General features: G+C 45.1%; 50 protein-coding genes (2 of these 50 cut by a window edge). 44 read left to right on the top strand and 6 right to left on the bottom strand.

What is annotated here, in order from left to right; all coding sequences use genetic code 11:
• A protein-coding gene (locus K1Y79_RS14565; protein ID WP_220250839.1) for a S66 peptidase family protein crosses the window boundary here: on the bottom strand, nt 1-584 show its 5' portion. It extends 328 nt beyond the left edge of the window; 584 of the gene's 912 nt are visible here — the first part of the coding sequence; the start codon lies at nt 582-584; the stop codon falls past the left edge of the window.
• 137 nt (nt 585-721) lie between these two features.
• On the opposite strand from K1Y79_RS14565, the gene metG reads away from it, so the two are divergent.
• Together metG and K1Y79_RS14555 are read left to right on the top strand one after the other, a co-directional pair.
• Complete coding sequence (gene metG, locus K1Y79_RS14560) at nt 722-2,782, top strand: methionine--tRNA ligase (RefSeq protein ID WP_220250838.1); 2,061 nt, start codon at nt 722-724, stop codon at nt 2,780-2,782.
• A 442-nt stretch (nt 2,783-3,224) separates the two neighbouring features.
• Complete coding sequence (locus K1Y79_RS14555) at nt 3,225-3,608, top strand: GreA/GreB family elongation factor (protein WP_220250837.1); 384 nt, start codon at nt 3,225-3,227, stop codon at nt 3,606-3,608.
• A 90-nt stretch (nt 3,609-3,698) separates the two neighbouring features.
• Here the strand turns inward: K1Y79_RS14555 and K1Y79_RS14550 are convergent, their stop codons facing one another.
• Nucleotides 3,699-4,232 carry a type II toxin-antitoxin system death-on-curing family toxin gene (locus K1Y79_RS14550; RefSeq protein ID WP_220250835.1) on the bottom strand — a complete coding sequence of 178 codons (534 nt, stop codon included), beginning with the start codon at nt 4,230-4,232 and terminating at the stop codon, nt 3,699-3,701.
• 328 nt (nt 4,233-4,560) lie between these two features.
• On the opposite strand from K1Y79_RS14550, the gene K1Y79_RS14545 reads away from it, so the two are divergent.
• From K1Y79_RS14545 to lpxB, 7 genes are all read left to right on the top strand, one after another.
• Nucleotides 4,561-5,793 carry a PepSY-associated TM helix domain-containing protein gene (locus K1Y79_RS14545; protein ID WP_220250834.1) on the top strand — a complete coding sequence of 411 codons (1,233 nt, stop codon included), beginning with the start codon at nt 4,561-4,563 and terminating at the stop codon, nt 5,791-5,793.
• A 168-nt stretch (nt 5,794-5,961) separates the two neighbouring features.
• The gene (locus K1Y79_RS14540; RefSeq protein ID WP_220250833.1) at nt 5,962-8,361 is read left to right on the top strand and encodes a 3-hydroxyacyl-CoA dehydrogenase/enoyl-CoA hydratase family protein; all 2,400 of its coding nucleotides are present in this window, start codon (nt 5,962-5,964) and stop codon (nt 8,359-8,361) included.
• 8 nt (nt 8,362-8,369) lie between these two features.
• Nucleotides 8,370-9,263 (top strand): ABC transporter ATP-binding protein, encoded by an 894-nt coding sequence (locus K1Y79_RS14535; RefSeq protein WP_220250832.1) that lies wholly within the window; start codon nt 8,370-8,372, stop codon nt 9,261-9,263.
• Between the two features lie 21 nt (nt 9,264-9,284).
• Nucleotides 9,285-10,067, top strand: coding sequence for an ABC transporter permease (locus tag K1Y79_RS14530; protein ID WP_220250831.1), 783 nt, complete (start codon nt 9,285-9,287; stop codon nt 10,065-10,067).
• A 166-nt stretch (nt 10,068-10,233) separates the two neighbouring features.
• On the top strand, nt 10,234-11,013 hold the full coding sequence (gene surE / locus K1Y79_RS14525) for a 5'/3'-nucleotidase SurE (protein ID WP_220250830.1): 780 nt from the start codon (nt 10,234-10,236) through the stop codon (nt 11,011-11,013).
• A 31-nt stretch (nt 11,014-11,044) separates the two neighbouring features.
• Nucleotides 11,045-11,350: a hypothetical protein gene (locus tag K1Y79_RS14520; RefSeq protein WP_220250829.1), complete on the top strand. Its 306-nt coding sequence runs from the start codon at nt 11,045-11,047 to the stop codon at nt 11,348-11,350.
• A 262-nt stretch (nt 11,351-11,612) separates the two neighbouring features.
• Nucleotides 11,613-12,716, top strand: a complete 1,104-nt coding sequence (lpxB, locus tag K1Y79_RS14515; RefSeq protein ID WP_220250828.1) for a lipid-A-disaccharide synthase — start codon at nt 11,613-11,615, stop codon at nt 12,714-12,716.
• A gap of 35 nt (nt 12,717-12,751) precedes the next feature.
• Here lpxB and K1Y79_RS14510 read toward each other — a convergent pair whose 3' ends face one another.
• The gene (locus K1Y79_RS14510) at nt 12,752-12,925 is read right to left on the bottom strand and encodes a DUF6728 family protein (protein WP_220250827.1); all 174 of its coding nucleotides are present in this window, start codon (nt 12,923-12,925) and stop codon (nt 12,752-12,754) included.
• A 48-nt stretch (nt 12,926-12,973) separates the two neighbouring features.
• Between K1Y79_RS14510 and K1Y79_RS14505 the strand changes: the two genes are divergently transcribed.
• The 8 genes from K1Y79_RS14505 (at nt 12,974) to K1Y79_RS14470 (ending at nt 24,723) form a co-directional block, all read left to right on the top strand.
• Nucleotides 12,974-15,628, top strand: coding sequence for a beta-mannosidase (locus tag K1Y79_RS14505; protein ID WP_236059610.1), 2,655 nt, complete (start codon nt 12,974-12,976; stop codon nt 15,626-15,628).
• Nucleotides 15,629-15,630: 2 nt separating this feature from the next.
• Nucleotides 15,631-17,088, top strand: a complete 1,458-nt coding sequence (locus K1Y79_RS14500) for an alpha-L-fucosidase (protein ID WP_220250826.1) — start codon at nt 15,631-15,633, stop codon at nt 17,086-17,088.
• A gap of 287 nt (nt 17,089-17,375) precedes the next feature.
• Complete coding sequence (locus tag K1Y79_RS14495) at nt 17,376-18,122, top strand: response regulator transcription factor (RefSeq protein WP_220250825.1); 747 nt, start codon at nt 17,376-17,378, stop codon at nt 18,120-18,122.
• Nucleotides 18,123-18,158: 36 nt separating this feature from the next.
• Nucleotides 18,159-18,878, top strand: a complete 720-nt coding sequence (locus K1Y79_RS14490) for a 2'-5' RNA ligase family protein (protein WP_220250824.1) — start codon at nt 18,159-18,161, stop codon at nt 18,876-18,878.
• Between the two features lie 54 nt (nt 18,879-18,932).
• Nucleotides 18,933-21,185 carry a RelA/SpoT family protein gene (locus K1Y79_RS14485; RefSeq protein WP_220250823.1) on the top strand — a complete coding sequence of 751 codons (2,253 nt, stop codon included), beginning with the start codon at nt 18,933-18,935 and terminating at the stop codon, nt 21,183-21,185.
• Between the two features lie 369 nt (nt 21,186-21,554).
• Nucleotides 21,555-22,853 (top strand): adenylosuccinate synthase, encoded by a 1,299-nt coding sequence (locus tag K1Y79_RS14480; RefSeq protein ID WP_220250822.1) that lies wholly within the window; start codon nt 21,555-21,557, stop codon nt 22,851-22,853.
• 100 nt (nt 22,854-22,953) lie between these two features.
• Nucleotides 22,954-23,412, top strand: coding sequence for a hypothetical protein (locus tag K1Y79_RS14475; protein ID WP_220250821.1), 459 nt, complete (start codon nt 22,954-22,956; stop codon nt 23,410-23,412).
• Nucleotides 23,413-23,523: 111 nt separating this feature from the next.
• The gene (locus K1Y79_RS14470; RefSeq protein ID WP_236059609.1) at nt 23,524-24,723 is read left to right on the top strand and encodes an anthranilate synthase component I family protein; all 1,200 of its coding nucleotides are present in this window, start codon (nt 23,524-23,526) and stop codon (nt 24,721-24,723) included.
• Between the two features lie 3 nt (nt 24,724-24,726).
• Here K1Y79_RS14470 and K1Y79_RS14465 read toward each other — a convergent pair whose 3' ends face one another.
• Nucleotides 24,727-25,668, bottom strand: a complete 942-nt coding sequence (locus K1Y79_RS14465; protein WP_220250819.1) for a TIGR01777 family oxidoreductase — start codon at nt 25,666-25,668, stop codon at nt 24,727-24,729.
• A gap of 208 nt (nt 25,669-25,876) precedes the next feature.
• Here K1Y79_RS14465 and K1Y79_RS14460 point away from each other — a divergent pair, with 208 nt between their 5' ends.
• The 13 genes from K1Y79_RS14460 (at nt 25,877) to K1Y79_RS14400 (ending at nt 42,686) form a co-directional block, all read left to right on the top strand.
• Nucleotides 25,877-27,385 carry a hypothetical protein gene (locus tag K1Y79_RS14460; protein ID WP_220250818.1) on the top strand — a complete coding sequence of 503 codons (1,509 nt, stop codon included), beginning with the start codon at nt 25,877-25,879 and terminating at the stop codon, nt 27,383-27,385.
• A gap of 165 nt (nt 27,386-27,550) precedes the next feature.
• A complete protein-coding gene (locus K1Y79_RS14455; RefSeq protein ID WP_220250817.1) occupies nt 27,551-30,274 on the top strand; it encodes a M14 family metallopeptidase in 2,724 nt (907 codons plus the stop codon).
• The gene (locus K1Y79_RS14450; RefSeq protein WP_236059608.1) at nt 30,271-33,045 is read left to right on the top strand and encodes a M14 family metallopeptidase; all 2,775 of its coding nucleotides are present in this window, start codon (nt 30,271-30,273) and stop codon (nt 33,043-33,045) included. Before K1Y79_RS14455 ends, K1Y79_RS14450 begins: the two co-directional genes overlap by 4 nt.
• Nucleotides 33,046-33,134: 89 nt before the next feature.
• Nucleotides 33,135-33,701, top strand: a complete 567-nt coding sequence (locus K1Y79_RS14445) for a hypothetical protein (RefSeq protein WP_220250816.1) — start codon at nt 33,135-33,137, stop codon at nt 33,699-33,701.
• 21 nt (nt 33,702-33,722) lie between these two features.
• Entirely contained in the window at nt 33,723-34,349 is a 627-nt protein-coding gene (locus K1Y79_RS14440) for a DNA-3-methyladenine glycosylase (RefSeq protein WP_220250815.1), read from the top strand.
• Nucleotides 34,350-34,431: 82 nt separating this feature from the next.
• Nucleotides 34,432-35,598 carry a tetratricopeptide repeat protein gene (locus tag K1Y79_RS14435; protein ID WP_220250814.1) on the top strand — a complete coding sequence of 389 codons (1,167 nt, stop codon included), beginning with the start codon at nt 34,432-34,434 and terminating at the stop codon, nt 35,596-35,598.
• 124 nt (nt 35,599-35,722) lie between these two features.
• Nucleotides 35,723-36,367: a hypothetical protein gene (locus K1Y79_RS14430; RefSeq protein WP_220250812.1), complete on the top strand. Its 645-nt coding sequence runs from the start codon at nt 35,723-35,725 to the stop codon at nt 36,365-36,367.
• Nucleotides 36,368-36,815: 448 nt separating this feature from the next.
• Nucleotides 36,816-37,799 carry a hypothetical protein gene (locus K1Y79_RS14425; protein ID WP_220250811.1) on the top strand — a complete coding sequence of 328 codons (984 nt, stop codon included), beginning with the start codon at nt 36,816-36,818 and terminating at the stop codon, nt 37,797-37,799.
• 170 nt (nt 37,800-37,969) lie between these two features.
• The gene (purQ, locus tag K1Y79_RS14420; protein WP_220250809.1) at nt 37,970-38,662 is read left to right on the top strand and encodes a phosphoribosylformylglycinamidine synthase subunit PurQ; all 693 of its coding nucleotides are present in this window, start codon (nt 37,970-37,972) and stop codon (nt 38,660-38,662) included.
• 68 nt (nt 38,663-38,730) lie between these two features.
• Nucleotides 38,731-39,186, top strand: a complete 456-nt coding sequence (locus K1Y79_RS14415) for a protein-disulfide reductase DsbD domain-containing protein (RefSeq protein WP_220250807.1) — start codon at nt 38,731-38,733, stop codon at nt 39,184-39,186.
• 113 nt (nt 39,187-39,299) lie between these two features.
• Entirely contained in the window at nt 39,300-41,279 is a 1,980-nt protein-coding gene (locus K1Y79_RS14410) for a protein-disulfide reductase DsbD family protein (protein WP_220250805.1), read from the top strand.
• Nucleotides 41,280-41,929: 650 nt separating this feature from the next.
• Complete coding sequence (locus K1Y79_RS14405; RefSeq protein WP_220250803.1) at nt 41,930-42,487, top strand: DUF6934 family protein; 558 nt, start codon at nt 41,930-41,932, stop codon at nt 42,485-42,487.
• A 4-nt stretch (nt 42,488-42,491) separates the two neighbouring features.
• Nucleotides 42,492-42,686, top strand: a complete 195-nt coding sequence (locus K1Y79_RS14400; RefSeq protein WP_220250801.1) for a hypothetical protein — start codon at nt 42,492-42,494, stop codon at nt 42,684-42,686.
• A 66-nt stretch (nt 42,687-42,752) separates the two neighbouring features.
• On the opposite strand, the gene hisS is transcribed toward K1Y79_RS14400, so the two are convergent.
• Together hisS and K1Y79_RS14390 are read right to left on the bottom strand one after the other, a co-directional pair.
• Nucleotides 42,753-44,102 (bottom strand): histidine--tRNA ligase, encoded by a 1,350-nt coding sequence (gene hisS / locus K1Y79_RS14395; RefSeq protein WP_220250800.1) that lies wholly within the window; start codon nt 44,100-44,102, stop codon nt 42,753-42,755.
• A 26-nt stretch (nt 44,103-44,128) separates the two neighbouring features.
• Entirely contained in the window at nt 44,129-44,566 is a 438-nt protein-coding gene (locus K1Y79_RS14390; RefSeq protein ID WP_236059607.1) for a low molecular weight protein-tyrosine-phosphatase, read from the bottom strand.
• 688 nt (nt 44,567-45,254) lie between these two features.
• On the opposite strand from K1Y79_RS14390, the gene K1Y79_RS14385 reads away from it, so the two are divergent.
• From K1Y79_RS14385 to nuoL, 14 genes are all read left to right on the top strand, one after another.
• The gene (locus tag K1Y79_RS14385) at nt 45,255-46,178 is read left to right on the top strand and encodes a substrate-binding domain-containing protein (protein WP_220250799.1); all 924 of its coding nucleotides are present in this window, start codon (nt 45,255-45,257) and stop codon (nt 46,176-46,178) included.
• 37 nt (nt 46,179-46,215) lie between these two features.
• Complete coding sequence (locus K1Y79_RS14380) at nt 46,216-47,934, top strand: tetratricopeptide repeat protein (protein ID WP_220250797.1); 1,719 nt, start codon at nt 46,216-46,218, stop codon at nt 47,932-47,934.
• 163 nt (nt 47,935-48,097) lie between these two features.
• The gene (locus K1Y79_RS14375) at nt 48,098-48,490 is read left to right on the top strand and encodes an NADH-quinone oxidoreductase subunit A (protein ID WP_220250795.1); all 393 of its coding nucleotides are present in this window, start codon (nt 48,098-48,100) and stop codon (nt 48,488-48,490) included.
• 99 nt (nt 48,491-48,589) lie between these two features.
• Nucleotides 48,590-49,153 (top strand): NADH-quinone oxidoreductase subunit B, encoded by a 564-nt coding sequence (locus K1Y79_RS14370; RefSeq protein ID WP_236059606.1) that lies wholly within the window; start codon nt 48,590-48,592, stop codon nt 49,151-49,153.
• Between the two features lie 72 nt (nt 49,154-49,225).
• Nucleotides 49,226-49,747, top strand: coding sequence for an NADH-quinone oxidoreductase subunit C (locus K1Y79_RS14365; RefSeq protein ID WP_220250794.1), 522 nt, complete (start codon nt 49,226-49,228; stop codon nt 49,745-49,747).
• Between the two features lie 19 nt (nt 49,748-49,766).
• Nucleotides 49,767-50,981 (top strand): NADH-quinone oxidoreductase subunit D, encoded by a 1,215-nt coding sequence (locus tag K1Y79_RS14360; RefSeq protein WP_220250793.1) that lies wholly within the window; start codon nt 49,767-49,769, stop codon nt 50,979-50,981.
• A 24-nt stretch (nt 50,982-51,005) separates the two neighbouring features.
• Nucleotides 51,006-51,491 (top strand): NADH-quinone oxidoreductase subunit NuoE, encoded by a 486-nt coding sequence (gene nuoE / locus K1Y79_RS14355; RefSeq protein WP_236059605.1) that lies wholly within the window; start codon nt 51,006-51,008, stop codon nt 51,489-51,491.
• A 46-nt stretch (nt 51,492-51,537) separates the two neighbouring features.
• Complete coding sequence (nuoF, locus tag K1Y79_RS14350) at nt 51,538-52,902, top strand: NADH-quinone oxidoreductase subunit NuoF (RefSeq protein WP_162332423.1); 1,365 nt, start codon at nt 51,538-51,540, stop codon at nt 52,900-52,902.
• 22 nt (nt 52,903-52,924) lie between these two features.
• Nucleotides 52,925-54,016: a 2Fe-2S iron-sulfur cluster-binding protein gene (locus tag K1Y79_RS14345; protein WP_220250791.1), complete on the top strand. Its 1,092-nt coding sequence runs from the start codon at nt 52,925-52,927 to the stop codon at nt 54,014-54,016.
• A gap of 35 nt (nt 54,017-54,051) precedes the next feature.
• Nucleotides 54,052-55,089, top strand: a complete 1,038-nt coding sequence (nuoH, locus tag K1Y79_RS14340) for an NADH-quinone oxidoreductase subunit NuoH (RefSeq protein WP_220250790.1) — start codon at nt 54,052-54,054, stop codon at nt 55,087-55,089.
• Nucleotides 55,090-55,115: 26 nt separating this feature from the next.
• Nucleotides 55,116-55,625 carry an NADH-quinone oxidoreductase subunit NuoI gene (gene nuoI, locus K1Y79_RS14335; protein ID WP_220250789.1) on the top strand — a complete coding sequence of 170 codons (510 nt, stop codon included), beginning with the start codon at nt 55,116-55,118 and terminating at the stop codon, nt 55,623-55,625.
• A 48-nt stretch (nt 55,626-55,673) separates the two neighbouring features.
• Nucleotides 55,674-56,171: an NADH-quinone oxidoreductase subunit J family protein gene (locus K1Y79_RS14330; RefSeq protein ID WP_220250788.1), complete on the top strand. Its 498-nt coding sequence runs from the start codon at nt 55,674-55,676 to the stop codon at nt 56,169-56,171.
• Between the two features lie 49 nt (nt 56,172-56,220).
• Nucleotides 56,221-56,538, top strand: coding sequence for an NADH-quinone oxidoreductase subunit NuoK (gene nuoK / locus K1Y79_RS14325; RefSeq protein WP_012794573.1), 318 nt, complete (start codon nt 56,221-56,223; stop codon nt 56,536-56,538).
• Between the two features lie 43 nt (nt 56,539-56,581).
• Nucleotides 56,582-57,671 carry the 5' portion of an NADH-quinone oxidoreductase subunit L gene (nuoL, locus tag K1Y79_RS14320; RefSeq protein ID WP_220250787.1) on the top strand. The gene runs 812 nt beyond the window's last position, so only the first 1,090 of its 1,902 coding nucleotides appear in the window; the start codon lies at nt 56,582-56,584; the stop codon falls past the right edge of the window.

The following is a 57,671-nucleotide window of genomic DNA, read 5'->3' as shown; positions in this document are numbered from 1 at the left end:
TCCGGCTGAGATTCGGTGCCAGACAGGTTAGCCAGGATGGAAAGGTTACCCCCGATCAGCTTACCTGTAGCTTTACCCGTACGGTTCAGATCATGTGCAGGCGCAGTATACCGGTAGGAATTGCCTTTAAGCGCCAGGCGCAGGCTGTCCACATACTCATTTTCAGCAGTTTCAGGCTTGATGCCGCTACACATCATAGAGTGCAAGGTAGGAATACCATACTGCTGGTGGATGTGTGTATGCAGGGCGGTAATATCACTATAACCGCAGATCCACTTCGGGTGCTTACGGAACTGCTTGAAATCCAGCTCGTCCAGTATACACACCATGCCATATCCACCACGGCCAAAGATAATTGCCTTGATATCCGGATCGTCCAGCATGTCCTGCAGCTCTTCCAGCCGCAGCTCATCCGGAGCGGAGAAATTATGGAAACTGGTACCTACCGTAATGCCCAGATGTACCTGGTAGCCCCAGGAACTGATCACGCCAGCCGCATATTCTGCCGCCTGCTGATCCATTTTGCTACTACTACAGGTGATGCCTATAAGATCACCCTTTTTGAGGTATGGCGGAATTTTCATTGTTCTATGCTTTAATTACCTTTGCAGACTATTTGGGGGAGTCATCCCAAACCCGACAGGGCTAAGTTGATAAATACTTTTCTCTCTTCCAAAACCAAAAACAGAATTTCGATTATTTAAGCATTCTTTAAGCGAACATGGGAAATTTTAACAGATATCTAATAACAGCGGCATTGCCTTATGCCAATGGACCGGTCCACATCGGTCACCTGGCTGGCTGTTATATCCCCGCCGATATATATGTGCGCTACCTGCGCGCTAAGAAGGCGGATGTAAAGTTCATAGGAGGAACTGACGAACACGGAGTACCTATCACCATAAAAGCGATGAAGGAAAACGTGACTCCGCAGGATATTGTGGATAAATATCATAAGATCATCTATGACAGCTTTACAGACATGGGTATCTCTTTCGATATTTTTTCCCGTACCACTAAGCAGATACACCACGAAACAGCAGCTGACTTTTTCAAGACGATGTATGATAAAGGACTGTTTGAAGAAAAAGAGAGCGAGCAGTTCTTTGACGAAGAAAAGAATGTATTCCTGGCTGACCGCTATATTACCGGTACCTGCCCTAAGTGCAGCAATCCTAATGCTTATGGCGACCAATGTGAGAAATGTGGTTCTTCCCTTAGTCCGGACGAACTGATTAATCCTCGTTCTACACTCAGTAATGCAGTGCCTGTCAAGAGAAAGACCAAACATTGGTACATGCCGCTGCAGAACTATGAACCATTCCTGAAAGAATGGATCCTGGAAGGACACAAAGAGTGGAAGAACAATGTATACGGACAGTGTAAGAGCTGGCTGGACAGCGGTCTGCAAAGCAGGGCGATGACCCGCGATAGTAACTGGGGTATTAAAGTACCGCTGCCTGATGCAGAAGGCAAGGTATTGTACGTGTGGTTTGATGCGCCTATTGGTTATATCTCTGCTACCAAAGAACTGACAGAAAACTGGGCAGATTACTGGTGTAAAGAAGATACCAAACTGGTACACTTTATCGGTAAGGACAATATCGTGTTTCACTGTATTATATTCCCGGCGATGCTGAAGGCGCATGGTGGTTTCGTACTTCCTGAGAATGTACCTGCCAACGAGTTCCTGAACATCGAAGGAGAGAAGGTATCCACTTCCCGTAACTGGGCGGTTTGGGTGCATGACTATGTGAAGGATTTCCCTGATCAGCAGGATGTACTGCGTTATGTGTTAAGCAGTACTGCACCTGAGACAAAAGATAACGACTTTACCTGGAAAGACTTCCAGCAGCGCAACAATAGTGAGCTGGTAGATATCTTCAGCAACTTCGTGCACCGTACTATGATATTAATGCACAAGCTGTGTGGAGGTAAAGTCCCTGTCTACCATCAGGAGCGGAAAGATGACAGAGATGATGCATTACTTGCAGGACTGCTGGCTTCCAAACAGAAGATCGAAGATTCAATGGAGAACTTCCGATTCCGAGAAGCACTTGCAGAAGTGATCGATGTTGCACGTCAGGGTAACAAATACCTGCAGGATAAAGAACCATGGATACTGGCAAGAAATGCAGAAGAAAATCAGCAGCTGATAGACAATTGTCTGCATATGTGTTTACAACTAACTGCCAACCTGGCTATCCTGGCTAATCCATTCCTGCCTTTCACGGCTAAGAAGATCTGTCATATGCTGAAAGTGGTAGATCGTATGCTGGAGTGGGAAAATGCAGGCAGCCTTAAATTGGTGAGTGTAGGCTATTCCCTGCGTCCACCGGAATACCTGTTTGCTAAAATTGATGACGCAAAAATCCAGGAGCAGATCGCAAAACTGCACGCCGGTCTGGTAAAACCAGCTGCCGCTCCTGTAGAAGCACCAGTAAAAGAAATGAAAGCTGAAATACAATTTGACGACTTTGCAAAGATCGACCTGCGCGTAGGTACTATCCTGGAAGCAGAGAAAGTGCCTAAAGCAGACAAACTACTGAAATTACTGGTAGATATTGGTACGGAAAAACGTACGGTAGTATCAGGTATTGCCGAGCATTTTACGCCGGAAGAAGTAGTAGGCAAACAGGTAACCCTGGTGGCCAATCTTGCACCAAGAAAAATGCGCGGTATTGAAAGCCAGGGGATGATCCTGATGGCTGAAAATGCTGCAGGCAAACTGGTATTCGTTAATCCGGATGCAGCTGTTGACGCAGGAAGCGAAGTGAGATAGTCGTTTATCACAGATTATATAAGTGAAAAGGGATGTGTTCATTGACACATCCCTTTTCTATTTTAGTACAATTGTGGTTACCTCTGCATACACCTGGCAATAGCTCTTTTGGATAATTTTAACTTTTAAAGAATCCGTGTAATGCCGGGTTTGTTCAGTATTTTTATTTATATTCGTATTGATGTCATTACACACAACATATCAAACTCAGGTACAACATGCGCCGATGGTGCGCGTGGCTGTTGTTGTGCGTACAATTACCCCAATATCTCATAAGTCTTACTATTACACAACCTTTAAAGACTTCGATACTTTTTCCCCGGACTTATACTAATTGATATTATTGTTCGGGGATCCCTCAGTAATGTTATTATATAGTTTGTTACCCTGCACGGTATAACCTATCGGCAGGAATATTTTTTTAATTTTAAATTAGTAGTATATGAAATCAGGAATTGAAAAGACCCCCGTAATTCTTTGTGAAGAAGATTATAGTCTCCTGAAACAGTTTGCAGGTACCAAAACAGATGATATCAGCGAAATGTCCCTGGCGTATGAACTGAATCGCGCAGTGATTGTTGGTAACGACCAGTTACCTCCTGATACAATCCGTCTGAACTCATTGGTAAGCGTGAAGGATAAATCATCCGGTAAAGTGACAGATTTCAGAATTGTAATGCCTATTGATGCAGATATTAAACAGAAGAAAATTTCTATACTTGCTCCACTTGGTGCCGCATTGATCGGTTTCCGTAAAGGGGATGAAGTAGAGTGGAAAATGCCTGCAGGCGTGAAAAAATTCACCGTATTGAATGTACAGGCATAACCTGTTATGATAATTATATTGAAAGCCTCTTTGTATATTTCGGCCTGACTTCCTTAACATTGTCAGGGCCGCGATACACAAAGGGGCTTTTTAATGATGATTGTTTATCAGGTTGACAATTACCTTTACCATCATCTCTTTCTCTTCCGGCTTTGACTCCGCAATCATCAGTGTAAAGGCAACAAGTGCATTGTCAGCAATTCTTTTGCTGCCATCCTGCCGGTACAAAATACTGTTCTTATCCAGAAACCATACAAACAGGAACGCGGCAATGCGTTTATTACCATCTGAAAAGGAATGGTTTTTAATTACGAAATACAACAGGTGTGCAGCTTTCTCCTCCACAGAAGGATACAGGTCCTGTCCGCCGAACGTCTGACATATTGCCGCAAGGGAACTTTGGAATGATTCATCTTTCTCATTACCAAACAGGCTACTTCCGCCGAAACGGGCCTTTAAGCCATCAATAGCTGACATAGCCGCGTCGTACGTAATAACAAACAGGTGATGGGCAGTTGTGTGCGTTATTTCCAGTAACTGATGATCATATTTATCCAGTACGTCCAGCGCACAGGCGTAGTTGGTCAGGAGCTGCTCTAATTGGGCAGATTCGTTAGTGTTCACAAAATGTACATATTAGCGGTTATAAATCCAAGATTGACGGCTGCAGATCAGTTGAGGCACAGGGGATAAGGCTTCACTATACTTAATTCCTTCATCTTATTAGTCAAAGGTAACGATTGTCCTACAAATACCGGATTCATCATTGCTGCCCTGGCAGTACTTCAAATCCTGCTGCTGTTCCATTACTTCCTGCTCAAATCCGATCTTTTTTTCTACACTATTTATTCCCGATTGCGTAAACGATTTGTGTGACAACACCTTAAATTTGGCCGTTTCTGTCAATTATCACAGTGCAGGATCGTTAAATGGTTCAAAATCAATACTAAGAATGAATCTCTCCAGGAAGCCAACCGTCAAGAAAAAGCAATCGCGTAGTCTGTTTTACCGTATATCTGCCTGGTTACACTTATGGCTGGGTCTGATTACCGGCATTGTGATGATTATTGTCTGCGTGACTGGTTGTATATGGGTCTTCCACGATGAAATCACAAGATTGCTTGAGCCTGAAACAGTTATTGCACATCAGGATAAACCGGTTATTACTCCTACCAGGGTAAAAGAGATTGCTGCACAACGCTATCCTAAGCTGAAACCGGGTTATGTTACCTACCAGCAGGGCAATGCCATCTATCTGAGCCTGGGGGAGGGCAGAAAAGGAAATACCATTTTGCGCCTGAATCCTTATTCCGGAGAGGTAATCAGTGTGAAGGAGCATAAGAAAGGAGAAACTGACTTCTTCCGCTTTATATTAAACGGGCATCGTTTCCTGTGGATGTCAGCAGATGTTGGCAGACCTATCGTTAACTACAGTACGCTGATCTTCGTCATCATCCTGATAAGTGGGATGGTATTGTGGTGGCCGCAGAAATGGACAAAGAAGTCGCGCGAGCAAAGCTTTAAAATCAAGTGGGACGCTTCTTTCAAAAGAGTCAACTATGATCTGCATAATGTGCTGGGTTTCTATTCACTGATAGTACTGACGGCTATTGCGCTGACCGGGATGGTGTATGGTATCAAGTGGTATAGCAACGGGTTGTACTGGGTAACTTCCGGCGGACAAACACTTGCGGAGTTCAAACGTCCGCAGTCTGACTCTACACAGCTGGGCAAAATGTATACAGCTGACGAGGCGATGGACCTGGCATGGGGGAAAGTACTCAGCAAACATCCGGAGGCAGAAGGCTTCTACTATACGTTCGCAGATACCTCCAAACCTAAAGCAGCGATCAGCATCACGATTTATCCAACTGCCGGTAAGTTTTACAATAACAGAAGTTATGCTTTTGATCAGCATACGTTAGCACAGTTACCGGGCAATAAAGTATACGATATGAGCTTCGCAGAAGCAGATTTCGGGGGCAAACTGCGTAAAGCTAACTATGATATTCACGTTGGATCCATCCTGGGACTACCCGGCAAGATCCTTGCATTCTTTGGTTCACTGATCGGCGCGAGCCTGCCAATTACAGGTTTCCTGGTATGGTATGGTAAAAAGAAGAAGAGTAAAAAAGGTACTGCTGCCAGGAAATCAACGGTAGCAGCCGTACCTCAGACTGTTTAAGTAAGTACCTTGTCATAAGAACGGGCCGTTTCCTGATCAGGGAGACGGCTCTTCGTTTTTTTATGCCTTTTGTGGCCAGTCTCTTAAAAAATCATATATTCATTTATCGATATTAACATCAAGACTCACTACAATGCCTCAGTGCTTGTAGCATATAAAACGCGTTCTATGAAAAGACACATCAATAAGGTGGCCGTTTTAGGTTCAGGAGTTATGGGTTCAAGGATTGCAGCCCATTTCGCAGGCGTCGGAGTTCAGGTTTTGTTACTGGATATTGCCCCTAAAGAGTTAACTGATACAGAAAAAGCTAAAGGGCTGTCGCTGGACAGCAAAGCGGTAAAAAACCGCATCGTAAATGAAGCCTTGCAGTCAGCGCTGAAGGCAAACCCCTCTCCCGTATATAACAAAGACGTGGTGAAACTGATCCGTACAGGCAACTTTACGGATGATATGAAGGAGATAGCCAACTATGACTGGATCATTGAAGTAGTGGTAGAGAACCTGGATATCAAGAAATCCATCTTTACCGAAGTGGAAAAGTACCGTAAACCCGGTACCCTGATCACTTCTAACACTTCAGGTATTCCCATTCACCTGATGGCAGAAGGCCGCAGCGACGACTTTAAAAAGCATTTCTGCGGAACACACTTCTTCAATCCGCCCCGCTATCTGCGCCTGCTGGAGATCATTCCAACACCGCATACTGACCCGGAAATAGTAAGCTTCCTGATGCAATACGGAGATCTTTACCTGGGTAAAACCACCGTTCTCTGTAAGGATACTCCTGCATTCATCGCCAACCGCGTTGGTGTGTATTCCATCATGGCCATCTTCCACATCATGCAGGAAATGCAGCTAAACATTGATGAGATAGACGCTTTAACAGGTCCGGTAATAGGCAGACCTAAGTCTGCTACTTTCCGTACAGCCGATGTCGTGGGTATAGATACCCTGGTGAAAGTAGCAAAAGGAGTGGCAGAGAATTGTCCGCAGGACGAAGCAAAGGATATCTTCGTAATTCCGCCATTCCTTCAGAAAGTAGTGGAAAACAAATGGCTGGGAGATAAGACCGGCCAGGGCTTTTATAAAAAGACAAAGGGAGAAGGCGGTAAAGAAATACTTACGCTCAATCTCGAAACCATGGAGTATGGGCCAAGGCAGAAATCAAAATTTGCCAGCATAGAGGCCGCTAAACAGGTGGAAGATCTGAAACAGCGTCTGCGTGCACTATTTGGTGCGACAGATAAAGCAGGTCAGTTCTATCAGCAGTTCCATGCATACCTCTTCTCTTACATCTCTCACCGTATTCCTGAAATAGCAGATGATCTCTACAAGGTAGACGATGCTATGAAAGCAGGTTTCGGATGGGAAATAGGACCTTTTGAATCATGGGATGTACTGGGTGTGGAAAACGGTATTAAAGCCATCGAAGCCAAGGGACTGACCGTCGCTGAGTGGGTAAAGGAAATGCTGGAGAAAGGAGTGAAGAGCTTCTATAAGATTGAAGGGGGTAAGAAATACTACTATGACGTAAAAACACACGTATACAAACTACTGCCTGGTGCAGATACCTTCGTTATCCTGGAAAATCTTTCCGGTAATGTGGTCTGGAAAAACAGCGCCTGCAGCCTGTATGATATCGGCGACGGCGTAGTAGCGATTGACTGGAAAACGAAGATGAACACCATTGGTGGTGAAGTGCTGGAAGGGGTGAACAAAGCAATTGACAGGGCGGAAAAAGACTTCCGCGGACTGATAGTCGCCAATGAAGGTGCTAACTTCTCTGCCGGTGCAAACGTCGGTATGATCTTTATGTTTGCCGCAGAGCAGGAATACGATGAACTGGATATGGCGGTACGCCTGTTCCAGAAAACCACTATGCGCCTGCGCTACTCCTCTATCCCGGTGATCGTAGCACCACATGCGCTGACGCTGGGTGGTGGTTGTGAAATGTGCCTGCATGCCGACAAAGTACAGGCAGCGGCCGAGTCTTATATCGGACTGGTAGAACTGGGTGTAGGACTGATCCCCGGAGGGGGCGGTACCAAAGAAATGGCCTTACGCGCCAGCGATGAATTTAAAGAAGGTCGTATTGAGGAAGAGCCACTGAAAGACCGCTTTATGGCCATCGCTATGGCGAAAGTCAGCACTTCAGCACATGAGGCTTTCGACCTGGGTATCCTTCGCAAAGGACATGACGAGATCACGCTGAACCAGAGCCGCCTGATTGCTGACGCCAAACGTAGTGTACTGCAACTGGCAGATGAAGGCTACACCCGCCCGGTAGAACGGAAGGATGTAAAAGTGCTGGGACGCGCTGCACTGGGCATGATGCTGACAGGTATCCATAGCATGCGCTTTGCCAACTACATATCAGAACATGATGCGAAGATTGCAGGTAAGCTGGCATATGTGATGAGCGGAGGTGATCTGTCAGAATCCACTTTGGTAAGCGAACAATACCTCCTCGATCTTGAGCGGGAAGCATTCCTTAGTCTGGCCGGTGAACGTAAAACATTGGAAAGACTGCAGAGTGTAATTAAAACCGGCAAACCAATCAGAAACTAATATACCTGATGTCAACTATTCTATCCCTTAACAACATTTCCAAGCGTTATAGCTCAGTACAGGCGCTGGACGGGGTCTCTTTTGATATCCCTGCCGGCAGTGTATTCGGCATACTTGGTCCCAATGGCAGTGGCAAAACGACCCTGCTGGGTATTGTAACCGACGTACTGAAAGCCGACGCCGGCACTTTTACTGTCATGGACGAAACCCCTTCTGCTGCACAACGCAGAAAGATAGGAACGCTGCTGGAAACGCCTAACTTTTATCATTACCTGTCTGCCTATAAGAATCTGCAGATAGTCGCTAATATTAAACAGCAAAGCGAAGCTGATATTCCCCGGGTGCTGGAACTGGCAGGACTGACTGCCCGCCAGCACTCGGCATTTAAGACCTACTCCCTGGGGATGAAACAACGGCTGGCTATTGCCTCAGCTATGCTGGGTAACCCCGAGGTGCTGATACTCGACGAACCGGCTAATGGTCTGGACCCTGTCGGTATTGCAGAGGTAAGAACCCTCATCCGCCAGCTGGCCCAGGCAGGTAAAACGATTATTATGGCCAGTCACCTGCTGGACGAAGTAGAGAAAGTATGCACCCACGTAGCCATATTGCGGAAAGGTAAGTTATTAGGATCCGGGCCTGTGAATGCAGTGCTGTCAAGAGACAATTTTATAGAAATAGGCAGCGCTGATACCCAGGCGCTTGCACAGCTGATCAGGAAACATCCTGCTTTTGCACAGGTATTACCGGGGCAGGAGGGCATCCTGCAGGTAACCTTTACACAGGCTATCGACCCGGCAGCACTCAATAACTGGTGCGCACAACAGGGCCTCTGGCTCAGTCACCTGCAGATGAGCAGAAAGAGCCTTGAAACGGCTTTCCTGGAACTAACCAATAACTAATCCTCTTTGTACCGCTTTCATATGCTACAAATTATTAAAATTGAATGGCTTAAGGTAAAAAACTACCGCACCTTCTGGGTGTTTATAGCCCTTGGGCTGTTGGCCATGCTGGCACCTAACTTTATCATTCACGATATCTTCGTCAAAAACATACCACAGGAAGCACAGAAGCTGCTCGGACAATCCATGTACGACTACCCGCTGGTATGGCAAACGGTAGCCAGTGTCAATTCCTATACGTCTGGTATATTCAGCCTGCTGCTGATTACATTGGTCAGCAATGAGTTTAATTACCGCACACACCGGCAGAATATCATTGATGGCTGGGACAGGAAAGACTTCGTACTGTCTAAACTGTTCTGGGTAGTCAGCCTGGCTTTATTGGCGCTGATTACTTCCCTCGTGGCAGTGATCATATTTGGCAGTATCTACGGTAAATCTCCTTTCAGTATGGAAAACAGCCGTTTTCTATGCTACTACTTCTTACAGGTGCTGGTATCCTTATGCCTGGCACTGCTGGTCAGCATGCTGATAAAGCGTACCGGTCTGGCTATCATCCTGTTCCTGGGATACATTATGTTCATTGAACAGATCCTGGTATCTGTTGTGAAACGCTTTTTCGGGGATGTTGGTGGGTTGCTGCCTTTACAGGCGGGCGATGAACTGTTACCGTTCCCGATGGTGGAAAAACTGGTCAAGTTCTCCGGACCATATGACACGACTGTGTACCTCGCAGCCCTGGCAGCATATGTTATTCTCTTCGTATGGCTGGTATTCCGGAGAATGCTGCGTACCGACCTCTGACGAAGCATGTTAATTATAAGTTATTTATAAAGGATAGGTGAAGAGAGTATAATCTTTCACCTATCTTTTACGTTAATAGTCAGTTACAACATTATTACACGAGTGTGGACTATGGACTATCAGGTAAGTGTATTAAATTTGTTGTGAAAAGAAAACTCAAAAGCACGTGAAGGGTCAAGAGCAGGAAAAGATTATACTGGTAACGAACGATGATGGTGTAACCGCCCCAGGTATCAGGGCATTGATAGAAGCGGTTAGTCCGCTGGGAAGAGTAGTTGTGGTAGCGCCGGACAGTCCGCAGTCTGGAAAGGGACATGCGATTACCATTGGTGTACCGCTTCGCCTGGATCAGGTGGATATCTTTGATGGGATAGAGGCCTGGCAATGTTCCGGTACCCCGGTAGATTGTGTGAAGCTGGCCCGGGACAAGATCCTGCACCGGCTGCCGGATATCTGTGTAAGTGGGGTAAACCATGGTGCGAACCATTCTATTAACGTTATTTACTCCGGTACTATGTCTGCCGCTATGGAAGCAGCTATTGAGGGTGTACCTTCTGTAGGGTTCTCGTATCTGGATTACAGCTTTGACGCAGACTTTTCTTTATGTAAAGAAGTAGCCCATACTGTGGCCAAAAAGATGCTGGAAAGTCAGCTGCCACAAGGTACCCTGTTCAACGTGAATATCCCTGTCGTTAAAAAAGAAGATTTCAAAGGCATCAGGATATGCCGTCAGGCAGATGCCAAGTGGGTAGAAGCCTTCGATGAACGCCGTGATCCGCGAGGAAAGAAATACTACTGGCTGACGGGTGAATTTATCAACCGTGACAACGGAGAAGATACAGATGTATATGCGCTTGCAAATAATTACGCTTCACTCGTACCTGTGCAGTTTGATCTGACCAATTACAAGATGAAGCAACAGTTGGAAAACGACTGGAATTTATGATGTGTACGAATACACATGTTCAAAACCTACTATGTTAAAACGAGATAATCTCCCATTAGGCATTGTATTGGGTGTGTTTACGCCGATACTGGCCTTCTTCCTGTACTACCTGTTAGTGTTCATGCCAAAGCATGACGTATCCCTATCTGACTTCATCGGTATTATTATGGACAATCGCCAGATGCTGCCTAAGCTGATCAGCGTATGCCTGTTACTCAATGGAGTGATATTTTACTTCTATACCAGGTCAAGAAAAGACATTACAGCAAAAGGTATTTTCCTGGTAACGATGTTGTATGCTATCATTATTCTGTTCCTGAAGATATTACACGGATAGTAGCCACCATTATCAATGCAGTTAACTTACAACGGTCGTTAGTATACAACCGGAACTGTCGTTTTGTCGCTAAAACTACAATGAAGTCGCTTTTTCGCCGGAAAAGCGACTTTTTTATGGGTAAAAACCAATGTTCTTTGTTCGTCGCTAATTCGTCGCTAATTCGTCGCTTGTTCGTCCACTGGTATATACCCGAAAAAATGGCAGTCTCCGCTATCAATTCTTAGTTTCTAATTCCTAATTCCTAATTTATATTTGTTTCATGAAGTATTATATCATCGCCGGTGAAGCCTCTGGTGATCTCCATGGAAGCAATCTGATCAAACAATTGAAGCAACAGGATACAGCAGCAGATATAAGGTGCTGGGGTGGCGACATGATGCAGCAGGCAGGAGGTACATTAGTAAAGCATTATAAGGACCTCGCTTTTATGGGGTTCATTGAAGTGGTGATGAACATCCGCACTGTACTACGTAATATGGAGTTTTGTAAAAAAGACATCCAGCAATACCAGCCCGATGTGCTGGTGTTGATTGACTATGCAGGCTTTAATCTGCGTATTGCAGAGTGGGCAAAACCCCTGGGATATAAGATCGTATTTTATATCTCTCCACAGGTCTGGGCCTGGAAGGAAAGTCGCGTAAAAAAGATCCGGCGCAGTGTGGATAAGATGCTTTGCATCCTCCCGTTCGAGCAGGACTTTTATAAAAAGTGGGAGTACGAAGTAGAGTATGTTGGTCATCCACTGATACAGGTTATCCGCGAAGCAAAGGAAAAACCTGCTGACCCGCCATTGTCAGACAAACCGGTAATTGCCATCCTTCCTGGCAGCCGTAAACAGGAGGTAAGCGTAAAACTGCCTATTATGCTGACTATGGCTAAACATTTCCCTGACTATCAGTTTGTTGTAGCGCAGGCACCCAGTCTGGATGATGCCTTTATACAGGAACTGATAGGATCGCATAGTAATGTATCGACTGTAAAGGGGCAAACCTATACCTTACTGCGGCAGGCAGAAGCAGCCCTGGTAACCTCGGGCACTGCTACCCTGGAGACCGCGCTTTTTGGCGTACCAGAGGTGGTATGTTATAAAGGAAGCGCTATTTCCTACTTTTTCGCCAAACGGCTTATCAAAGTAAAATATATCGCACTGGTTAATCTTGTAATGGATAAACCTGTCGTAAAGGAACTGATACAGCATGATCTCACAGAAGAAAATCTGCTGAAAGAACTCACTTTACTATTAAAGAACAAGGAAGTACGTAACAGAATTAAGGCAGATTATGCCGCACTGTGGACAAAATTGGGGGAAAAGGATGCCAGCCGGCGTGCAGCGGCAGTCAGCTATGCTATGGCAAAACAATAGTTCGTCAACAGAGATACAAATAGCGAAAATGCTGCTTAGTGGTGGCGGGTGATGAGCTTAATCACCATAATTATCAGCGCAATCAGGAATACAATGATGGAAATACGGTTCATACCGTGCATCATAGAAACGTAGCGGCCTTTTGGAGCTGAAGGATCCTTTTTGCCTATGTACAGATAGCGAAGTATTTGCTGCCAGATGCTTTTCATCGTACAAAGATAGCTTATATACATCTACAATAACCAATAGCGTGGACTATGAAGAATAACTTACAATATATACTACTCCTATGCCTGTGTATGCTGTTGCATACCACATATGCACAGTTGCCTGGTGGCGATGCCCTGAATCAGGGGTGGGAATTTGCAGATGCCGATGACACCCTGTGGCGTGCGGCCCAGGTACCGGGTACTATCCATACAGACCTGATGTCACATCAGCTGATACCTGACCCTTACTTTGGCACAAATGAAAAAGGCGTGCAGTGGGTGGATAAGAAAAACTGGATCTACCGGAAGCAGTTCAACGTTACGACCGACCTGCTGAGTAATGACGGCGTAAGGCTGTATTTTCCTGAGCTGGATACTTATGCAGATGTATACCTGAACGGGCAGCTTATCCTGCAGAGTAAGAACATGTTTGTCGGACATGCAGTAGAAGTGAAAAAGTGGCTGAAAGCTGGTGTCAATGAGATCCGCATATTCTTCCACAGCCCTATCCGCAGAGATATGCAACGTTTTCTGGAAGACCGGCTGATCTATCCGGCAGGTAATGACGCCAATGATATACCATTAAGTATCTATGCCCGCAAAGCGCCCTACCATTATGGATGGGACTGGGGGCCGCGACTGGTTACTGCTGGTATCAGCGGAGGGGTATTTATACAAACCTGGAATAAGGCGCGCATCAACGAGGTATGGTTACAGCAGCAAAGTCTGACAGACAAAGCCGCAGTAGTGAATGCGGTGATTGACCTGCACACAGCAGTAGCAGGGAAATATACCGTGCGTATAGAAAGCACGAACCAGGCATTTCCGGGCATTACCTTAAAGAAAGAGCTGGTGGCCGGTGATCAGCAACTGGTACTTCCTTTTAATATTAAAAACCCTAAACGCTGGTGGCCGAATGGCCTGGGCGACCCTTTCCTGTATGAAGTGAAAGTAGCGGTATATGATGGGAAGAAAGAAGTGAGCAAATGGGTGGCGCATCTCGGATTGCGTACCGTAGAAGTGGTGAATGCGCCAGATAGCCTTGGTGAGAGCTTTTATGTGAAAGTGAATGGACAGCCGGTATTCATGAAAGGAGCGAATTATATACCACAGGATAATTTCCGCTCAAGGGTGAATAGCAAACAGTACCGTCAGCTGTTCAACGACATGCAGTCTTCTCATTTCAATATGGTGCGTGTATGGGGAGGCGGTGCTTATGAACGCGATGAGTTTTATGAGCTGGCCGACCAGCATGGTATACTGGTATGGCAGGATTTTATGTTTGCCTGTACATTATATCCTTCGGATACGGCTTTCCTGGAAAATGTAAAAGCGGAAGTGTCTTACAATATCAGAAGACTGCGTAATCATGCGTCGCTGGCGTTGTGGTGCGGAAATAATGAAGTAGCGGTAGCCATTAAGAACTGGGGATGGAGAGATGGTTACGGCTATACAGCCCCGCAATGGGATAACCTGTTAAAAGGCTATGATACCTTATTTAAGGCATTATTGCCGGTGCAGGTGAAAGCTTTGGATCCCGGCAGGTTTTATTTTCATTCTTCGCCTATCAGCAATTGGGGTAAGATGGAAGATTTTGCGAAAGGAGATAATCATTATTGGGGAGTATGGCATGGGATGGAATGGTTTGAAGCCTACAATACGCATGTACCCCGGTTTATGAGTGAATATGGTTTCCAGTCTTTCCCGGATATACATACCGTACGCCGCTTTGCAGATGTGAAAGACCATGATCTGTATTCGCCGGTGATGTTGTCGCACCAGAAAAGTGGCGGCAGGGGCAATGCCGCTATCAGTACCTATCTGAATCATTACTACCGGGAGCCGAAGGATTTTCCAGCTTTCCTGTATGTGAACCAGGTATTGCAGGCAGAAGGGATGCGGATCGCAATAGAAGCACACCGCCGGGCAATGCCATATTGTATGGGTACTTTGTATTGGCAGCTGAATGATTGCTGGCCTGGACCATCCTGGTCGGGTATTGACTACTATGGCAGATGGAAGGCATTGCAGTATTATGTGAAGAAGGCATTTGCGCCGGTGATGGTATCTAATGTGGTAGATAACGGTAAGCTACAGACCTGGTTAATCACAGATATAGCGCAGGACGGGCCGGTAACGCTGGATATGCAGCTGATGGATCTGGAAGGGAAGGTGTTGTGGAAGCAGTCAGTGAAAGATATTATGCTGAAAGAGGTACAAAGTAAGTTGCAGCACGAAGTGGTTGTGAGCGAATTATTAAAGGGTGTGGATGAACGGAAGGTAATATTCTACACAAAAGTGGTAAAGAAAGATAAGTTATTAACGAGGAATGTGTATTACTTTGCTAACGCCAGTATCATGGAATTACCTGATCCTGGTATTCAGACCAAAATTACAGCAGATACGAACAATGAAGCAGACAGGCCGGGAGAAGAGCGTTATGTGAAACTATCAGATGCCGGACCGGAGAATGCACCGGTGTTAAAAACTACGTTAAGAGTGACTATTACTGCGAATAAGCATGCCAGGAACGTATATCTGCTGTTAGATAAATTGCCGGATACGCAGTTCAGCGACAACTATTTTGACGTATTGCCGGGCGAGTCAGTAACCGTGACGGTAAAGGTACCTGCTCAGACGTCGGTGCAGGAGGTACAGGAACAGCTAAGCGTTAGAAGTCTCAGAGATACATTTAAAAATTAATCATGCGAAAACTATTTTTATTATTCAGCAGCGCATTACTGGCATTTTCCACGGCCAATGCGCAGGATCACGGTCTGAGCCAGCCCTATATCCCTGAAACAGACAAAGCAGTGTTGCAGAAACTGGATGAATGGCAGGACTGGAAATTTGGTATGATCATTCACTGGGGTGCTTATTCTCAGTGGGGTGTGGTAGAGTCCTGGAGTATTTGTCCGGAGGACGAAGGCTGGACGCAGCGTGCCCCTTATGGTATACCTTACTATGATTATCTGAAGAAATACGAGGCATTGTCCACAACGTTCAATCCTACCAAATTCGACCCTTCCAAATGGGCGAAGGCGGCTAAGGGTGCCGGTATGGAGTATGTTGTATTTACGACGAAGCACCATGATGGTTTTTGTATGTGGGATACGAAGCAGACAGATTATAGCATTGCTGGTCCGAACAGCGCCTTCAAAAACGATCCGCGTAAGAATGTAGCGAAAGAGGTATTTACTGCTTTCCAGAAGGAGGGTATACATACAGGCGCGTATTTCTCCAAGCCTGACTGGCATAATGAGAATTACTGGTGGTCATATTTCCCGCCGAAAGACAGGCATGTGAACTATGATGTTGTAAAATATAAGGATCGCTGGAATAACTTCAAGGAATTTACTTACAAGCAGATTGAAGAGCTGATGACAACGATGGGTAAGATTGAGATTTTGTGGCTGGATGGCGGCTGGGTACGTGCGCGTAAACAGGATAATAAGAAAGAGAATGATATTACCGCTGCTGAGATCGATACCAGACCCAGCAAGCAGAATGAGGATATTGATATGGCCGGTATTACTAAGATGGCACGTAGTCATCAGCCGGGTCTGATTGTGGTGGATCGTGCAGTACATGGTCCGTTTGAGAACTACCGCACGCCTGAGCAGCAGATTCCTGACAAACCATTGTCTTATCCGTGGGAAACGTGTATGACAATGGCTAACTCATGGTCTTATGTACCGGATGACAAATACAAATCGGTGAACAAGCTGATTCACAACCTGGTAGATATTGTAGCGAAGGGCGGTAACTATCTGCTGAATGTGGGACCTGGTCCTGACGGGCAGTTGCATGAGGAGGCATATACTACTATGACAGCAATTGGCGACTGGATGAAGACCAATGGCGCGGCTATTTATGGTACCCGTTCAGTAGCGCCATATAAAGATGGTAAGGTATGTTTTACCCGTAAGAAAGATGGTAAAGTATATGCCATTTATCTGTTGGATGAGGGAGAGCAGTTACCGGCGCAGGTGGTTTTCAGTGGGATGAAGCCGGCTAAGGGAGCTAAGGTAACCGTGCTGGGCGCTAAGGAGAAGATTTCCTGGAAGGCGACGGCAGCTGGTACGCAGCTGACTATTCCGGCGGCGGTGCAGCAGAAGGGATGGAAACATGCGGTTGCGATACAGATTTCTGCAGTAGAATAACGAACAGTGATCAATAATGTGAACAATGGCTGGATAAGCTGTGAACAAAAAAAGTGGTTGCCTTTGAACAGGCAGCCATTTTTTTTGTTGTTATATGTAAGTATAGTATCTATGATAACCCAATCCGTTCAATTGCATGTTGACCTCCTGTGTATCAGAATAAGAAAAGTTTCTTACGATAACTAATCATTAACTAAAATGAGCGGTTAATTCACCAATATTGTAGCAGAGTCATGGGAATGACATTGTGAGTTAACAACTATTGAACCGGATATAAAACTTTACGCATGGTTAGTAATGTACAAATTCTCCTTGCAGAAGATGATTATCAATATGGTAGTGTCATCAAAAAGCAGTTGGAAGCAGCGGGGTATGCGGTCGTGCATTGTTTTGACGGCGAGGTGGCCCTGAAGAAGTTTCAAAGGGATGATTTTGATCTTTGCATACTGGACGTACTGATGCCAAAGAAAGATGGTTTCACGCTGGCACAGGATATCCGGAAGAAGAATGGCATGATACCGATCCTGTTTATATCCTCAAAGGCGACAGATGAAGAGCGGCTGCATGGGTTCAGGATAGGGGGAGATGATTTCCTGGTGAAGCCGTTCAGCATGCGGGAATTGATTATGCGTATCAGGGTATTTCTGAGAAGGACCCTGCCAAAGGATCTGCCTGGAGATGGCATTTACAAACTGGGCGACGATGTACGGTTCAATTATGAAGAAAAGGAACTGACACGTGCCGGGGGAGAGACGTTTGCCACATTGACCAAAAAAGAGGCAAAGGTGCTTCGTTACCTGGTAGAGAACAGCAACAAACTGGTAAAACGTGATGAGATCCTGCTGAAGGTATGGGGAAACAGTAGTTTTTTCTCCAGCAGAAGTATGGATGTATTTCTCACGCGCCTACGCAAGCATTTTAAAGAAGAACCGGGTATTGCGCTGGAGACATTGCACAATGTGGGTGTCCGGCTGAATATCCCTGAATGTACAGATAAGGACAGCGAATCCATGGCCACAGACAGCGAAGGGTAAGAACAGCTTAACCTAACCCCACAACCACCAAACACAATGACTTACGGCAGAAATGACCAGCCGCGCCAGCAGCAGCGCGGTAATGGCGGTCGTCCGGACAGTGAGGAACGTCATCACCGTACACAAAGACACAATCAGTTCCGGAAGTCCCGTCCCCCCAAAAGTGCCCGCTTTCCTCCAAAGCCTAAACCACCCAAAGTAGAAAGCAAAATTTACTTTATTGCCTTGTTGCCCAATGCAGCAGTCGGAACAGAGATTATACGGCTGAAACAGGAATTTGCAGAAAAGTATGAAGCCAGGAAGGCGCTACGGGTATTGCCCCATATTACGCTGCAGGTGCCATTTACGGCTAGTCCGGAGCTGGAAAAATCACTGGGTCCGGCATTACATACATTTGCAGCTACCCTTTCACCCTTTGAGATCAAACTCAATGGTTTTGGCGGCTTTTCGTTTACCCGCCGGAAAGTGTTGTATATCAATGTGGAAAAGAACGAGGGTATTGTTCATCTGCACCAGCAACTAGTGGATTTCCTGCGTAAAGACTTCGGTTTTAGTCATATGCTGGCCCGATATGGGTTCAATCCGCATATTTCCCTGGCCTTCCGGGACCTGTCGGACCAGGAGTTTAATATGGCTATGGATGAGTACGGGAGCAGGCCATTTGATGCGGCTTTCCAAGTCAGGAACCTCTATCTGTTACGGCATACCGGTACGTCCTGGGAAGTGTTGCAAAAATGCCGTTTAGGAGGAGAATGATTAGCACATTTCTACCATGTTATCCTATGCAATAAAATTGTAACTTTATAGCTGATGGAAACAGTGGTTGTAAAACAATATAATCTGGACGAGGAACAGGAAAAGAAAGAGATCGTTCGTCATTACCGCGCTTTACTCAGGTCGCTGAAACCCCGTTTGAAGAAAGGAGACCGCGAACTGGTGCGTACTGCCTTTGAAATGGCAGCTGACGCCCATAAGGAAATGCGCCGGAAATCCGGTGAACCCTACATCTTACATCCCCTCGCTGTATCGCAGATCTGCGTTGAAGAGATCGGCTTGGGTGTACGTTCCGCTATATGTGCCCTGTTGCACGATACTGTGGAAGACACCGAAGTGACCCTGGAAGACGTAGAAAGAGCGTTCGGGCCCGAAATAGCCCATATAGTAGACGGTCTGACCAAAATATCGACCGTTATAGACTCTAATACAAGTACTGCGCAGGCGGAAAACTTCAAAAAGATACTGCTCACACTGGCGGACGACCCCCGGGTGATACTGATAAAGCTGGCTGACAGGATGCATAATATGCGTACCCTGGACAGTATGAGCCGTGAAAAACAGCTTAAAATAGCTTCAGAGACTGTCTTTATCTATGCGCCACTGGCTCACCGTCTTGGTTTGTATAACATCAAATCAGAGATGGAAGACCTGTCCATGAAGTATACCGAGCAGCAGACGTACCGGGAGATCGCTAAAAAGCTGAAGGAGACCAAGCGTGAGCGTACCCGTTATATCAATGAATTTATAAAGCCTATTAAGGAGGTATTACAGGAGGAAGGGCTGAACTTCGAGATTTTCGGACGTCCTAAATCCATACACTCCATCTGGAATAAGATCAAAAAGAAGGGTGTCACTTTTGAAGAAGTGTACGACCTTTTTGCGATCCGTATCATTATGGACTCTCCGCTGGACAAGGAGAAGTCTGACTGCTGGAAAGTATATTCCATCATCACTGACTTCTATCACCCTAGTCCGGAGCGTACCCGCGACTGGCTGAGTAATCCTAAATCCAACGGTTATGAGGCATTACATGTTACCGTAATGGGGCCACAGGGTAAGTGGGTGGAAGTACAGATCCGTACCAAGCGTATGAACGATTACGCTGAGAAAGGTCTGGCTGCTCACTGGAGATATAAGGAAGGCAGCGCCCAGAGTGCCAGCACTGAGTCTAAATTTGATCAGTGGTTCACCCAGATCAGGGAGATACTGAACAATCCTGACTCTAACACGCTGGACTTCCTGGCTGACTTCAAAAGTAACCTGTTCACAGAAGAGATCTACGTCTATACGCCAAAAGGTGACCTGAAGATATTACCGGTGAACTCGACTGCGCTGGATTTTGCTTATGCCATCCATAGTGCCGTGGGTAATAAGTGTATAGGGGCCAAGGTGAACTATAAGCTGGTGCCTATCAGCCATAAGCTACGTAGCGGAGACCAGGTCGAGATCATTACCTCTAACAAGCAGAAGCCTACAGAAGACTGGCTTAACTACGCATTAACAGCCAAGGCAAAATCCAAGATCAAGGATGCGCTGAAGGAAGAGAAGCGTAAAGTAGCCATGGATGGTAAGGATACGCTGGAGCGTAAGCTGGACCACTTGAAGATCTCTAATAGCCAGCATAACATCAATGAGCTGGTACAGTATTACAAACAGCCTTCTCCGCTGGACCTGTACTACCAGATTGCTGTCAAGAATATTGATCTGAAAGAGCTGAAGCAGTTCAATGTACTGGGGGATAAGCTGGAATCGCCTAAACCTGTACCTGCCAAGCAGCCGGATCATGTTGCGGAAGATCATCTGAAGCATACCATTCCTGCCAAGAAGGATGCGGAGCTGATTATCTTCGGAGAAAGTTCAGACAAGATCGCTTACAAGCTGGCCAACTGCTGCCGTCCTATTCCCGGCGACGATGTATTCGGGTTTATTACAGCCAGCGAGGGCCTGAAAATACACCGTACCAACTGTCCGAATGCCGCCCAGCTGCTGGCTAATTATGGGCATAGGGTGGTGAAGACCAAGTGGGTGAAGAACAGGGAGATCTCCTTCCTGACAGGACTTCGTATAGTAGGTATGGATGATGTGGGCGTTATTCACAAGATCACCAACGTTATCTCAGGTGAGCTGCGGGTGAACATTGCCGGTCTGACCATCGAATCGAGCGAAGGCTTGTTTGAAGGGCTTATCAAGGTGTTTGTTCATGATAAGGAGGAGCTGGATGAGCTGTTTGAGCGCCTGAAGAAGCTGGATGGTATCCAGACAGTGAGCAGGCTGGAAGATGAGTAGGGGGATGGCCAGTAGAAGAGGATGATCAATTAAGAGGCATTAATAAAAGATTGTTAAGTGACGGGCAGCCGGTTATTGGAACGGCGGCTCGTCACTTTTGTTTTAATTTCCCTTGCAAATCACGTTTATGGCGTGTAAGGACATTGTGCGAGTACTGATACTATAAGGCGGTAAGAAGTAATACTTAAGTTCTAATTTTTAATTTCTCTATTTGGTATTCAATAAGATGTAGTATATTAATAGGAGCAAATATTTTAGTCCTTAAGCCTAGTTTTTAGTTCTGTTTGGCCTAATTCTTATTTCCTAATTCCTAATTCCTAATTCTTTCTTAGTTTTGCTCTTCGTTTTCAAAAATCAATATCAACTCTTATGGTAGATGTTTTGCTGGGCCTACAGTGGGGCGATGAAGGCAAAGGAAAGATTGTGGATTATTTCGCAGGTAAATACGATGTCATAGCCCGCTTTCAGGGTGGGCCCAACGCAGGGCATACATTATATGTGGATGGCCAGAAGGTAGTATTACATACCATTCCTTCCGGTGTGTTCCATAAAAATACCATTAACCTGATCGGTAATGGCGTGGTACTGGACCCTGTAACTTTTAAAAAGGAATGTGATAAGATCTCTTCTTTGGGGGTAGATCTTAAAAAGAACCTTTTCATTGCGGAGAGAACACATATCATTGTGCCTTCTCACCGTGCACTTGACAAAGCATCAGAACTGTCTAAAGGCACCGAGAAGATCGGTTCAACCCTGAAAGGTATCGGACCGGCATATATGGACAAAACAGGCCGTAATGGTCTGAGAGTAGGCGATGTGCTGCGTAGTGATTTCAATGACCGTTATGCTAAACTGAAGGAAAAGCATCAGCACCTGCTGGCAGGTTATGACTTTACAGCAGAAGTAAAGGCGGAAATCGCGAAGGACATTGCTGAGTGGGAAGCTGAGTTTTTTGACGCAGTAGGTTACCTGAAGCAGATGAACATCGTGAACGGTGAATATTTCATCAATGAGAAACTGCAGGCTGGTAAGAAAGTGCTGGCTGAAGGTGCTCAGGGTAGCATGCTGGATGTAGACTTTGGTACATATCCGTTTGTGACATCTTCCAGCACTATCTCTGCTGGTGTATGTTCCGGTCTGGGTGTAGCGCCAAAGTGGATAAAGGAAGTGATCGGTGTAACTAAAGCATATTGTACACGTGTAGGTAGCGGACCATTCCCTACCGAGCTGCATGATGCAACCGGCGAGAAGCTGCGTGTGGAAGGTAGTGAATTTGGTGCAACAACCGGCCGTCCCCGCCGTTGCGGATGGATTGACCTGGTAGCATTGAATTATACCTGTATGCTGAGTGGTGTTACACAACTGGTAATGACCAAAAGTGATGTACTGGATGCTTTTGACGAAGTATATGCATGTACTGCATATGAGATCAACGGTGAGCAGACGAAAGCAATGCCTTATCAGCTGAATGAAAATGAAGTGAAGCCGGTATGGGAAAAGTATAAAGGCTGGAGTGATGAAACAGCAGCCAAAAGCAAGCATTTCAATGAATTGCCTGCCGAGATGAAATCATTCGTAGTAGCAGTGGAAAAATACCTGAATGTGCCAGTGAAATTTGTATCTAACGGACCGGGTCGTGATCAGATTCTGGAGCAGGAAAATGCTTAAAAAATTACGGAAAAAAATCGGCAAAAAAAATTTGGCTAATACAAAAAACTGTTAAAACTTTACGCAAAAGAAATACGCTAAAGACTTAAGTGAACCTATTATGAAATCAAAATCTGATAACGAAAAAGAGACCAAAAAGACTAGTTCTCCAAAGACTACGAAAGCGGCACCTAAAGCTGCTAGTAAGCCTAAGAAGGAAGAGGAGGACGACGATGATGATCTGGATGAGGAGGAAACTCCCCGTAAGTCTGCTGCTTCTAAAAAATCAGATAAGCCGGCTTCAAAGTCTAAAAAGAAGAGTGACGATGATGAAGATGATGATGCAGAGGAGGATGAGGACATGGATCTGGATGATGATGATAATTGGGGAAAAAGTGATGACGAGGATTATGATCCCGACTTCGAAGAATTTGACATGCCTAAACCTAAGAGCAAACGTGGTCGTCCTGGCAAGAAAAGCATGGATGATGATGATGACCTGGGTATCGATGACGAATTTAAAGATATGGGTCTGTTCAACGACAGAGGCGGATTCGATGATGACGACGACGATTTCTAAGCATTAAAAGCAAGCATTATCAGGATATTTTACGGTTTCCCGGTTAATGATCCGAAATTATTTAAACAGCAAATGTTGAATTGGAGCAACCAGTTCAACATTTGCTGTTTTTTGGATAATAACAACTACGCTTCCATCTACCACCAAAACGAAGCTATTCTGGCCGCAGATGCACTGGATGTACTCTCCTGCCAGGCAGGTAATGCCTTTTCTTCCTTACTTCAGTATCATCAGCGCCATAAAGACTGGTTGTTCGGTCACCTGGCCTACGATCTTAAAAATGAGACCTTCCCCGGTTTATCTTCGCAGCACCAGGACGGTATCGGCTTTCCGGATCTGTTCTTCTTTAGGCCGCGTATTATCATGCTGTTAAATGGTCATGAAGTACGTATAGGCGGCTGGGAGATGGATGAAAATGACGCCGGTGATATCTATACCGCATGTACTACCATGCCCTTGCATACCCGGCAGCCTACTTCCCGTGGGCTTGTGCAGTCACGCCTGGATCAACAACAATACCTCGACGCAGTAAAGGGGCTACAGGAACATATACATCGCGGTGATTGCTATGAAATAAATTTCTGCCGCGAGAACTATATTGAAGATATAACAGTAGACCCACTCACCTTATTTGAGAAACTAAATCAGGTTTCTCCTTCTCCTTTTGCAGCCTATTACCGTACCAATGATCTGTATATGGCCTGCTCCAGTCCGGAGCGGTTCATGCAGAAGCATGGTCCGGTGGTAATATCACAGCCCATCAAAGGTACCATCAGGCGCGCTGATACCCCGGCTGCCGATGAAGCACGCAAAAAGGAGTTACAGCAGAACAGTAAAGAAAGAGCAGAAAATGTCATGGTAGTAGACCTGGTACGTAATGACCTGTCTCAAACGGCTCAACGGGGTAGTGTTGAGGTATCCGAACTATTTGGTATTTACTCTTTTGCGCAGGTACATCACATGATTTCTACGGTGAAGGCTATACCTGCGCCCGGAGTGCCTTTTACAGCTGTTATCAGTCAGGCTTTTCCGATGGGGTCAATGACCGGTGCACCTAAATTAAGCGTACTGCAATTGATAGAGCAGTATGAGAGGTCCCGCCGGGGACTGTTTTCCGGCGCGCTGGGGTATATTACTCCTGAAGGTGATTTCGACTTTAATGTGGTAATACGCAGTATTCTGTATAATGCCGGCAGGCAATATCTTTCCTTTACTACCGGTTCGGCTATTACTTACTATGCTGATCCTGTAAAAGAATGGGAAGAATGCCTCTTAAAAGCAGAGGCAATGAGAAAGATACTTGAGGGATAATACCTATTTCTCCTGTTGGCTGTCTTTTTCCTGAAATATCTTCTCCATAGCCGACCGGATATCAGGATAGGAGAATACAAAGCCTGTTTCCTGGATTTTGGCAGCCGACATACGGCAACTTTTCAGTACTTCAACACTCATCTCTCCTAAAGCCAGTTTAAGGGCAAATGAGGGCACATGCACAGAAATGAAGCTTTTACCTTTCGCCTCCTGCGCCATAGTGATCACCAGCTCTTTATGCTGCACCGGATGTGGCGCGGCAGCATTATAGATGCCTTCAAGGTCATGGTTAACGATGGCGCTCAGGTAGATGCGTGCCAGGTCATGTAAGTGTATCCAGCTGATATACTGCTCTCCATTGCCGAGAATAGTGGCAAAACCAAACTGTAAGGGTTTGTAAAATTCTTTCAGCGCACCTCCTGCCAGGCTTAGGGCAATACCTGTACGGATAATGACTACTTTCTTCTGTAGCTCGCGCATCTGCAGGATGGACGTCTCCCAGGCTACACAGGTATGGCCGAGGAAATCATCAGACGGAGGGTCTTTTTCGGTAAAAGCAGGACCACCCTTGTCTTCACCATAGTAACCTGCCCCCGAAGCACTGATGACCTTTTTTACCTTATTTGGATACTTTTCCAGGGCTTTATACAGTAGTGCGGCACTTTGGGTGCGACTGGCCCCGATCTCCTTTTTACGGGCAGCTGTCCAGCGTTTTTCGGCTACATTAGCACCGGCCAGGTGAACGATATAGTCGGCCTGCTGAATAGCTGTTTCATCAATAGTCTGCTTTGCTACATCCCAGTGGGCATAACTGACAAGTGCATTATCGCTGTCCGGGCCTGCTTTGCGGCTCAGAATAATGACCCTGTATCCAACCTCTGTAAGGAGTTTTGTAAGCGCCCGGCCGACGAGACCTGTACCGCCGGTAATTAAGACCGTATCCATATTGGTAAAATTACATAATTCAGGGTAAGAAATTACGAATTGAGAATGATGAATTACCGCAGCCCTGCTTATTCATACGGCCTAATTGCTTATTTTAGTACAGGCAACCGGAAGTGCCTGATGTTTTCCCGCTATCGTTTCACAATGAAACATAGCAGTTTATCGTTAATTCAATATCCTAAACTTGCAACAATTTAAAATATACATAATGCGCATTCTATATCTCTATGCTTTACTGGTGTTATGGAGTGGGGCTCTGATGGCTCAGAAAGTAACTTATACAGACCTGGAACGGGACGACTACAAAAGCACTGAATTTGAAATTATAGGAAAGGTATCAGGTAATATCCTGGTATATAAGAGCGACAGGGGAGACTATGCCATCTCTATCTATGACAACGCTATGCAGCTGAAGAACAGGGTTCAGCTCGACTTCCTGCCAAAGAAACTCATCAGCGTGGACTTTATCAACTACGCTGACAAAGTATTTATGATTTACCAGTTCCAGCGTAAAGATGCGGTATACAGCTTCTGCGCTACCATGGATGGTACAGCTAATTTCACCGGCGCACCAATAATGGTTGACTCTACCCGTATCGGGTTTTATACCAAAGAAAACAAGGTATACTCTGTTGAGTACTCAGAAGACAAAAACCGGATCATGGTATACAAGATCAACCAGGATAAGGAAAATGACAACGTCTTCTATACCTTTCTTTACGACAGCGCTTTTAAGCTCATCAACAACAGCAGGGTTTCATTGCCCATGGAGACGAAGAAGTCTTTCCTGAGCAACTTCAGTGTTACCAACGATGGCGATCTTGTATTCAACAAGCTGGAACGTACCAGTAACAGAGACTATATCGTAAGTGGTAGCCTGATCATCAAACGTCCGGTTGTTGATTCCTTTGAACAAGTGCCTATGCAGTTTAAAACACAGCTGCTGGATGAAGTGAAATTGAAAGTGGATAACATTAACAAAACCATCCTGGTAACTTCCTTCTTCTATAAGCAGAAACGTGGTAATGTGGAAGGACTGTATGTCAGCAAGTTTGATAATGCCAAGCATCAGCAATTGTTTGAGAAAGAAGTGCCTTTTTCTCCTGAACTGAAAGCAAATGCTAAAGGACAGTCATCCACCAGCTCTGCCTTTAATGATTACTTCATCCGTAAGATTATCAATACCAAAGATGGCGGCTTCCTGGTAACGGCAGAATCGTTTTATACAACTTCCCGTTCTCAGCCCTGGAACCGCTGGAACTATATGTATGGTCCATATGGTATGTACACGCCCTACTATTATTCACCGTACTCACCATTCTACTACAATCCATGGTATAATAACTATAACTCCCAGGACCGTTACCACTACGATAACGTAGCGGTATTATCCCTCGATAATGAAGGTAACCTGTTATGGAGCAACTTTGTACATAAAACGCAGTATGAAGATGGCTCAGACCTGTTTACATCTTTTATGATGGTCAATATCGGCAGTGAATTGCGTTTCCTGTATAATGAGTCTGAAAGAAGAAATCAGATGATTGTAGACAGTGGCATATCCCCTGATGGTAAAAGCAGCCGTAAACCAACACTGCGTAACCTGGATAAAGGTTTCACCTGGATGCCCCGTTATGGTAAACAGATCGGTGCGCGTACCGTACTCATACCCTGCATCAACAGAAACTATATCTGCTTTGCTAAAGTAGATTTCTAAATAATCACCTTCATATTGGTATAAGATGGTAACACACGTTACCATCTTTTTTTTGCCCTTCCTGGTCATAAACGTCCTATCCTGTAATAATTCGTCACTGCATACGCAGTTGCTTGGAACTATACCGGTAAATAAGTATTTTCTCTGCTCGTTTAAATCTCGCTTATGCTAAGGAAATCCTATAGTATACTGTTGTTGCTGCTATCGGCAACTACAGTATGGGCCCAAACAGTGCCCTCTCCCAAAGAGCATTTTCGTTTTAATATCGGAGATGATTATCAGCTGGCTAATTATACACAGACAGCCGCTTATTTTCAGCAGCTTGCCGCTTCTGACCGTACTGCACTGGTAGATATCGGTATGACGGAGGAGGGCAGACATCAGTATATGATGATTGTATCCGCTCCGGAGAATATCAAGGCCCTACAGCAATATAAGGATATATCCCAGCGGCTGGCACGTGCTGAAGGCCTCACAGACGAATCGGCCAGGCAGCTGGCTGCCACTGGAAAAGCGGTAGTGTGGATCGATGGCGGGCTACATGCTACAGAGACCGTTGGTACACATCAGCTGATCGAAACCATGTACCAGCTGGTAACACGCACAGACCCCGAAACAATGCGCATTCTGCAAAATGATATTATCCTGTTAACGCACGCCAATCCCGACGGCCAGGAGCTGGTATCAGACTGGTACATGCGTACGACAGACCCGAAGAAAAGGGCAATGAATATTCCCAGATTATATGAGAAGTACGTAGGGCATGATAATAACAGGGACTTTTATATGATGAATATGAAAGAAAGCCAGAATATCAGTCGGCAGTTATTTGTTGAGTGGATCCCACAGATTATGTATAACCACCATCAGCGTGGACCAGCGGGTTCAGTACTGGCAGGTCCTCCTTACCGGGACCCCTTTAATCATATCTATGACCCATTACTCGTAACAAGTATAGATGCCGTAGGCGCTGCCATGAACAACAGGCTGAATGTTGAGAACAAGCCTGGTTATACGCAGAGAAACGGATCAACATTCTCTACATGGTGGAATGGAGGCTTGCGTACTACACCGTACTTCCATAATATGATCGGATTGCTGACAGAGATCATCGGCGGACCAACACCTGAAACCATACCATTAGTACCGGAAAGACTGATCCCTAATGGTGCAACACCTAATCCTGTAGTACCGCAGGAATGGCACTTCCGTCAGTCGATAGACTATTCTGTTTCGCTGAACTATGCCGTACTTGACTATGCAGCCCGTTACCGTACGGAGCTGTTATTTAATATCTATAAAATGGGTAAAAATGCAATTGCACGCGGTAGTGCTGATCACTGGACATTTTATCCGAGGTATATAGACTCTGTACGGATGGCATATAAAGCAGATAAGAAGACAGATTCTCTGAAGGAGAGAGAAACCGGTGGCAGTGAGTTCTCATTTGGAAGAGAAGATACAATTGCATCGAAATACTATGCACAGATATTCAACAATCCTGCCTATCGCGATGCACGCGCATACATCATACCTGCAGATCAACAGGATTTTCCCACAGCAGTAAAGTTTATCAATGCACTGAGCCGTTCAGGTATAGCCATTCACAAGGCAACAGCACCATTTACCGTAGCTGGTAAACAATACCCTGCAGGATCGTATGTTGTAAAGACAGCACAGGCTTTTCGTCCGCACGTACTGGATATGTTTGAACCGCAGGATCATCCGAATGATTTTCAGTATGCAGGCGGTCCTCCTATTCGTCCGTATGACGCGGCAGGGTGGACGCTGGCTTTCCAGATGGGCGTACAGTTTGACCGTATACTGACGGCTGTAGAAGGGCCCTTAACGCAATTACCTTACGGACAGATTGAATCGCCGCTGCCGGCTCGGCTACCGGTAGCAAAGAAAGGCTATTTGGTTGATGCCGCCGTTAATAATGCCTTCATCGCAATAAATGATCTGCTGAAAGCAGGCGTCAAAGTGTCCCGCACCAGTGATGGTACTTTCTATGTACCTACAGGTACCAAAGCCACAGCGATACTTACAAAGGCGGCCGCAGAACTGGGTATCCGGGTGCAGGCCGCAACACAGATGCCGGCACAGTTAAAAAGCATATCACCACTGCGTATAGGTATATGGAATACTTATGGAGGATCTATTCCTGCGGGATGGTTAAGCTGGTTGATGGAGCAATATCATTATTCATATAACATGCTTTATTCCCAGGAAGTAGACAAAGGTAATCTGCGTAAGAAGTATGATCTGCTCATTTTTGTAAACGGCGCTATCCCGGATACAGGCAAAGCTAAAAGAGCAGACAGCAAACTACCGAAGCCCGAAGAACTATCAGAAGAGTTCAGACCATGGCTCGGCAGGATCACTAAGGATACCTCTATTCCGCAGCTGAAGCAGTTTCTGCAAGCGGGAGGTAAAATAGTAACTATTGGTAACAGCACTAATCTGGCGTACCATCTGAAGTTACCGGTAGAAAACGCATTGATGGAACCTGATAAAAAGGGCGAACTAAAACCATTGCCGGGTACCAAATACTATATCCCCGGTAGTTTACTTACAGCCGCGCTGGATACGACAGCACCTGAGAACTGGGGAATGCGGGCCAGGAATGATGTATACTTTGACAGGAGTCCGGTGTTCAGGCTAACGCCTGCATCAGCAGGTATGGGTATCCGTAAGTTGATCTGGTTTGCCGATGCAGCACCGCTGCATAGTGGGTGGGCCTGGGGACAGCACTATCTGAAAGATGGCGTGGTTGCCTTTAGTGCGCCAATAGGTACTGGTACATTGTACGCATTTAGTACTGATATCATGTTCAGAGGCCAGTCGCACAGTACATTTAAATTACTCTTTAATCAATTATACAAATGAGAAGACTGATTATTTCGTTATTGGGGTGTTTGCCTATAATGGCTGCCGCACAGCAAGCCACTACATCTTCCGTCCGGCAGGTACCATCGCCCGTACAGCATTTCGGATTTAACATAGGAGACGATTATCAGCTTGCCACTTATACACAAACAGCCGATTACTTCAAGCAACTGGCTACATCCGACAGGGTAAAGCTGACAGATATAGGGCTGACCGAAGAAGGCAGACACCAGTACATGCTGGTCATTTCTTCCCCTGCCAACATCCGATTGCTGGATCAGTACAAGCAGACATCCCAACAGCTGGCCCGGGCAGAAGGTCTGACACCCGCGCAGGCAAAAGCGCTGGCAGATAAAGGGAAAGCAGTAGTATGGATAGATGGCGGCCTGCACGCCACAGAAGTTGTAGGTACACATCAGCTGATAGAAACTGCCTGGCAGCTGGTGAGTCGCAATGACCCGGAAACAATGCGTATACTTGATAATGTAATTGTGCTCATGACGCATGCTAATCCTGACGGACAAGAGCTAACCACCAACTGGTATATGCGTCACACTGATACCCTCAAGCGGTCAACAGATCAGTTGCCGGTATTATATCAGAAGTATATCGGTCATGATAATAATCGCGACTTCTATATCATGAATATGAAGGAAAGCGCCAATATGGGACGCCAGCTATTCCTGGAATGGATGCCGCAGATCATGTATAACCACCACCAGCGCGGGCCTGAAGGGTCTGTACTGGCAGGACCTCCTTACCGTGATCCTTTCAACTACTTCTTTGATCCTTTGATGATCACAGGTATTGACGCGCTGGGCGCTGCCATGTATAACAGGTTAAATGTTGAAGACAAACCCGGATATACGAGGCTCAATGGGTCCAGTTTCTCGACATGGTATAATGGCGGATTGCGTACCACCACGCAGTATCATAATATGATTGGCTTGCTGACGGAGATCATCGGTAATCCAACACCTGAAAAGATTCCAGTAGTGCCCCAGCGGCTTATTCCTAATGGTGCTACCCCTAATCCGGTACGGCCACAGGCAGACTGGCGTTTCAGAAGATCTATCGACTATTCTGTCTCACTGAATTATGCAGTGCTGGACTATGCCGCCCGCCATCGGGATGAGGTGTTATACAACATTTATAAGATGGGTAAGAATGCAATAGATAAAGGTAACAATGACACCTGGACATTATCACCCAGCCGGGCAGAAGCTATCACGACAGCTTATAAAAAAGATCAGCAGGATATGACCAGGGATGATGCTAATGATCCGCATGGATGGAACAGAAGGGGTAGTAATATTGATATACAGTATTATGATGCAGTGTATAAAGATCCGGCGCAGAGAGACCCGCGCGGTTATATTATACCGGCCGATCAGGCAGATTTTGCTACTGCTGTTAAGTATGTGAACGCGCTGATTAAAGCAGGTATAGCGGTGCAGAAGGCAAAGACGGCATTTACAGCAGGAGGTAAGCAATATCCTGCTCATTCCTACATTGTACGTACCAACCAGGCATTCCGGCCGCATGTACTGGATATGTTTGAACCACAGGATCATCCTAATGACTTCCAGTATCCAGGCGGCCCTCCGGTACGCCCCTATGACGCGGCAGGGTGGACACTGGCATTTCAGATGGGAGTACAGTTTGACCGTATGCTGGATGATTTCAGTGGTCCTTTTGAGCAGCTGCCTTATGGTGAGTTACAATCGCCGGAGGCATATACATTTTCTCCGGTGACTAAGGGAGGTTATCTGCTGAATACCCAGGTAAATAACGCCTTTATAGTAGTTAATGATCTCATGAAGGCGGGAATAAAGGTCTATAGGCTATCTAAAGGCACGGCTGCGGCTGCGCCGGGAACGTTCTATATACCGGCAGGCATGCAGGCTAACAACATCCTGAAAGCAGGAGCTGCCCAATGGGGTGTCGCGCCGGTGGCGGTGGCTAAGCAGCCGAAGGGTGTTGTTGAAGCTGCACCTTTGCGTATTGCCCTATGGGACAGTTACGGTGGTTCTATGCCTTCGGGCTGGGTTCGCTGGATCATGGAGCAATATCATTTTCCTTTCAGTCTTATTTATCCAAAGGATATAGATGGTGGCGGATTAAAGCAGCGGTTCGATGTTATTGTATTTGTAACGAGGGCTATTCCCGGAGAAGACGGAGCCAGGTCAGGTTACAGGCAATCACAGCCTGATCCTCAGCAGGTTCCGGAACAGTATCGTCATATGCTGGGAAGGATCACTAAAGATACTTCTATACCAAAACTCAAGGAGTTCCTGGAGGAGGGAGGTACGGTCATTACTATTGGTAGTAGTACAAACCTGGCTTATCACCTGGGATTACCGGTACACAATGCTTTGGCAGAGAAAGATAAAGACGGGAAGGAGCAGGCGTTACCAGCCGCCAAATATTTTGTACCAGGTAGTATACTGCAGGTATCGTTTGACAGTACAAGATCAGTTGCCTGGGGTATGCCGGGTACGGGGGATGTTAATTTTGATAACAGTCCTGTGTTTAGACTGGACAGTGATGCTGCGGCAAAGGGTGTACATCCGATTGCCTGGTTCACGACAGACAAGCCTTTGCGTAGCGGATGGGCCTGGGGACAGTCATATCTGAAAGACGGCGTAGCGGCATTTGAGGCATCAGTAGGCAAAGGGAAGCTGTATGCATTCGGTCCTGAAATAACTTTTCGGGCACAGTCGCATGGCACTTTTAAGTTATTGTTCAATGGGTTGTACGGAATGAAATAAACTATAAAAAGATAGATGAAAAAGTCCGCCTCATGTTATGTGGGGCGGTTTTTTTATTTTAGTACCTTAGAAGAATAACTAGCGTTCACATGGAAGAATTTTATGATGCCGCCTCTGAGAAATACAAGAAGTATTTACTGCAGGTAGTGTACAACGATGAGACTTATTACACCGTTTCCGGTGCTGATCTGTCAGACAATGAAGCAACAAGACTACTGACAGATGCTGACGGCAGAATCTGTCTGTATACGGATCTTCCTTCCCTGAGAAAAGGGATAGAAGAAGGTGTTGTTACTTTTGATACTTCTAATCTCCAGGCCTGGGGAAAAGATATCAACGAAACAGATACAGCCTATACCGGCTTTGATTTCTCCTCATTAAAATCGGAGCAGTTGCAGGCAGACGATGATCCGCTGTTGTACGAAATATACGGTGCCCTTGGAGTTGTAAAGGACTATGCCGAGCAGGAACAGTCTGCCGAGTTACTGACACTGCTGGATAGCCCGATTGTGAAAGAATACATTGAAATCTGCGCAGACCTCTTCCTTTGGTCGTCTGACACTGATTCCTTCAGGGAAGACTTTGATTTCGGTTCTTTTGAGCCGGTGTTGAAGCAGATCTACGCCCTGCTGGAACCCCGTCTGCGTGTTGTTTAACGGAAAGGGACATATTGAATTTTGCATACTACCGCATATCAGAAATTAACATCCGGTTTTTTTGATCGTCCTGATGTACTGACGATTGCCCGTGAATTGCTGGGGAAGATAATTGTGACCAGCTTTAACGGTGAACTTACGACTGCCCGTATTGTGGAGACAGAAGCTTATGCCGGTGTAACCGACAAGGCCTCCCATTCATACGGTGGCAGGCGTACTGCACGTACGGAGATTATGTACCGGGAAGCCGGTACCGCCTATGTCTATTTATGTTACGGTATTCATCAGCTGTTTAACATCGTTACTAACCAGGTTGATATTCCTCATGCGATTCTCATCCGTGGCGCGGAACCTTTAGCAGGCGTTCCTGTTATGCTGCACCGTACCGGCAAAAAAACTGCTGATTTTACGCTTACACGTGGGCCAGGCAACGTATCAAAAGCTTTGGGTATTACGCTGGAGCATACTGGTGAGACACTCTTTGGAGACGAGTTTTACATTGCTTCAGATGGCTATGTACCTGCATCAGCCGATATTATTGCTACTCCCAGAATAGGGGTGGACTATGCCGGCGCAGATGCACTGTTGCCCTACCGGTTTATTATACATAATAACAGGTACGTTAGTGGTAAGGTGATTAAAAAGTAAGTGGAATTAGCAGGAGCAGCAGGAATCAGCTATCTTTATATCTTTATTTTTTTTAAGATACAATCTCAATACCTATATCGTTATGCGCAGATTATTGCCTCTGATGGTAGTAATGTTATCTTGTCATGTAGTGTTCGCACAGGAAACGAACAGAGAGAAAGCTATTGCCAAAGCTACTGAAGCTATAAAATTGATGGATGATGGTAAACTAGCCGAATCCATCGAATTGCTAAATGAAGCCCGTAAGCTCGATCCGGACTTAAAGGATATCGTATACGAGCTGGCCCTGGCAAAGTACCAGCAAGGGAAATATGATGAAGCATTGAAAGATCTTAAGTACCTGGTCAAAGAGAAAGCTGCTAATGGCAGGGTATATGCCATGATGGGAAATGTGCTGGATGATATGGGTAAACCTGAAAAGGCAATCAGTACCTATGAAGATGGGTTGAAGAAGTTTCCTGGTGAAGGCGCATTATACGTAGAGAGAGGGGTGATGGAGCTGAAGAAAAACAATGAAGGAGCTGCGCTTGAGTACTTTGAAAAAGGAATCAGGAATGCACCTATGCATGCATCCAACTATTACAGGGCAGCTAAAATGTTTCTGGATTCTCAGCAGGAGGTATGGGGAATGATATATGGAGAGTTTTTTATGAACCTGGAGAGAGGGTCTAAACGTACGGAAGAGATGAGCAGGTTGCTATATTATACCTATAAAGGAGAGATAAAGTTTGAGTCCGATACTGCAGCAACTGTCAGCTTTGCAAGTAATGCACATACTATCACCCTGAATCCGGATCACCGTAAAAAGGATCAGACTGCAAACCTGGCTGCTCAGATGCTATCAGTAGTCAGCGGAGGTTCCTACGGTACTTCCATTTATCAGCCAACATTGACCCTGGCAGTCGCTGGTCAGAAGGCAATTAACCTGGCTACACTTAATACCATCCGTACAAAGTTCATTGATCTTTATCACCAGTTAGGGCATGATACCATTTATCCGATTGCCATCTTCAACTTTCAGAACAAGATAAAGGAGGCCGGTCATATGGAGGCTTATAACTATTGGTTATTGGGCCAGGGTGACGATGCTGCTTTAGGTGAATGGGTAGAGGAACATCGTCAGCAATGGAACGATTTTATGACATGGTTTAAAGAAAATAAGCTCGTTATTCCTGCAGATGAAGGATTCTCCCGGTTGAGTATGATGATCACAGGGGAAATATTAAAAGGCAAAGTGAAAATGGAATAATAGCAAACAGTTATACTAATAGCGTTTGAATTGCCGGAGCAGATATAGACTTTCTGTATGCCAATACATTGGCTGTAACGCTTCTCCGTACCATAAGTCATATACCATATCTTACATCTCACGAATGAAAAGAGAACTATGCCTTGTCCTGTCTGGTATTGCCCTGACCATCAGTATGTATGGTCTTACCGGGTGCAGCCAGCAGGAGACTCCCTCAGCCAAAGCCTACTTCAAGGGTACCGTCAGTCCTGAATTGAATCAACAGGTACTGGAAGGCAGGGTCAGGGAATTTTTCGACTGGTACACTACTAACGTGGACTCGCTGGTCAACATCCAGTTGGTGGATAACTCAGGAGTGGAAGACACCGGTCTGTACAAGGTTAACTTTGACAGTACCCGGGCGTATCTGGATATATTATCTGCATCAGGGCTATTTACCCATAACTATATTGACGATAAAGACGCCTATTTCCGTTTATGTGATAGTAAGATCCGGGAGGACAGCGTGCGGACAGCAACGCCCTACGGCTTTGATGCTGACCTGATCCTGCTGAGTCAGGAGTATGAAGAAGACATTACCAACTTCGATGAAGCGGTATTTTCCAATTATACAGAGACAGAAAACGGGGCTTCTATTGACGTCACGATTGTTTACACCCTGCGGATTGACTTTATCATCCAGGCTGACCGGTTGTTAATCGATAAGATAGACGTCGTTATGCCGGATGAGCATGATGCCGGCACCGCTTCGGAAGTAACAGGACATTAGGAAAAGTGGCATTGATAGGCAATAGTTGTTATTTAAGGCGTTGAAACTAAGTGTCTTATATTCTTTAAATGACAGGAAGTAAATAAAGCAGGTAGTCATCGCTTCAAATGGCAGGATATTGCTTTGATGGGCCTTGGCAAATGGCCGGTAGTCAAGCAGTCTGTTGTATAAAAGACCAGCCTCCATCTTTACAATTATCCCTATGGGGTAACCGGCTGTGTTTTTAAATGCCGAGTACGGACCTGAGAGATATTACTCTCCTGACGGAAAAGATGCCTTAAGTAACAAGGTATGCTGCTTAGATAAGTAGGTCAGATTTCCAGTGATCATATTAGAAGAAAATGAGGAGAAAGGCAATAATTATGTATGGTTTTCATAATATTTTGATTTTCTCCCGCTTTAAAATACCTTTGGAACGCTTTCAAAAGTTGAAAAGAGAAATCATATTGTGGTAAAGTTTTTCCGCTCAGGCAACCCCCTTACGGTAGTGTTGCTGTTGATGTATACACTCCTGGTAAAATTCTATTACCTGCTTCATCCGTCCTCTTATCTGGCGGACGGAAATGAGGGTCTGTTATATGACCTGCTTGTCGGTTGGATGAGTATGGTCTTTGGCAAAAGTCCTTTCTTTTTCACCTCACTGGCGGTGCTGATACTATTATTGCAGGCATTGCTGGTCACCAAGATTGTGAATCACCAGCGTCTGTTCTCCAGGCCGAACTATCTGCCGGCAATGGCGTATATGTTATTTACATCTCTGTATGAAGGCTGGAATCTGTTCTCGCCGGGGTTACTGGTGAACCTGGTAATGTTGTGGGTGATATCAAACATTACTCTTCTTTATACGCGTACATCGGCCAGGGATGTGGTATTTAATATCGGATTTGCCCTGGGAGTAAGCGGTTTGTTTTATTTCCCGGCCACCATCTTCTGCGTACTCTTATGGTTGAGCCTACTGATTATGCGCCCGTTCCGTCTGGCGGAATGGATTATTGCTTTACTTGGACTTGTATGTCCGATATACCTGCTCAGTACTTATCTCTTCCTGACCGACCAATGGGCATTATTTGCCAAAATACCACGTATTGGTCTGGAAGTACCTGTAATTGGTAACTACAAGGTCTGGGGAGCGATGGCAGTGAGTGTGTTCTTCTTTGTACTTGGCTGGTTATTGTTGCAACGTACCTTGAAGAAGATGCTGATTCAGGGGCGTAAGATCTGGAGTGTGCTGGCAGTATATGTGTTCATTGCAATGATGGTACCCTTCTTCAATATGCAGTTCTCTCCTGCATACTGGGTACTGGCTATATTACCGCTTTCCTTATTTGTGGCCAATGCTTACTGGTCGATTGTGAATAACACGGTAGCCAATGTTGTTCATGTCCTCACACTGGTCTATGTTATTGTTATGCAGTATTTCAGCAAAAATTAACGTCGTTACGATTGAATTGTTAAAACGGGATGAACGGCTATGGAAATGTGCGGACGGGTTAGTAATTTTGTACCCTTTCCGGTACTTTTGGTTAGTCTGCGGATCAACCTTGAATCGCCGGTAATCGGGATAGAGAAAAGTTTTAGACCGTAACATTCAATTATTTAAGCATGAAATTTGGTGTTGTCACCTTTCCAGGCTCTAACTGCGATCACGATGTGATTGATGCACTGCGCAATGACCTTGGGCAGGAAGTGATAGAGTTATGGCATAAGGATGCTGACCTGAGCCAATTCAGTACAGAAGATTGTATTGTGTTGCCGGGCGGTTTTTCTTACGGGGACTACCTGCGTTCAGGTGCTATTGCACGTTTCAGTCCGATGATGCAAAGTGTGATAGCTTTTGCCAATAAAGGTGGTAGGGTGTTGGGTGTGTGTAATGGTTTTCAGATTCTCTGTGAAGCAGGTCTGTTACCTGGAGCTTTGTTGCAGAATGAACATCAGCAGTTTGTATGTAAGAATGTATACCTGAAAAGCGAGAATACATCTGCATCCCTGACCAAAGACGTAGCTGGCCGTGCGTTAAAGATACCGGTGGCGCATGGCGAAGGGCGCTATTATGCTGACGATGCTACGCTGCAAAGTCTTTTTGCAAATAACCAGATACTTTTCCGCTATTGTGATGAATTTGGTAATATTGTAGATGATGCAAATCCAAACGGAGCAATGCGTAATATCGCAGGAATCTGCAACAAAGAGCGCAATGTATTCGGTCTGATGCCACACCCTGAGCGGGCTACTAACCTGGTATTGGGTAACACTGACGGACAGCTTATTTTTCAAAGCCTGATCAATAACAATTGATTGATAGAGTGACAAGCACTCCAACATTAAATATCAAGCCAACCAACCAGTTAAAAAAAAATCTAAGTATGAGAAAATTACTCACAGCAGTTATTCTGTTCGCTTTGCCACTGATGGCAAGCGCGCAGATCGAGAACCCGGTAAAATGGGATTTTACCGCTAAGAAGATTGATGCTACTACCTATGAACTGCACATGACAGCTACAGTAGAAGGGAAATGGCACCTGTATGCGCAGGATGCTGGTGAAGGTCCGGTTCCGACTACCTTCAAGCTGACTAAAAATCCGCTTGTAACACCAGTAGGTAAGATCCGTGAAGTAGGCAAACTGCATAAGGCATTTGACAAAAACTTCGATTCTGAGTTGAAATATTACGAGAACCAGGTTGATTTTGTACAGAAAGTAACCGTAAAAGGTAAAGCAGCTACAAAAGTAAAAGGTAGTGTAGAGTTCATGGTGTGCGATGACCACCAGTGTCTCCCTCCGAAAGAAGTAGAGTTTGCAATTAGTGTAGGAGGAAAATAAGTTATTCAATACATGATGGTCAACCGTCAGGTAAACATAAGTTATAAACGAGCTCCCATAGGAGCTCGTTTACTGTTTAAAATGGTTGAAAGTCTCTAAAGCCTATTATTTATATGAAGCATTTGCTTACGTTCATTCTCCTTCTCACTACTGTATTTGCCGTTAAAGCACAGGATAGTACTGCTACCGACCCGGTAGCAAAGTGGGAGTACACTGCAGAGAAGAAAGGAGAACAGGAATATATACTACATCTGAAAGGTAGCATTGAAAAAGACTGGAAGTTGTTTTCAACTACTATGAAAGATGATGAGCCTAACACGCGTGTAACGGTTGATAGCGCAGCTACCATTACCGGTATCACAGAAGAAGGTTCGCTGAAAAAAGCGCCTGAAGCATTATTCGACAATCTCGAAATCAAGTACTTTGAAAATCAGGTGACGCTGCAGGTAGCAGTGAAACTGAACGGGCCTGCAAAAAAGCTGGAAGGTGTCGTGAATTATATGGCGCTGAAAGGTGAAGAAGTAGTAGGGCCGGAAGAAGTGAAATTCCGTTTTAACATTGATGCATCCGGCAATATTGTCAATGTAGCAGCTGGATTGCAGGAATCTGCTTCCGGTGGACAGACACTGAAACGCGCAACTATTGACATGGCCAATCCACTGAGTAACTGTGGCGGGGAAGGAGAACCGGCAAAGACAAGTCTGTGGGGGTTGTTTATTCTCGGTGTAATAGGTGGTTTTATTGCGTTGCTGACACCATGTGTATTCCCAATGATTCCGCTGACTGTGTCTTTCTTTACAAAGAAATCGCAGGATAAGAAAACAGGTGTGATCAATGCAAGTATCTATGGCTTCTTTATCTTCCTGATTTATGTGTTACTGAGTGTGCCATTTCACCTGATGGATTCCCTGGATCCAGAGATACTGAATAATATATCCACCAATGTATGGTTAAACCTGATCTTCTTCGTGATCTTCATTGTGTTTGCCATTTCCTTCTTCGGATATTTTGAAATCACTTTACCAAGTGGACTCGCCAGTAAAGTAGATGCGAAAACAAGTGTAGGAGGTATGATTGGTATCTTCTTCATGGCGCTGACACTGGCACTGGTATCCTTCTCTTGTACGGGTCCTATCCTGGGATCGTTACTGGCAGGGTCGCTGTCTACCGATGGAGGAGCTATGCAGCTGACAGTAGGGATGGCAGGTTTTGGATTTGCACTGGCATTGCCATTCGCGTTGTTCGCCATGTTCCCTAACTTACTGAACTCGTTGCCTAAATCAGGTGGCTGGTTAACATCTGTGAAAGTTGTGTTAGGTTTCATCGAGATAGCAATGGCTATCAAATTCCTGTCTAATGCCGATCTGGTACAACACTGGGGATTAGTAAAACGTGAGGTGTTTTTTGCAGTATGGATCATCTGTGGATTCCTGATCGTATTATATCTGTTGGGTAAGATCCGTTTCCCGCATGATGCACCGCTGAAGAAAATCAGCACTACCCGTTGGGTACTGGCAGCTATTTTCCTGGCGATGACCATCTACCTGTTACCAGGCGTAACCAACACCAAATATGCAAACCGTAAACTGATCAGTGGTTTTCCGCCGCCGTTAAGTTATAGTATTTACAAGAATGCGGCTAAGGGTATAGAGGCGGATGTTATGAATGATTATGAGGCAGCGCTGAAACTTGCGAAAGCGCAGAATAAGCCGATTCTGATAGACTTCACTGGTTGGGCATGTGTAAACTGTCGTAAGATGGAAGAAAACGTATGGCCTGATAACAAAGTGAAGACGCTGATAGAAGAAGATTATATCCTGGTATCGCTGTATGTGGATGATAGGAAGTTATTGCCTGAAGATGAGCAATTCCTGTTTACTACTAATACAGGTCGTAAGAAGGAGATTAAATCTATTGGTGACAAATATGCTACCATGCAGACTGAGAACTTCGTGAATAACTCTCAGCCTTATTATGTGTTGATTAGTCCGGATGAGCAGCTACTGACAAAACCAGTAGGCTATACACCGGATGCAGGTGAGTATGCCAATTGGCTGAAGTGTGGTCTGGATGCATTTAAGAAGAATAAATAGTTAGTAAGTATATTTATTATAAGAGGGCTGTCTCGTAAGAGGCAGCCTTTTTTGTTAGTTGCCGGTTCTTGTCGGGAAAAGTTGTCCATTTCTTTCCTGGGGTTCAGATGATCAGCATAAATAGCTGCTGACAATCCCATTTTCCATGGTATATTTTTTATTCATTATATAAGCTGTTTCAGCGGGGTAAGATGGGTATTAGTCATCTTTCGGCTGAAACGGGGTTTATCTTTTAATCCATATAGGTATCAAGAGGTCACCAGAAGGTCACTTCGATATCCCGGGGATATTGAAGTGACCTTCTGGTGACCTCTTGGTGAAGGGATGGTATAAGACATTGATGGGGTTCAAATGGGTATTTAATGAACTGACAATGGTAGCATCCCGATCCGTTAGGGATAGTGAATGAATGAAGTGGCTTACGGTACACAAAAATGGCAGATTTGCCAAGCGTTCAGATAAGCCTTTTCGGCTATATTAGCATATGTGTTTTTGCTATTGTTAATCCAAAAATTATATCTACCACGATCTCTTTCAGGGAGATAAGACACAACATTTATTAAGCAGTATCAGCGAACCATTGAATTGCATGTTTGCCGTATTAGATGCGGCAGGGGGATGCTATTTGTTAATCTATTATTCAGGTAAATATGAATCGTGCAGACGATGTGTATGACGTCAGGGAATGGGCAAATCCCGGCGAACAGGGATTGTATTATTTTTTTGTCAGTGAAGGGAAAAGGGAAATTATTAAGGTGGTGCAATATGAATATGTCAGGCAGTTCAGGAACCGGCCGCTTTTTAATCTAGGTTTTGGTGACTATGACTATGAAAATGACCGCGTTACTGATAATGAAACATCTGATAATAATGATCATTATCGCGTTTTCAATACAGTGCTGCAGACAATCCCCAGGCTGTTTGAACAATTTAAAGACGGCGTGATAGTGGTAAGAGGCAGTGACAGCTCTCCTTCGTTTATTACAAAATGCAGGAATACCTGTAAAAGGAGATGTGATGATAGCAAATGTAAAAAGGCACACAGGAGAATTGGTATTTATAGCACATTTTTGAATAAGCACTTTGAGCAACTCAATCTTGAGTATTCTTTCTATGGTCTGGACGGGCTGGAAGATTGCAGTGCTACGGAGCCTTACGAAAAAGGCAAGAATTACAGAGGCGTAATCATTGAAAAAAGACTAAATTAGAACTATGAGTAAAACCGATAACATCAAAGATCCTTTATCACTTACAGAGGAAGATGTAAGAACTCTTCCCCGTGAGGAAGTTTTCAGACGGTTGATTGAAAAGCTTAAGGGCCGGGTGATCTTTCCAAGGGCCTCTGAGGATGCTAAGCGGATGGCAGATAATTTGGAGGCAACCTGGCCAGATTTCCCACACAGATAAATCCTGATATATTAAAAAAGACGGATCTGTTAAAGGCAGATCCGTCTTAATATTGACTATCACAGTTTAGAACTGATAGTTTACCAGATCGGTCATGGTCACTTTTTCCTGTTGGCCGTTCACCATATTTTTCACACTAACTACTCCTTCCTGGGCTTCGCTTTCACCCATTATGATCACATAAGGGATATTGCGCTTGTTAGCATACTTCATTTGCTTATCCATTTTAGCTGGTTCGTGAAACAGTTCAGCGGATATGCCTTTTGTACGTAGCTGCATCAGGAGTTTAAATGCAATGCCTGCAGTGTGCTGATCGAGGTTAAAGAACAGTACCTGGGTGCCTTGTTGTGCAGTGGCAGGGAACAGTTGCAGTTCTTCGAGCACATCATAGATACGGTCAACACCGAAGGATATACCAACACCAGATAATCCTGGCAGGCCGAAAAGACCGGTCAGGTCATCGTAGCGGCCACCGCCACCGATACTACCCATCTTAACGGAAGCAGGGGCTTTTACTTCTACGATCATCCCGGTGTAGTAGTTCAGTCCACGAGCCAGCGTTACATCAAGAATCGGCGTTGTTTTGAATGCTTCAGGTTGTGTGTGTAGTACGTATGATAATTCTTCAATGCCTTTGAGACCGGTTGGTGAGTCTTTAAACAGCACGCTTAATTGCTCCAATTTCTCTTCGTTGCTACCGCTGATATTAAGAAAGCTTTCGATTTTAGCAATTTCGTCTGTGCTGAGGCCGCGTTCCTGTAATTCGTCTTTTACACCGTCCATACCAATTTTATCGAGCTTATCGATGGATATGGTGATATCTGTTAAAAGCGCAGGTTGCCCTACAACGTCTGCAAGGGCTCCAAGTATTTTACGGTTATTGATACGTACCTCATATCCTTCCATACGAAGTTTGCTGAATACAGTATCGTAAATCAACAGCAATTCTATTTCATTCAACAGGGAGTTACTGCCTACAACGTCAGCGTCACACTGATAAAACTCGCGATAACGTCCTTTAGCAGGGCGATCTCCGCGCCATACCGGTTGCATTTGGTAACGTTTGAATGGCAGTGCCAGTTCATGTTGGTTCATCACGACATATCTTGCAAAAGGGATAGTAAGATCATAGCGGAGCGCTTTTTCACAGAGCAGGATACCGAGTTCACGGCTATCCTTTGCTTGTTGTGCACGTCCGAGGATGTCTCCATTATCAAGAATTTTGAATATCAGTTTATCTCCTTCTTCACCGTATTTACCAGTAAGCGTGTCCAGGTTTTCCATGGTAGGTGTTTCCAGCGGTTGGAATCCAAACAGCTCGAATGTTTCACGGATGGTCTGGAAAATGTATTGCCGCTTTCTGACTACAACGGGGCCGAAATCGCGGGTACCTTTTGGTATACTGGGTTTAATCATTATTATTCAGTTATGCTGATGAGTAATTATTTCTTACCTGCTACTATGTTTTCGCAGGCTTCAAAGATCATATTATAAACCGGTTGGAACAGTGCGTCATCATACCAGGGGTCAGGTACGGGCTGCTGATTATCCAGTAAAAGCTGGATTTTGGCTTTATCTGCATCTGTCCTGGCTTTGAGCAGTATGTCCCGGTAATTATTCAGGTCCATAGCAAAAATACGGTCAAAGCGGTCGAAATCGGCTACCTGAAATTGCCTGCCGCGCAGGCCAGAGATATCGATTCCGTGGCGGCGGGCTACTGTTACAGAGCGGCGGTCAGGAGGATCGCCTACGTGCCAGTTGCCGGTACCGGCTGAATCGACTTCCCAGTTCAGGCCCTGCTGAATGGCCAGGTGTCGTAAAATACCTTCTGCCAGGGGCGAGCGGCAAATGTTGCCCAGGCATACCATTAATATTTTCATAATTTCCGCAAACCTACAAGATTTTAACATTATTTTATCCTGCTGGCCCAAATCTTGAAATATAGTGTGTTAGCTGATATACGGCCAAAAATAGGTCTGATCAGATTTATGGAATCTGGAGATTTTTGCATCTATATAATAAGAATGGTTAATACTACACTTGCTTTTTTATGCGTATGTATCCGTATGATATTGTATAACATAGCTAAAGACAGGGTTGTATTTAACATGCCTTTAACAAGTTCCTGATTAATTAGATGTAGATTGAATATGAAAAAATGTGTGTATGCCGGACGTTTATAGAACCTGCCGTAGTGGCCGGTTTTGCGAGACAATCGAAGACATGCAATCGGATTTTTTTAACAATCCTCTAAAAGAACAGGTATTTATTTGGAAATATTTTTTTGTATACTTGTAATTCGCTAACAATGCTAATGCAAAAGGAAAGATCTGGAAACACGCGGACAGGGATGAATTATCGTTCGCTCGGGGAATTAATAAGAGGTTTATTTTTTGTGCTCTTTGGACTGTATGCAATATTTGCGCAGAAATATAACCTGGGTGAATTTCAAATTTCTCAAACTGTTCTAAATATTTTAGGCGGTGTACTAATTGCGTACGGCCTTTTCCGTGTATATAGAGGAGTAAGGTATCTATTTCATCAAAAGGACTAATAAGAGAGGAAGATATGTTTACCAGATTAATCAGGCATAGCGGGATAGCAACTATCCTGTTAGCAGCAGCAGCTTTACTGGCATCTTGCGGACAGGCCAACAAGTCCGGCGAAGAGCGGGATACGCCAACTTCAGGTACAATCAGAATCAGCGTGGATGAAACCTATCGCCCGTTGATGGAAGCAGAGATCAAGGTATTTGAATCTTTGTACAAGAAAGCGCATATCATAGCCGAGTATAAACCTGAAGCAGAGTGCTTCAAGGATCTGTTGTCAGACAGCTCACGACTGATTTTTGTTACAAGAGATTTCAACGAGGAAGAAAAAGCATATATCAAGGAGAAGAAGATAACGCCGCAGAGTCTTTTGTTGGCATGGGATGGAGTGGCGCTGATTGCTAACCGTAATAATCCGGATACGATCCTCACTATGGATCAGGTGCGGAAAATTATGGACGGGTCCGATTCCACAAAGAAACGTCAGATTGTATTCGATAACCAGAGTTCAAGTACAGTAAGATATGTCCGCGACTCAATCAATAAAGGAAAACCATTACCAGCTAATGTAATGGCTGCTAAAACTAATCCTGAAGTGGTTGATTATGTGGCTAAAATGAAAGATGCGATTGGTGTAATAGGGGTAAGCTGGATCTCTGATCCAAATGATTCTGCCTCTATAGAATTTACGAATAAAGTGGCAGTGGTTAAGGTGCGGGCAGATTATGGTTCAGAATTTGTAAAACCATATCAGGCATACATCGCTCTTGGTTCCTATCCGCTCAAACGTGGTTTATTCTTTTGTCTGAAGGAACCATACGGAGGACTGGGATCAGGGTTCGCCACTTTCCTGGGGAGTTATGAAGGACAGATGATTATTTCAAAATTCAGACTGTTCCCTGCAAGGTTGAATGTGGTATTCAGGGAAGCGAACATTAGGTAAAAAACTAACACAACTAAAATTTAAAACCGGATTGCTCATGAACAGACGGAAAAGTTTAATTGTTGCAATGCTGTGCGTCGCGAACGGCGCTATGGCTCAATCTGTGGAAGATGGATTGAAAGATCTGTACTATGGTAAGTACGAAACTGCCAAACAGAATCTGGAGAAGGTTATTGCAGCTAAACCTACAGAAGACAAAGCATATTATTATCTTGGTATTGCACAGTTAGGAATGCATGACGAAGCCGGTGCCGCTGCTACCTTTACAAAAGGACTGCAGGCAGTACCAACCTCTGCACTCCTGCAGGCAGGTATGGGTCGTTTGGATCTGATGAAAGGTGATGCAGCTGCTGCAAAACAGAAATTTGAAGCTGCCAGTACAGCTACAGAAGGCCGTGATGGCGACGTAGCACGCGCTATCGCTGATGCAAACAGCGAAATTAAAGGCGGCGACCGCGGGTATTCTCTGACAGTAATGGAAAAGTTACTGAACAATGAAGGCCGTAAGAAAAAACAGATGTACAATCCAATTGCTGCTGATTATATCGAACTGGGTGACGCTTACCGCTACCTGGGTGGTGAAAATGGTGGTAAAGCCATCACTTCCTACGATAAAGCACTGGAACTGGATCCAAACAACGCAGAAGCTGTGCTGAAACAAGGTCTCGTTAACTATAACGCGAAACTGTTACAGGACGCAGTAAATGACTGGACCAAGGCTACCAATATGGATCCTAACTATGCTCCTGCTTATTATGAACTGTATCAGTTCTATATCACTCCAACCAAAGCGCAGCTGTCTCTGGACAACGCAGCGAAATACCTGGAGAAATATATGGCAGCAGTAGGTGAAGGCGCTGGTAAACTGGAAAACGAGTATAACCTGGCAGCAATCTCTTTCTATAGAAAAGATTATGATGCAGCTATCAATAAAGCTAAATCTGTACTGCCTCAGACGACTGAGCTGAACAAAGGTAAATTTGTTCGCCTGCTGACTGATGCTTACCTGCAGAAAGGCGATACCGCTACTGGTAAACAAGTAATTGAAGAGTACGTAAAAACCGTTGGCGATGACAAACTGCAGGCTAACGACTATAAACTGCTGAGCGCTATCTATCAGCAACGTACTACAGATTCTTCCCAGACTGCGCTGAATGACTCTCTGGCAGGTCTATACCTGGAGAAATACGCACTGGCTGACACAGCAAAAGATGCTGAGAAATACAGAAGCGTAGCAGAGAACTTCAAACAGATGCACGATTTCAAACGTTCAGCTGAATGGTATGGTAAACTGGTAAATGAGTTTACAGATGAGCAGAATACTGGTAAAGTGCAGGATATGTTCTTCAAAGGTACCATGGAAATCTATGCACAGCAGTATGATGCAGCAGATTCTACCTGGGGTGCGTTTGCCGCTAAATATCCTAACAACGAGGCTTTAGGTATTTACTGGAGAGGCCGTGCTAATATGGCAAAAGATCCGGATGCAAAGCTGGGTGTGGCAGTTCCATATTTCGAGAAATTCTTTGAGATCAAAGGAGACGAGAAGATGAACAAGCCATCACAGCTGATGTTCCCCTATCAGTATATGATGATCTACTACTATAACAAAGAAGATCAGGCTAATATGAAGATCTGGATGGACAAAGTACTGTCTATCGATCCTAATAACGCAACTGTTAAGGCTATCCAGGAAAACCTGGAAAACAGGAAAGCGGCAGCTGCTGCTAAGCCAGCTCAGGGTAACAAGAAATAATTTACTCCGAACTCATACGAAAAAGCCTCCTGTCACCGACAGGAGGCTTTTTTATTGCCGGTTGGCGAAAAAAGATAATATTTTAATCCTTCATAAGATTTGATTTTTGCATTAGTTAGCCTATTTTTGCTCATTCGGAGAACTATTATATACAGGGAAGCTTATGTTTACAGACACAGTATTATTGTCAGCAACTACTCCTTTCAGCTACTTTCCAATCGTTATGCAGCTGGTGGCGGCGCTAGGCTTTGTGGGCGTAACAATGGTGGCTACGCACTTTTTAGGTCCAAAGCGCAAAACGAGCGACAAACTTGCTACCTTTGAAAGTGGTATCGAGCAAAAAGGTAATGCTAGACAGCCAGTAGCCATTAAGTATTTTCTTACCGCCATTTTATTTGTGCTTTTCGACGTAGAAGTAATCTTCTTTTATCCTTATGCGGTGAATTTCAGAGAACTTCAGTGGGAAGGCTTCTTAGCTATGCTTCTTTTTGTATCATTCTTCCTATGTGGTTTCATCTATATCCTGAAGAAAGGTGCGCTGAAATGGGAAGACTGATTTTTATATAAATTATTTGCAGAGAAGATTGCCGATGGCTGGCAATCCTGTGTGCGTTTAGGTCAAATCTGATTTTGGAAACTTTAAATCTGACATGGTATGGCACGTCCGGTTCAGTATAATGAAAAAGTGAAGACTGTAGCAGTACCTGAAGGGTACTCCGGTGAGGGTTTTTTTGCTACTACTTTCGACCAGGTGATCGGCCTGGCACGTAAGAATTCCATCTGGCCCCTGCCATTTGCTACCTCCTGCTGTGGTATCGAATTTATGGCAACCATGGCTTCTACCTACGATATGGCACGTTTTGGGTCTGAAAGAATGGCCTTTACGCCACGTCAATGTGATTTATTAATGGTGATGGGTACCATTTCCAAGAAAATGGGTCCCGTATTACGTCAGGTATACCTGCAGATGGCTGAGCCCCGTTGGGTGGTGGCTGTAGGCGCTTGTGCAAGCAGTGGTGGTGTATTTGATACATACTCCGTATTACAGGGTATTGACCAGGTAATTCCGGTAGATGTGTATGTACCAGGATGTCCTCCTCGCCCGGAAGCTATCATTGATGGTTTCATGCGTGTACAGGATCTGGTAGGTCAGGAAAGCCTGCGCCGCCGTCATAGTGACAAGTATAAGGAGTTGCTAAATTCTTACGGTATCCAGTAAGCAAGGGATCTATACAATAGGAAGGTCATATCCACGAAAAGTCAAATCTGAAATCGAAAATCTGAAATCGTAATGTCTTTGACAAACGACTATATAAAGCAAAGGTTAACAGAAAAGTTTGGTGAATCAATTAGCCAGGTGGAAGAATCCTTTGGGATGATGTCATTCACGGCACCCAAAGACCTGAACCTGAAAGTAATGCAGTTCCTTTACGACGAAGAGGAGCTGCAATTTCGTTTTTTAACGGACCTCACTGCAGTGCATTATCCGAATAGGGCAGGAGAGGAACTTGCGGTAGTATATCACCTGTATAATTTTAAAGAGCGGGTAAGGCTGCGTTTTAAAGTGTATACCAGTATTGAAGATACCCGCGTATTCACAGCCACCCGGCTGTATGAATCAGCCAACTGGATGGAAAGGGAAACATACGACTTCTTTGGGGTGAACTTTGTTGGGCATCCTAATCTGAAACGTATCCTGAACGTGGATGAAATGACTTATTTCCCCATGCGTAAGGAATTTCCGCTGGAAGATCAGACCCGTACAGACAAGGACGATGAAATGTTTGGTCGCGGCGGGCAAATTGGCATTTAAATAATTTATTCGTTTGAACATGTCAGAGCAACATATCACACTGCCGGAAGGCTCAATAGAACGGCAGACACAAACCCTTAACCTGGGACCTACCCACCCTGCTACACACGGGGTATTCCAGAATATCCTGGAAATAGATGGTGAGCGTATTGTGAGTTCCGAATCAACCGTAGGATATATACATCGTGCATTCGAGAAGATCGCAGAACGTCGTCCCTACTACCAGATCACTCCGCTGACAGACCGTCTGAACTATTGTTCAGCGCCTATCAATAACATGGGATGGCATATGACGGTAGAAAGACTGCTGGGCATTAAAACGCCTAAGCGTGTGGATTACCTGCGTATCATCATCATGGAACTGGCCCGTATTACTGACCACCTCATCTGTAACGGTGTGGTAGGTGTGGATAGCGGTGCCTTTACCGGCTTCCTCTACCTCATGAAATACCGTGAACTGGTATATGAGATCTATGAAGAAGTGTGCGGTTCACGCCTTACTACCAACATTGGCCGTGTTGGTGGTTTTGAAAGGAATTTCACTCCGGCAGCTTTTGAGAAAATTGAACGTTTCCTGAAAGAATATCCGGTAGCCCTGACAGAGTTCGAGACCCTGATGAACCGTAACCGTATCTTCATGGAAAGAACACAGGGTGTAGGACCTATCACTGCTGAAAGAGCCATGAATTATGGTTTTACAGGCCCTAACCTGCGTGCTGCCGGTGTAGATTATGATGTACGCGTGGCGCAACCTTATTGCTCTTACGAAGACTTTGAATTTAATATACCTGTGGGTACCACCGGCGATTGTTATGACCGTTTCCTGGTTCGTAACGCTGAAATGTGGGAGAGCCTGAGTATTATCCGCCAGGCTATGGACAAACTGAAGGACCTGCCTTCAGATGTATTCCATGCAGACGTACCTGCATACTACCTGCCTGAAAAGAGCGCTGTATACACCAAAATGGAAGCGCTTATTTACCACTTCAAGATCATAATGGGCGAATCTGATATCCTGCCGGGCGAACTATATAATCCGATAGAAGGCGCAAACGGTGAACTGGGATTCTATCTGATCAGCGATGGTGGCCGTAGTCCTTACAGACTGCACTTCCGCCGCCCATGTTTCATATACTATCAGGCTTACGGGGAACTGATCAAAGACGCTATGCTGAGTGATGCCGTAATCTGTATGAGTAGTTTGAATCTGATCGCAGGTGAACTGGATGCTTAATTTTTAATTTTTTCTTTCATAGTTATGTTTTCTGAAGAGAAGCTGAATAAAGTAAAAGAGATCATCGCCCGTTATCCGGCAGGGAAACAAAAAAGTGCCCTGATTCCGGTGCTGCATCTGGCACAGGAAGAATTTGGCGGATGGCTTAGTTCGGAGACCATGGATTACGTGGCTTCCCTACTGCAGATCAAGCCGATCGAAGTGTACGAGGTGGCTACCTTTTACTCGATGTTTAACCTGAAGCCTGTAGGCAAGTACGTATTTGAAGTATGCCAGACAGGCCCGTGCATGCTGCGTGGCTCAGACAACATCATTGACTATATTAAAAAGAAACTGGACATCAGCGTAGGTGAAACTACCAAAGATGGACTGTTCACCCTCAAGACAGTAGAATGCCTGGGCGCCTGTGGATATGCTCCGATGATGCAGCTGGGTAAACACTACCGGGAGCACCTTACCCCTGAAAAGGTAGATGCAATCATTGAGGAATGCAGGAGTAAAGCAAACTAAAACTTTGAATGACCGATAATATCGGTCTACAATTATAAAAAGTAAGATGGGACGCAAACTACTTTTTGACAAAGCGCACATAGAAGGTATCCGGTACTACGATGTATACCGTGCCAATGGAGGTTACGGATCGGCTGAAAAGGCGCTCAAAAGCATGAGCCCTGAACAGGTGCTGGACGAAGTAAAGAAAAGTGGACTGAGAGGTCGTGGTGGCGCCGGTTTCCCTACCGGTATGAAATGGAGCTTCATTGCAAAGCCGGAGGGCGTACCCCGTTATCTGGTATGTAATGCGGACGAATCTGAACCAGGTACGTTCAAAGATCGTTACCTGATGGAGTTTATCCCTCACCTGTTGATAGAAGGACTACTGATCTCCAGCTATACCCTTGGATGTAATTCCTGCTATATCTATATCCGTGGCGAATATGCATGGATTCCGGATATCCTGGAAGAAGCAATCGCTGATGCAAAGAAGAACGGCTGGCTGGGTAAAAATATCCAGGGTACCGGTTTTGATCTTGAAATATATGTACAACGCGGTGCCGGAGCTTATATCTGTGGTGAAGAAACTGCCCTGATCGAGTCCCTGGAAGGTAAGCGTGGTAACCCGCGTATCAAACCTCCATTCCCGGCTGTAAAAGGTCTGTGGGATTGTCCGACTGTTGTAAACAATGTGGAAACACTGGCTACCGTAGTGCCTATCCTGCGCATCGGTGGTGAAGAATACGCGAAATATGGTACCGGCAAATCAACAGGTACCAAGCTCATTTCTGCCTGTGGTAATATCAATAAACCAGGGGTGTATGAAATTGAGATGAATATCTCTGTAGAAGAGTTTATTTACTCTGATGAATACTGTGGTGGTATCCCTAACGGTAAACGCCTGAAAGCATGTATCCCGGGTGGTTCTTCCGTACCTATCCTGCCAGCCAACCTGTTGCTGAAAACAGCGAAAGGCGAGCCGCGTATGATGACGTATGAAAGTCTCTCCGACGGTGGCTTCGCTACAGGTACTATGCTGGGTTCAGGTGGTTTCATCGTATTGGACGAAGACCAGTGTATAGTTAAAAATACGCTGACATTTGCCCGTTTCTATCACCATGAGAGCTGCGGACAGTGCAGCCCATGCCGTGAAGGTACCGGTTGGATGAAACGCGTACTGCTGAACATCGAGAACGGTAAGGGCAAAATGAGTGATATAGACCTGCTGTGGGACATTCAGCGTAAAATAGAAGGTAACACCATCTGCCCATTGGGCGATGCTGCTGCGTGGCCGGTAGCTGCTGCTATCCGTCACTTCCGTGATGAGTTTGAATGGCATGTGCTGCATCCTGAAGAAGCGACTAAACGTAACTACGGACTGGCTCACTATGCAGATCCACTGGAAATAGCTGCTCCTGCTGCTGTATAAGAATCAATTTAAGCGATGCAAAATGGCTGAAGAAAAGAAACTCTTTAAGGTTAAGATCGATAATATCTCCGTGGAAGTGGAGCCGGGTACTACCATTCTGAATGCTGCCCGTAAAATAGGTGGGGATATCGTACCGCCTGCAATGTGCTACTACTCCAAACTGCAGGGTAGTGGTGGTAAATGCCGTACCTGCCTGGTGAAAGTATCCAAAGGATCAGACGCAGATCCACGTCCTATGCCTAAACTGGTCGCCAGCTGCCGTACTACTGTAATGGACGGTATGGAAGTGGCTAACATTACCTCTCCGGAAGTGCTCGATGCACGTAAAGGCGTGGTAGAATTTCTCCTGCTCAATCACCCGCTGGATTGTCCGGTATGTGATCAGGCCGGAGAATGTCACCTGCAGGATCTGAGCTACGAACATGGCGCAGACAGCACCCGTTACGAGTTTAAACGCCGTACTTTCGACAGAGTGGATATCGGCGATAAGATACAATTACACATGACCCGTTGCATTCTGTGCTACCGTTGTGTATTCACCGCTGACCAGTTAACTGAAAAGCGTGAACATGGTGTATTGGGTCGTGGAGAAGCTGCAGAAATTGGTACTTACATTCAGCAATCCCTGGACAATAACTTCATCGGTAATGTTATCGATGTATGTCCGGTAGGCGCGCTGACTGATAAAACCTTCCGTTTCAAGAACCGTGTATGGTTCCTGAAACCAGTAGATGCACACCGCGAATGCCATGATCCTAAATGTTGCGGTAAAACCGTACTCTGGATGCGTGGTGATGAGATCTTCCGCGTAACCGCCCGCAAGGATAAATATGGTGAAGTAGAAGAATGGATCTGTGATACCTGCCGTTTCGACAAGAAAGAAGCGAAAGACTGGATCATTGAAGGTCCGCGTCAGATAGAGCGTCAAAGCGTTATCTCTCAGGGCCACTATGTTGGTGTACACAAGCCGAAAGATCCCCTGGTAGATGTACTGGATGGCCGTCAGCCTAAATTGCTGCTGGATATTCATAACATCAGTGAGGTAAATAAACCGAACGTTGATCTGTCCAAGATTCAGGGTCCGGCGCATTCCGACGACTTTAACAAGAAATGATTCATTCGTAATTCGTAATCGATAATTCGTATTTGATGACTATAGACTGGTTCTTTATCCTGGAAAAACTGGTATTGATATCCGGTGTACTGGCCATATCACTGGTAGTAGCTATGTATTCTACATGGGGTGAAAGAAAAGTAGCTGGTATTATCCAGGACAGACTTGGCCCTAACAGGGCTGGTTTTATGGGATTGCTGCAACCGCTGGCGGATGGTGGTAAACTGTTCTTTAAAGAAGAGATCATCCCTGGTAATTCCAACCGTTTCCTGTTCATTCTTGGTCCTTCACTGGCTATGATTGTAGCCTGTATGACCAGTGCTGTAATTCCCTGGGGAGATACGCTGACCATTGCAGGTCACACTGTATCACTGCAGGTAGCTGATGTAAACATTGGTATACTGTATATTTTCGGTGTGGTGAGCTTAGGCGTGTATGGTATCATGCTGGGTGGATGGGCTTCCAATAATAAATATTCACTGCTGGCATCTATTCGTGCGGCTTCCCAGATCATCTCTTATGAACTGGCAATGGGTCTGTCATTGATAGCACTGCTGATGATGACCGGATCTTTAAGTCTGAAAGACATTGTTGAACAACAGCGTCATGATGGTTGGAATGTATTTTACCAGCCATTAGGTTTCCTGATCTTCCTCGTATGTTCTTTTGCTGAGTGTAACCGTACGCCATTTGACCTGGCAGAAGCTGAGAGTGAGCTGAATGGTGGATACCACCTTGAATACTCTTCAATGAAATTAGGTTTCTATTTGTTCGCGGAATATATCAACATGTTTATCAGCTCTGCGCTGATGGCTAGTCTGTACTTCGGTGGTTATTCCTTCCCTGGTATGGATAGTCTGGGATTGTCGCCAAACCTGGTAACAATTCTGGGAACGGCAGCATTGTTCGTAAAGATCATCTGCTTCCTGTTCTTCTTCATGTGGGTACGTTGGACAATTCCCAGATTCCGTTATGATCAGCTGATGCGTCTGGGTTGGAACATCATGATTCCACTGGCACTGGCTAATATGTTGATAACAGGTGCGATCGTACTGTACCGCAGTACACATTAATTAACGACTTTTTATAATAGCGTAATATGCAAGCTTTAACAAGTAGGGCAAAACAGGTAGACCGCAAACCGATGACCTTCATTGAGAAGATCTATTTGTGGAATATTATCAAGGGGATGTGGATCACCTTTAAGCATATCTGGAAAAGGAAAGAAACAGTGCGTTATCCGGAGCAGAAGCGTCCATTTAGCCCTGTGTTCCGTGGTCTGCACATCCTGAACAGGGATGCTGAAGGACGTGAGAATTGTACTGCATGTGGTTTGTGTGCAGTAGCTTGTCCTGCGGAAGCCATTACCATGGAAGCAGCAGAAAGAAAACCGGGTGAAGAGCACCTGTATCGTGAGGAGAAATATGCTGCCCGTTATGAAATCAACATGCTGCGTTGCATTTTCTGTGGTTTTTGTGAAGAGGCTTGTCCGAAAGATGCTATCTATCTGACAGAAACATTTGCACCTGCTAACTACAAACGCGAAGGTTTCATCTATGGTAAACCAGACCTGCTGATACCAGCGCCTGGAGAAAAGAAAAAAGCATAACATAAGACAGTCTAAGCAAAAAAATATAATAGTCATTTAGCAATGGGAATGAGTTTACAACAAATCGTTTTCGGGGTACTTTCTATCATCTCTATTATATCCGCATTGGGCGTGATATTGAGTAAGAACCCCGTTACCAGTGTTCTTTGCCTGATAGTAACCTTTTTCACCATAGCAGGGCACTACATTATGCTCAACGCGCAGTTTCTGGCAGTGGTGCATATAATAGTATATGCGGGCGCTATCATGGTATTGTTCCTCTTTGTGATCATGTTGATGAACCTGAACGCAGAAATAGAACCACAGAAGCGTAACTGGCTGAAATATGCCGGAGCTATCAGTGGCGGTGCACTGCTGCTGGTATTGCTGGGCGCTCTTCGTGAAGCCGAAGTAACTCCACTGCAATCCGGGTCAACCGAAATAGGTCTGATCTCCAACCTTGGTAAAACTTTATTCAATCAATACGTAGTTCCATTTGAAGTAAGCAGCATCCTGTTTCTGAGTGCAATGGTAGGTGCCGTTGTAATAGGAAAGAGGGAAGCGTAGACCCACAACATCTGTAAATCGTCATTGATCAATTTGTAATTCTTTAAAGATGCCTGTTCAATATTACATTTTCTTAAGCATAGCACTCTTTTGTATCGGGGTGATGGGTGTGCTGATGCGCAGAAATGCCATTATTATTTTCATGTGCGTGGAACTAATGCTGAATGCCGTTAACCTACTGCTCGTTGCCTTCTCTAAAATGTGGGCAGATGCTGGTAGAGTAGATGCCGGCGGTGCGCAGATCTTCGTATTCTTCATCATGGTGGTAGCCGCTGCGGAAGTTGCCGCCGGTCTGGCCATTATTGTGATGGTATACAGAAATTCACAGTCTGTGGACATTAATATCATGAACAGGCTGAAGAACTAACAGCTTGAATCGTAATTGTAAATCGTAATTAGTATTTGAATAGATGATACATCTAGTTTGGCTGGTACCATTTTTACCATTATTAGGATTCCTGGTGAATGGATTGGGAAGAAGATACCTCTCCAAATCACTGGCGGGTATAGTAGGAAGCGGAGCTGTGTTAGCTGCCTTTGTGATTAGCTTGCTGATTTTCCTGGAGGTGAAAACTCCCGGATTTCAGGCTCAGGTAGTACCGTTGTTTGATTTTATTTCTGCAGGCAGTCTGCACATTCCTTTCGCATTCCAGGTAGACCAGCTGAGCGCTTTATTCCTGCTGATCATTACCGGTGTCGGTTCACTGATCCACATTTATTCCACTTCTTATATGCATGACGAAAGCAGTGAAGGTTTTGCGCGTTACTTCGCTTACCTGAACCTCTTCGTTTTCTCCATGCTGATTCTTGTACTGGGTGCTAACTATGTAATGATGTTTATCGGATGGGAAGGCGTAGGTCTCTGCTCTTACCTCCTGATCGGCTTCTGGTTCAAGAACACCAATTATAACAATGCTGCAAAGAAAGCATTTGTCATGAACCGTATCGGTGACCTTGGCTTCCTGCTGGGAATCTTTACCATGATTGTACACTTCGGCAGCGTTTCTTTCCCTGAAGTATTTGAAAGGGCTGCAGCACTGGGAGAAGGTAGCAAAGTGATTCCGGTAATTGCCATCCTGCTGTTTGTAGGTGCTGCCGGTAAATCTGCTCAGCTGCCTTTATACACCTGGTTACCTGATGCGATGGCGGGTCCGACTCCAGTATCTGCCCTGATCCATGCTGCTACGATGGTGACAGCTGGTATCTACATGATCGCACGCAGCAATATATTATATACACTTGCTCCAAGCATTCAGACAATTGTAGCAGTTATAGGTCTGGCTACTGCTGTACTTGCAGCAACAATTGCACTGAAACAGGACGATATTAAAAAAGTACTTGCTTATTCTACTGTCAGCCAGCTGGGATATATGTTCCTTGCCCTGGGCGTAGGCGCTTACACTACTGCCGTGTTTCACGTAATGACGCACGCGTTCTTTAAAGCATTACTATTCCTTGGTTCCGGTTCTGTTATACATGCAATGGGCGGTGAACAGAATA

The sequence above is a fragment of the Chitinophaga rhizophila genome (genome assembly GCF_019492185.1).
GTDB lineage: Bacteria > Bacteroidota > Bacteroidia > Chitinophagales > Chitinophagaceae > Chitinophaga > Chitinophaga rhizophila.
The sequence above is the reverse complement of the archived record's forward strand: the minus strand, read 5'-3'. Positions and strand labels throughout refer to the sequence as shown.

Excerpts from the sequence above, each read along its gene's own strand:
- metG (WP_220250838.1), top strand. The coding sequence starts at position 722 with ATGGGAAATTTTAACAGATATCTAATAACAGCGGCATTGCCTTATGCC.
- K1Y79_RS14555 (WP_220250837.1), top strand. The coding sequence starts at position 3,225 with ATGAAATCAGGAATTGAAAAGACCCCCGTAATTCTTTGTGAAGAAGAT.
- K1Y79_RS14545 (WP_220250834.1), top strand. The coding sequence starts at position 4,561 with ATGAATCTCTCCAGGAAGCCAACCGTCAAGAAAAAGCAATCGCGTAGT.
- K1Y79_RS14540 (WP_220250833.1), top strand. The coding sequence starts at position 5,962 with ATGAAAAGACACATCAATAAGGTGGCCGTTTTAGGTTCAGGAGTTATG.
- K1Y79_RS14535 (WP_220250832.1), top strand. The coding sequence starts at position 8,370 with ATGTCAACTATTCTATCCCTTAACAACATTTCCAAGCGTTATAGCTCA.
- K1Y79_RS14530 (WP_220250831.1), top strand. The coding sequence starts at position 9,285 with ATGCTACAAATTATTAAAATTGAATGGCTTAAGGTAAAAAACTACCGC.
- K1Y79_RS14520 (WP_220250829.1), top strand. The coding sequence starts at position 11,045 with ATGTTAAAACGAGATAATCTCCCATTAGGCATTGTATTGGGTGTGTTT.
- lpxB (WP_220250828.1), top strand. The coding sequence starts at position 11,613 with ATGAAGTATTATATCATCGCCGGTGAAGCCTCTGGTGATCTCCATGGA.
- K1Y79_RS14510 (WP_220250827.1), bottom strand. The coding sequence starts at position 12,925 with ATGAAAAGCATCTGGCAGCAAATACTTCGCTATCTGTACATAGGCAAA.
- K1Y79_RS14505 (WP_236059610.1), top strand. The coding sequence starts at position 12,974 with ATGAAGAATAACTTACAATATATACTACTCCTATGCCTGTGTATGCTG.
- K1Y79_RS14500 (WP_220250826.1), top strand. The coding sequence starts at position 15,631 with ATGCGAAAACTATTTTTATTATTCAGCAGCGCATTACTGGCATTTTCC.
- K1Y79_RS14495 (WP_220250825.1), top strand. The coding sequence starts at position 17,376 with ATGGTTAGTAATGTACAAATTCTCCTTGCAGAAGATGATTATCAATAT.
- K1Y79_RS14490 (WP_220250824.1), top strand. The coding sequence starts at position 18,159 with ATGACTTACGGCAGAAATGACCAGCCGCGCCAGCAGCAGCGCGGTAAT.
- K1Y79_RS14485 (WP_220250823.1), top strand. The coding sequence starts at position 18,933 with ATGGAAACAGTGGTTGTAAAACAATATAATCTGGACGAGGAACAGGAA.
- K1Y79_RS14480 (WP_220250822.1), top strand. The coding sequence starts at position 21,555 with ATGGTAGATGTTTTGCTGGGCCTACAGTGGGGCGATGAAGGCAAAGGA.
- K1Y79_RS14475 (WP_220250821.1), top strand. The coding sequence starts at position 22,954 with ATGAAATCAAAATCTGATAACGAAAAAGAGACCAAAAAGACTAGTTCT.
- K1Y79_RS14465 (WP_220250819.1), bottom strand. The coding sequence starts at position 25,668 with ATGGATACGGTCTTAATTACCGGCGGTACAGGTCTCGTCGGCCGGGCG.
- K1Y79_RS14460 (WP_220250818.1), top strand. The coding sequence starts at position 25,877 with ATGCGCATTCTATATCTCTATGCTTTACTGGTGTTATGGAGTGGGGCT.
- K1Y79_RS14455 (WP_220250817.1), top strand. The coding sequence starts at position 27,551 with ATGCTAAGGAAATCCTATAGTATACTGTTGTTGCTGCTATCGGCAACT.
- K1Y79_RS14450 (WP_236059608.1), top strand. The coding sequence starts at position 30,271 with ATGAGAAGACTGATTATTTCGTTATTGGGGTGTTTGCCTATAATGGCT.
- K1Y79_RS14445 (WP_220250816.1), top strand. The coding sequence starts at position 33,135 with ATGGAAGAATTTTATGATGCCGCCTCTGAGAAATACAAGAAGTATTTA.
- K1Y79_RS14435 (WP_220250814.1), top strand. The coding sequence starts at position 34,432 with ATGCGCAGATTATTGCCTCTGATGGTAGTAATGTTATCTTGTCATGTA.
- K1Y79_RS14430 (WP_220250812.1), top strand. The coding sequence starts at position 35,723 with ATGAAAAGAGAACTATGCCTTGTCCTGTCTGGTATTGCCCTGACCATC.
- purQ (WP_220250809.1), top strand. The coding sequence starts at position 37,970 with ATGAAATTTGGTGTTGTCACCTTTCCAGGCTCTAACTGCGATCACGAT.
- K1Y79_RS14415 (WP_220250807.1), top strand. The coding sequence starts at position 38,731 with ATGAGAAAATTACTCACAGCAGTTATTCTGTTCGCTTTGCCACTGATG.
- K1Y79_RS14410 (WP_220250805.1), top strand. The coding sequence starts at position 39,300 with ATGAAGCATTTGCTTACGTTCATTCTCCTTCTCACTACTGTATTTGCC.
- K1Y79_RS14405 (WP_220250803.1), top strand. The coding sequence starts at position 41,930 with ATGAATCGTGCAGACGATGTGTATGACGTCAGGGAATGGGCAAATCCC.
- K1Y79_RS14400 (WP_220250801.1), top strand. The coding sequence starts at position 42,492 with ATGAGTAAAACCGATAACATCAAAGATCCTTTATCACTTACAGAGGAA.
- hisS (WP_220250800.1), bottom strand. The coding sequence starts at position 44,102 with ATGATTAAACCCAGTATACCAAAAGGTACCCGCGATTTCGGCCCCGTT.
- K1Y79_RS14390 (WP_236059607.1), bottom strand. The coding sequence starts at position 44,566 with ATGAAAATATTAATGGTATGCCTGGGCAACATTTGCCGCTCGCCCCTG.
- K1Y79_RS14385 (WP_220250799.1), top strand. The coding sequence starts at position 45,255 with ATGTTTACCAGATTAATCAGGCATAGCGGGATAGCAACTATCCTGTTA.
- K1Y79_RS14380 (WP_220250797.1), top strand. The coding sequence starts at position 46,216 with ATGAACAGACGGAAAAGTTTAATTGTTGCAATGCTGTGCGTCGCGAAC.
- K1Y79_RS14375 (WP_220250795.1), top strand. The coding sequence starts at position 48,098 with ATGTTTACAGACACAGTATTATTGTCAGCAACTACTCCTTTCAGCTAC.
- K1Y79_RS14370 (WP_236059606.1), top strand. The coding sequence starts at position 48,590 with ATGGCACGTCCGGTTCAGTATAATGAAAAAGTGAAGACTGTAGCAGTA.
- K1Y79_RS14365 (WP_220250794.1), top strand. The coding sequence starts at position 49,226 with ATGTCTTTGACAAACGACTATATAAAGCAAAGGTTAACAGAAAAGTTT.
- K1Y79_RS14360 (WP_220250793.1), top strand. The coding sequence starts at position 49,767 with ATGTCAGAGCAACATATCACACTGCCGGAAGGCTCAATAGAACGGCAG.
- nuoE (WP_236059605.1), top strand. The coding sequence starts at position 51,006 with ATGTTTTCTGAAGAGAAGCTGAATAAAGTAAAAGAGATCATCGCCCGT.
- nuoF (WP_162332423.1), top strand. The coding sequence starts at position 51,538 with ATGGGACGCAAACTACTTTTTGACAAAGCGCACATAGAAGGTATCCGG.
- K1Y79_RS14345 (WP_220250791.1), top strand. The coding sequence starts at position 52,925 with ATGGCTGAAGAAAAGAAACTCTTTAAGGTTAAGATCGATAATATCTCC.
- nuoH (WP_220250790.1), top strand. The coding sequence starts at position 54,052 with ATGACTATAGACTGGTTCTTTATCCTGGAAAAACTGGTATTGATATCC.
- nuoI (WP_220250789.1), top strand. The coding sequence starts at position 55,116 with ATGCAAGCTTTAACAAGTAGGGCAAAACAGGTAGACCGCAAACCGATG.
- K1Y79_RS14330 (WP_220250788.1), top strand. The coding sequence starts at position 55,674 with ATGAGTTTACAACAAATCGTTTTCGGGGTACTTTCTATCATCTCTATT.
- nuoK (WP_012794573.1), top strand. The coding sequence starts at position 56,221 with ATGCCTGTTCAATATTACATTTTCTTAAGCATAGCACTCTTTTGTATC.